The following is a 57,671-nucleotide window of genomic DNA, read 5'->3' as shown; positions in this document are numbered from 1 at the left end:
GGTGTATGAACCAGTTCATAAGCCGTTACTCTGGAAATCCCCATAATCCGCTGAATATCAGCCACATCCAGTACAAGAGGCAGTTCATCATAATTGTTTAATCTCTTATTTTCACTCATGTTGTTCCTCCATTTTTGATCTCATTTTTTTAGCTTCTCATTGCCGTTTTATCTTTCCTGTTTCCTGAGTCATACTGCTGTCAAGGCATACAACACGTCATCCATTCGGATGCGCTCACTTCTTTTATCGAAGATCATGGCGGTTTATCTCAGGTTAGACGGTCATAAAGTTGTCAAAGTACACTGCATAGTACGAAATTACCATGCAATCGTATCTTATCAATCTTATCTTGACTTTTCAATACTTTCGCGATACCATAAATGTAACTAATATTATATTTTTTAAAATTACCATATAAAACAGGAGCAAATAGAAATGGCTTATCAATTTATAAGGCAAGAACCTTGCTACGACCACATCCTCTTCGTTCTGGCATTGGATAGAGACAAAATGAAGGAGCGAATTTTAATCGGAACAGAACAGCAAATCCGTTTTCGACTGGACGGAAATAAAGATAACGATGTCATGCATGATATAACGCGCCCTCTCGGACGTTTTCTGATAAATTTTGAATATGATAAAGAGAAGAACTGGAATATATATGGACTCGCTCCTCTACGTGATGCATTGCACACTAACCGTTGGAAACAGCCTGCACTGGAACAGACCTCTGCTGATTTTCTGGCAAAAAAATATCTCACCGACGATCCGGTGAGAATATATGCTGCATTCCGTATTTGGAATGAATATCTTGTTACAAGGGAATATCGTGACCGTAATACTGCCTGTGATCATTTTATAGAAAAAATGCAAATTTTGACTCAGGCATTCCAAACAGAAAATGTCATGAATTTTAATTCTGATACTGGAAAACCTGAACGTTTTCATACTGGCAGTCTTTATTTCCGCAATATTCCTGCTGAAATTACCCGACTTGAGCTTTGGTTTCCGGATAATAGGCGCAGAACAGAATGTGTAGCTGCCTACAGCTCTTTTTATCCGCTTATCACTTATTACTTGAATCGACTGAATGACTGGGGCCTTTGTTTCCGTCAGTGCAAAGTCTGTGGAAAATATTTTCTGGCAAAAAGCCAGCGTTATGAACTGTGCAGTGATAAGTGCCGTAAAGCACAGGCACTTCAAAACAAAAGGGAGTTTGATGAACGAGCCAGAGAAAACAACTATGATCTGCTTTATAAAAATGAATGCCAGAATTGGCGTAATAAAATCAATAAATCCCAAAAAACTGCTAATTTTCCGATTGAACGTCTGGAAGAAATGAAAACTGCGTTTGACCTTTTTAAGAAAGAAGCTCTGCGGCGTAAGAAAGCTGTAAAGGCAGGAACAACCAAGCCAACGGAATTCACGGACTGGCTGTATCAGCAGAGCAATATTATCTTGAAACTCAGCGAAATCTGAATCCATCCCTGTAAAGGAAAGGCAGCGAATTTACTCGCTGCCTGCCCTCTCATTAAACTTGTATCCTACACCCCAGACGGTTTGAATATATACCGGGTTGCCCGGATCATCTTCTATCTTCTCACGAATATGGCTGATATGACTCATGACAATATTGTAATCGCCAGAATAGGCTTCTTTCCAGACTACATCATAAATCTGCTCCTTACTAAATACCCTTCCTGGATTTTGTGCTAATAACTGCAGGATTTCAAACTCAGTGTAAGTTAATTCTATTTTTCTATTATCACGAACAACTTCCCTCCGTTTCAAATCAATCGCTATACCCTTATGCCTTATTTTCGATTGAAGTTGTATTTCCTGAAAAAGGAATTTTTCTCTGCCGGAATCTAACACGGAAATAACAGAATTTACCAACTCTTCCTCATCTCCCTCGAATGATACCAGCAATATTTTTCCCACTTAATCATCCTCGTTTCATTTAGCACTAACTTAATGCTTCGCCTCTGAATTATATTCCGCAAATGTTTCCGTTTCCGGATTAAATTCAGTAAATAATTCCTGCATTCTATTTTTGCTTACTTTTTGAAAGCTGCTAATCTTTCCACTTTTGTCTCTCGTTACTTCAATGTACATAGTGCCGTTGCTGTTAGAAAAGATTCCCCTTCCCTCATCATATAAATCTGCTATAATCTTACCATTATAAACCCAGTTTCCTTGAGCATCACAGGATACTCCATAATCAGCATACTCCTGTGGAACAGCAATATTAAGACCTTTTCCCTCTTCACTGCTATATTCGCCCATGTCATCAGCCGCTATGTTCTCACTTCCTCCTTCTTCAAAAACAGATCCTTTCATTTCATCTGCAGTTACAGCTTCTCCGCCGGAACTTTCAACCAATGCCGCCGGTTCTGACCAAAAATCATCTGATAACGGTTCTGCCTTTACGTCTGTGATGGTGCCATAGTTTTCCCTTTGCACTTCAACTCGAAGCGTACCTCCACGTTTGGAACTTATTGTATAAGTACCCGGCTTAAACTCATCCCGGAAATATCCAATGGTCTTTCCATCATACATCAGAAATCCTGTTTCTTTCTGGTAAGTTATTCCCGCTTTTGCATATTCAGAAAGCTGTTCTTCGCTGAATACATTTTCATTACTGTCTTTATTTTCGGTGACCGTTTCTGCTTCCTGCTTCGCATATTCTATATTTTCCGGAGAATATGCCATTGTAATTCCCACTGCATCATCAGATGATTTCGACAACTTCATCCCATCTTTTATTTTTTGAAGATTATCCTCATAAAGTGCAATCGTCTCATCTACCTTTTCCTGTGTCCATACAAACCATCCGTCGCCGCCTGTATAAGCTTTTTCACCAATCATAGACTGCAGAACTTCTTTTTCCTCGTCCAGCCATTTCGCATACTCTTCTGCTGTCCACCATTCCACATCCGAACTTGAAAGTGGTTCATCTTCCCGGATATTCACTTCGTTTAAAGCAACTGTTGTTTCACCGTTTTCCTGCGCTGTCTCTGTATTTTTCTCCAAGGATGATGCGGAAGTTGCAAATCCACCTGTCACGCCAATTACCAATACTGCACTTATCATTACTGCAAACTTAGATGTCTTCTTTATCTTCATAATTGCTCTTATCCTTTCTTCAATCGCATTTTTACTGAAACTGTTACATAATGGTGTCAGTCCGCTCTTTTTTTCTTCCATAGATATTAAAGCAGTTGCATATACCGACTTTATATCCATTCCAAATCTGCGGACTACGGTTTCGTCACAGGATAATTCCAAATCTCTGTTAAAAAGAATATACATTACCCACACAAGCGGATTAAACCAATGAATGCATACTGCAGCAATCATTATCAGCTTTGTAAGCATATCAAGCCGTCTGATATGCACATATTCATGTTCCAACACATAACGAAGCTGATAAATATTTTTCCATTCTGTATTTTTTGGCATTAAAATAACTGGGCGAATCACACCATAAGAAAGTGGTGCAGCTATGGTTTCTGTCTGCCGGATGGATAGACTCCTTTTTAGTGGATGTTTTTCCTTCCATGCTTCCAAAATATCATTTTCAACAGGCAGCGAAAATCGAAATTCCCGATAGCATTTTATATAGGAAACCGCAAAAAATCCAAAACAAAGTAACAGACCTGCCAGCCATATTACACTCAAAATCGAAATGGATTCTGTTCTCTGTACCATAGCCTCTGATAATCCATTTGCTATCTCAGGCATATTCCCATGAATGGGTAAAAATGTTGTCGTTTGCGCCGTTCTCACTGGGTTTATATCAGAATAAATACTCTGCAACAGAGAATAAATACTTGTGACTGATTTTATGGAAAATGGAACTAATAACCGTATTAATGCAATCCACCATAAAATCAAAAATGTTTTCTTCGGTAATCTGTTGATAAGCACAGCCCTTAATACCACAATAAGTAAAATAATAACCGTTCCCAGAAAACTCATTTGCAGCAGGCTCATATACATCACCTCATTCCAATTCACTGACGATCTGCTTCAGGTTCTTAATCTGCTCCATAGAAAGTTTTTTTCTGCCAAGAAGTGCCGCAAACAACTTGTCAACAGATCCATCATATATCTTATCAATAAGTTCATCTGTTTCCAGATCCTGTACCTGTTCTTTTGCTATAAGCGCATGGCACATAAATCCCGGTTCCGTTCGTTCAATCGCGCCTTTATTGATACACCGCTTAATCAATGTATACGTTGTGTTTTTATTCCAGCCGACTTCTCTGTTTAAAGTATCTGCAACATATTTCGCTGGCACGTCACCATCCTTCCACAGAACATCCATTACCTTTAATTCCGAATCAAAAAGTTTGATATTTTCCTCTGTCACTTGTTTCGCCTCCTATAAGACTACAGTAGTCTGTTCTTGTTTTCAGACTACCACAGTCTTATAGCATTGTCAATCATTTTCTGTCGCTAGGAAAAGAAAAACAGCCAGCCTTTCGGCTGACTGCTCCATACTAAATATAAACCATTTCGTTCAGTACAATTTCTTCTGCTCTGTTTCTAATATTATTACACCGTTGTACCCAAAGCATAGCATCTTTCCGCTTCAATTCCTCCGTCACTCCCTCAGCCGCTTTCATCTGATCAACAATACACGTAAACCGTTCCTCCGCTTGTTCGTCCAAATCCTCCAGATAGCTCCAAAGTTTTCCGGTCAGCAGTAAACTGGAATATCTACCGTAGCACTGCTTTTTCAGATACTCCCTGTGCATTCGTCCCCACTTACCGATAGATCGCTTTTCCTCCGGCAGCTTCAAGTCTGGGATATAATAATCCCCGACAAGTACATAATCAATGCCATTCTCCGTAATTCTTGTTTTCAAATCCTTCATGGTTCGTTCCTCCTTGGTTTTTCTTATTCTATTACCCAAACGAACCGTTCTATATTGTTACTTCCATATGTACTGTGCTTTTACTGATTCCAAACTTTTTCGCGGTCTGTCTTACAGTTGCCTTCTTTTCTACAATGTAATTTCCCAGTTCCACTGCACGCTCTTCAATATAATCTTTCACAAAAATCCCCCGCGTACATCATTTTTACAATGTATGCTGGGGATTTTATACGTATGTATGCGTTTCTCTAACTGCCAGGATATATTCATTCTCCGTATATAGTTTCTCACACATTCTCCTTTATATTTTTCTGTTTTTCCTTTATAATCGAATCTGGCTCATACGTGGGTTCACATCAAACTTATCAAAGGAGACAAAATCACCATGAAAACTATAAAGCAAAACCTTCCCGGCATATTGATCTGCCTGCTGATTGCTGTTCCTTCCTGGCTGATTGGCAAAAAATTCCCGGTAATAGGCGGTCCGGTGATCGCCATTATCATTGGAATGCTTCTGGCACTGGTATGGACACCTTCCGGGAATCTAAAAACCGGCATTACCTTTACTTCCAAAAAAGTGTTGCAGCTGGCAGTAATCCTTCTGGGCTTTGGCCTTGACCTGAATGTGGTACTTCGCACCGGAAGCCAGTCCCTGCCTATTATCATCTGCACCATTTCTACTTCCCTGCTGATTGCTTTTCTTTTACATAAAGCCATGCATATTGATTCCAACATCAGTACCCTGATCGGAGTAGGGTCTTCTATCTGCGGTGGATCTGCCATTGCAGCCACAGCGCCTGTTATTGATGCAGATGATGAAGAAGTGGCGCAGGCAATTTCTGTAATCTTCTTTTTCAATGTACTAGCAGCTCTGTTTTTCCCAATACTTAGCCATGCCATTGGCTTCAACACTGCCTCCGGTGAATCCTTTGGAATTTTTGCAGGTACTGCTATTAATGATACCTCTTCGGTCACAGCAGCAGCTTCTACCTGGGACAGTATGTGGAATCTTGGTTCTCAGACGCTGGATAAAGCAGTAACCGTAAAGCTGACCCGGACTCTTGCCATCATTCCTATCACTTTGGTGCTTGCCCTTATCCGTGCCAGAAGCAGTAAATCCGCCGGTAACAGTTCCAATGGTTTCAGCCTGAAAAAGTCTTTTCCAATGTTCATATTATGGTTCATCCTTGCCTCAGTGATCACTACCATAGCTCTTCGCTTAGGTGCTCCTGCATCCTTTTTTGCGCCATTAAAGGAACTGAGCAAATTCTTTATCATCATGGCAATGGCCGCCATAGGTCTTGGAAGCAACATTGTAAAACTGATCAAAAAGGGAGGCAAACCGATTTTTCTGGGTGCATGCTGTTGGTGCGGCATTACACTGGTCAGTCTCCTTATGCAGCATGTTATGAATCTGTGGTAATGCAAACCAGGATTTAAGAATCCTGGAGAAGTTCATAACTTAATTTGAGTAAAAAATGCCTCAAAGCATCCGTTGCTTTGGGGCATTTTTCATCAGCTCTCATTACTTAGGAACATCTTGCAGAAGCAAAAATTCCAGGCAATGATAATAAATTCTCTTATAGGTTTTTGTTGTATAATGAAGTCCATCATCCACGCTGTTATCTACACCGCTTCCACTGGCATTTGTGCCATAGCCGTTCTTTAACAGCCAGGAATAGGTATCAATAAATGTATAATCCGACGCCAGCTGACTGCGGATCGTGCTATTAAACTGGCGTACCGCTGCCTCACTTCTTACCACATGTCCGGTGTTCTCCATCATCTTACTGTTGCCTGGATTAACAGACATATAGAAAAGCTTGCAGTTCTTCTTTTTCAATGTAGAGGCCAGGCTCTTCATGTAAGTCACATAAGAAGGCAGATTAGACAGATCATTCACTCCCAGATTAAAGATCACTGCTGTAGGATTCTGGGTGTTGTTATTCTTATTTACAATATTCATGATCTGGTTGTAGCCGTCACCTTTCAGCCAGTCAAGTCCCATTCCGGATTGTGCTACAAACTCAGAATTCCATACTACCGTACTGCTTGCACCAAACTCTCTGTTCAAAGTTGCCTGCATCCGGACTGTCCTGGAATCGCCTACAAAAATCACCTGCTTATATTTACGTTTCCATAAATCTACCTGTGCCATGTCTGCTGCTGTAAGATTAGGCTCTATACTTCTGTTAAAGACCACTGCATATAAAGTCACATCTCCATTTACACGGATACGCCCTGCAGCCTCAAATTCCGGATCTGTACTCTTTCCCTGCGTCCTTGACCATCCAAGGAATGTGTAACCAGAGCCATTTGCCACTGCCGGGAGAGTAAGATAATTGCCCTTTCCAACAGAAACCTTACGGTAAACTGATCCATCATTCTTGCACAGAGTCACTGTCACTCCGGCTTCCTGAACAGCATACAGCTTAACATCTTTCGTCACTTTGTATTTGCTGCCAGTTTTCAGTACAGATGTGCTGCTGTTCTTTACCGTAGACCAGCCCAAACCTACATATCCGGTTCTTGAAGGAACTGCCGGAAGTGTAATATAAGATCCGCTCTCAGCCTCCACCTGGAGTTCCCTGTAATCTGCATTGCTTCTGCCATTGTACATGTAGAAAGAAACTGTATAAGTATCTACTTTCTCTCTCACTGCATAGAATTTAGTATTGGCGGTAATGGTTACTGTATCACCCACTTTGTATAATGGAGTAGCTGCCCCCCGGGTCGTCGTCCATCCAACTCCCTGATAGCCGGTCACTTTCGGAATCTCCGGCAGGGTAAATGTACTGCCCTTAGCCACACGCTTGTTCAGCTTCTTATAAGCTGCATTTGTCTTGCCATTACTGTTATAAAACAGAACTGCGGAGGTAGCGATCCTTTTACGGACTGCATAGAACTTAAGGTTCCTCTTTACAGTGATCACCTGTCCACCCTGAAATTTTGCAGTATCTGCATTCTTCTTCACAGACCATCCAAGATTGTTATAGCCATACGCTCCCGGCACCTGGGGAAGCTTGATCTTCCTGCCAGCTACCACGATCTTCTTCAAAGCCTTCATCTTCCTGGTGCTTGTCCCATTGGTATTATAAAACTGCACATAATAGAACTTATCTGCCCGAAGAGTCAGCACACCATCTTTGATATAACGGCTCCATGCTGCATCAGCGGAAAGAGTAAGCTTGGAGGCACCATTAAACCGAAACTTCCCGGACAGCTTCCACCGATACCCCTTTCTTGCCGGAAGTGTAACCGTCTCGCCTATGCTAGTATCAATTTGAAGATCCTCATAATATTTCCTGCCTGTAGGATCCTTAAACCGAATCGTAACAGCATCTCCGTCCTGCAAAGTATCTGCCTTTACTTCTGCTGCTCCAAGGTTGCCTGCGCTCCCGGTAAATGGTATATCAATAAATACCATCAAAAGAGCAAGCAGCAGACATAGGAAACGGCCTTTGCTTTTTTGCTTATTATTCTTCATATACTCTCCTCTGTTCATAAACCCTTATGCCGCCTGCCGGCAACATCACAATTCCTTGCTTCTGTATCAGTATAACTGAAACATTTTTAACTTTCAACCACAGGTCAGAAAAAAGTTTAACAAATTTTACATTTATATTACATAAGTATTTCCATCAAATCTTACAGTGTATGAACAAAACGCATGAATGCATCCCTGCCCTTTGGAGTACATTTGTAAACACCGGCATCCTCCAGAACATGTACAAATACCTGTCCTACTTCCTCACGCAGAACTTGCTGGATGTTCTCTTTATCCAAATGAGGATATTTAGGAAGGAACTCAGCTACCCACTGTGCATGTTTCTCTATCTTCTCATTGGAAGCAATATCCTTGCCTTCCAGAATATATTCTTCAAGAAGCTCCAATTCTTCTTTCAGCCTTGCCGGAAGCACTGCCAGCCCCATCACCTCGATCAGACCGATATTCTCTTTCTTGATATGATGATACTGTGCATGAGGATGGTACACGCCCAGCGGATTCTCTTCTGTGGTAATATTATTCCGAAGAGTCAGATCAAGTTCAAACAGATCTCCTTTCTTTCTTGCAATAGGAGTAATGGTATTATGAGGTTCTCCATCTGTCTGTGCAAAAACAAAAGCCTCTTCATCTGTATAACCTCTCCACTTATCCAGAATATGAGTAGCCAGATCCACCAGCCTGTCAGAATCCTTATGACGGATCCTCAGTACAGAAAGCGGCCACTTCAGAATCCCGGCTTCCACATCCTCATAACCTGGGATCGTCACTGTCTTCTCAATCTCTGCCTTCGCCATTGCAAAGGTATAATGTCCGCCCTGGAAATGATCATGGCTTAAAATAGAACCGCCTACGATAGGCAGATCTGCATTGGAGCCAAGGAAATAATGAGGGAACAGCTTAACAAAGTCAAACAGCTTAATAAAGGTATTCCTCTCGATCTTCATAGGTGTATGGCTGAAATTGAATACAATACAATGCTCATTGTAATATACATAAGGAGAATACTGAAAGCCCCAGGGAGTATCATTAATGGTAACAGGAATGATCCTGTGGTTCTCCCTTGCCGGATGGTTGGCTCTGCCTGCATATCCTTCATTTTCCGGGCAAAGCAGACACTTTGGATAACTGCTGGACTTGATCAGCTTGGCCGCTGCAATAGCCTTTGGATCCTTCTCCGGCTTTGACAGGTTAATGGTAATATCAATCTGTCCATATGGGCTGTCCACTGTCCATTTCTGATCCTTCTTTACACGGTAGCGGCGGATATAATCGCTGTCCTGGCTCAGCTTATAAAAGTAATCGGTCGCTTTCTCCGGATCCTCTTTATATTTTTCCCAGAAAGTATTTCTTACCTGGGCCGGTCTGGGCATCAGACAATTCATAAGCCTGGTATCAAACAAATCCCTGTATACCACACTGTCCTGGATCAGTCCTCGTGCAACTGCCTCATCCAGTAACTCTTTTAAAACCTGCTCAAGATCAATATTACTATATTCTTCTTCCGGCTCTGTATACTCGTCTTCCTTAAATACATCCAGCAGAAGATTGGTAGTATAGATCCGCTCACATTCCGGTGTCAAACCTGTTTCAATCCCATACTGTACCAGTTTCTTAATATTCTCACTTAACATTTCCCGTCACCCCTTAGCATTCAACCTGTACATTCATATCTTTTATATCCATCTTTCCGGCACCATCGCCCATGTCCACTACATAAAATTCTGCCTCATGGCCTACCTTTTCTGCGTATGCCTTTCCGATGTTCTCTGTAAAAGCCTGTACCTGGTCATTTTCCACAATGCTTACAGTACAACCGCCAAATCCGCCTCCTGTGATACGTGATCCGATCACTCCCGGTGTTTTCCACGCAAGATCTACCAGAATATCGATCTCTTCACAGGACACTTCAAAATCATCTCTTAAGGATACATGAGATGCGTTCATCAGCTTTCCGAATTCTTTGATGTTATTTTCCTTCAGTGCCTGTACAGCCTTGATGGTACGCTGGTTCTCATAAACTGCATGCTTTGCCCTCTTTACGCATACCGGATCCTGGATTGCATCCTTATGTGCTTCAAACTCAGCCTCTGTTAAATCTCCCAGTGTCTTAATATCCATCACCTTCTGCAGATCTTCTAATGCTGTCTCACATTCATTTCTCCTGTCATTATAGGCGGAACTTACAAGGCTGTGTTTCACTTTGCTGTTTGTGATCACGATCTTTGCATCTGGAAGTTTTACCGGTGCATACTCATACTGCAGGGTATTCGTATCCAGGAAAATAGCACAGCCTTTTTTACCCATTGCACTTGCAAACTGATCCATGATCCCACAATTCATCCCATTGAAATTATTCTCAGAATACTGTCCCATAATAGCAATATCCTGCATGGATATCTCATCAAATCCAAACAGATCTTTTAACATAGTTCCTGTAAGCACTTCCAGGGAAGCGGAGGATGAAAGTCCGGAACCGTTAGGAATATTACCAAAGATCATAAAATCCAGTCCACAAGTCAGCTTATAGCCTCTCTTTTCAAAGGTCCACATAACTCCCTTTGGATAATTGGTCCAGCCAGCCTCTTCAGATGGAACAAGCTCCTCCAGAGAAGACTGGATCATGCCGGCCTTTGGAAAATTAGCAGAATAAAAACGAAGTATATTATCCTCACGTTTTCTTGCAAGACCATAGGTACCAAGCGTAAGAGCACACGGAAAAACATGACCGCCATTATAGTCTGTATGTTCTCCGATCAGATTTACACGGCCAGGTGCAAAATATCCACGAATGTCTCCACCTTCTCCATACATCTGTGTAAACAGTTCCATTAATTGTTTCTGCATAATAAAATCCCTCCTGCTATTTTTGCTTACTTTTTATTCCAACAACTTTATGTTATTATGTTGGATCTTTTATGTTTTCAATATAGCTGACAAAAATATTACCAGCCTTTTCAAACAGTGCTGTACTGTCATTCATACCATAAGGTTGTGTCTCACCGGTCGCCGGATCATATAGCCAGGTATTATACTCATCATATCCAATGATCACCACGCTGGTATTATTTCCCGTCTTGGCGATCACAGGCCTCTGAGCACTTACCTCATACAGTACACTGTCCAAAGTACATCCGGACAGATCGATCACTGTGCCCTGATCTCCCATGCCTTGCTGCAGTGCCGCCAGATCCATGGATCCAGTACGCATCACTTCCGGCACATCTTCAATATTCAACGTGATCTTTGTCTTTTTATTGCCTCGTTCCCAGACATACTGCTGTGCACGGTTCAATACCACGCCTGCCAGGTCATCTGCATGCTTCACGGCTTGACCCGGATCTGTAAATGTACTGTCCAGACCGCCTTTTGCATAAACATAGTAAATCTCATCCTGCGGCACCTGAGTATCCAGAACGATCTTATTTTCATCCCCGCTCTTCATTTTGGCATAGACCACCAGTGCCTCCTCAACCTCAGGTGCACTGCTAAAGGACAATCTGACCTGGGTGCCTGTTCTGGAATTGGATACCAGTTCAACCTCAGCCTGAGTTTCCCCCGCCTTTTTATTGTTCATAATATTATCATTCTTCTGAACAACATAGGTATTCCCCTGTTTGGCAGAAAGTTCAAACTCCATCAGTGTACTTCCGATCGTCACATTGGTTATGTACAGGCCTTCCTGGTGATATTCCTTTTTGATCTCACCATCAAAGCCTTCAATCCGAAGGGTATGGATCCCTTCTGTCACATGGCCGTCATCATCCGTCAGAGCATCCCCGTCCATAACCACACCATATACCAGATCTTCATTCATAAAGCCTACCGGCTTTACGCTCTGTCCAGCTGCTCCTGTAAGGATCCTGGTATCCAGAGTGTCAAACTGTATTTCTTTGATACATCCTGCATTTTCCCCTTCCTGTATAGTCCAGGCAGCATGTGCATTTGTGTCTGAAACAACAAACTGTGAAGGATTGATCTGCTCTTCCATAACCTGAAAGTCGCCTTTATCGATATCTACACGATACAGCTTTCCGGAAAACAGCAAAAAGAGTTGATTATTCTTACTTACATAAGACAGTGTACCAAGGTCTTCCTTTAAAAACTCATAAGACTCTGTAGTGGGGATAAATACTTTTTCCTCTACCACATTCTGATCACTGCTATAGTGATATACACAAAGACCGCTATAGCCTTCTCTCAATCCCCGATTCATATATCCATACAATACAAAATCCACATCACCGTTATCTTCCACACGAATGATCTTAATGTTGTGCTGATTCCTTGCATCACGGAAATCGCCTTCATCTCTGCGGAAGCTGAAAATACGGATAGTCTTCCCATCTTCAGGGTCAAAAGACCACAGGTCTCCCTCTTGTACAAAAGCAGCCACACCTGCTGTTTCATTAGTCATGTATTCCACGTCCCTGCTGCGTACACCAAGAAGAAGTCCATCCTGGGAAATCTTTATATTGTTTTCATCAAACACCTGGCTGGCAGAACGTTCAAAATCCAGAAGCATGATCCTGGAAGAAGTGTACCTCATCCTGTAAAACTCTGTTACATCATAAATCTCCGGAGCGCTGTCCCCATCCCTTGCCATGATCTGATATTCCAGGGAAATACTTGCTGTTGTCTCATTAATATCCTTGATCACTGGAATTCCTTTTTTGTAGATCTGCGGACTTAAAGACCCCCAGCTGATCTGATTGAAGGTGGAATTAATATTCACATCATTATAATTAGCAGAAGCGCCAGTATCCACAGGCTCCAGGTAACTGGTCAAATCCTCGGCAGAAGCCTTGTCCATGGACTTTTCATAAAAGCTTTTAACAAATTTCACATACTGATCCACATTCAGTCCTGACCTGGATACTACACGTGTATAATAATAGGCAGCCCCTTTGGATGTTTCCAATGTGATCTGCATAGAATATTCCTGATTCACCCTAAGACTGCTGTTCACCGTCACAGACGCAGTAAGATACCCGTCCTCTTCTCCCAGATTCTTGATCTTCCGGTTCTCCAACACCTTCATACCATCTGAAGTACGGATCTCATAAGCCAGGCTGGATACCTTTGTATCATATCCGTTGATCACAAATTTTAATTCCTTGGATGTGTCTAAAGGCGTCACGCTATCACGCGTAAAATCGGCCTGCATTTCCTGTGCATATCCGTACATCCGGTTAGCATATATGCCGCCTACATCGATCATCACCTCAGGCAGCACCGGATTATTCATATCCGACCGGTCATCAGTTGTCTCACTATTCAGAAGAAAGGCGGTTCCTGCCACTCCCGCTGCAAACACCAGCAGTAAAAGCAATAGCCTGCATAAAAATTTCTTCATGTTTTTCTCCTACCAAACCGATTAAAGCAGTTTTTCCAGTGAAGGCTGCACATGCAAAGCCTTCATCATATGTTTTAACGCTTCCCCGTCACGCTTTTTCCCCGTGTGCACTGCACGGATCAGCAAATTCTTGGGGGTATGCTCCATATCAATAAATTCCAGGATCTGTGTATCATAGCCAGCCTCTTCCAGCAGATTTGCTCTAATCCCATCTGTAAGAAGGGCACTTATCCGCTCTCTTAAGATCCCGTACTTCAGTACAGGCTGCAGCAGCTGATTTTCTATCTGCCGGTTCAGCTCATGCTGGCAACAGGGCACAGACAGGATCACCTGCGCCCCCCACTCAACGGCTTTTGCCAGTGCATAATCCGTGGCTGTATCACAAGCATGGAGGGTCACTACCATATCTACAGATGTTACTCCTTCATAATCTGCGATATTCCCTTTATAAAAATGCAGCTTCTCATATCCATACTCTTCTGCCAGCCGGCTGCAATGCCGGATCACATCTTCCTTCAGATCAAGGCCAATGATCTGAACATCATAGCCTTTTAATTCCCGAAGATAATAATACATAGCAAAAGTAAGGTAAGATTTCCCACATCCAAAATCCAGAATCGTGATTTCTCTGTCCTTTGGAAGCCTAGGCAGAATGTCTTCAATAAATTCCAGGAAACGGTTGATCTGACGGAATTTGTCATATCTGGAGGAAACAATGCTGCCTGACGGATGCATCACTCCCAAATCCACCAAAAACGGAACTGGCGTTCCTTCCTCAAGTATATATTTCTTAACACGGTTATGTGCCTGGATCTGGATCTTTTCTGCACCAGAATGCCTTTTTACCTTTACCGTGATCTTTCCTTTTTTACTTACAAGAACTGTACCATCCAATTCCTGTCCCTGCGCCTGCAGCTGTCCGAAGCCGTTGCCAAGAGCCTCTTTAATATAGGCGATCACCTGCTCCCTGTCATAGTTTTTATGGAGCACCTTTGTACCCTCCATGGCAGAAGCCTGATAAAAGATCTGCTCCCGTATCTTTACCGGACGGATCTTTACTGTGCCCACACCTTCTTTACGATTTCCACTGAGCACCGCCTGTTTCAAATATTCATTGATCTGTTTCTCTAAATATTCTTCTAATGTCATCATTTTTATTATATCTTTTTTCCCTGATATTGTATATATTGTGTTTTTTGGATTCATCTACAAAAAAATTAACTGCTGTGTTTCTTCCCCGGCACCGGTTACGCCTGCAACGCCTCCTGGAAATCTCCTGAAAAAGCAAAACCTGGATCAGATCATCCAGAAAATCTCCGGACAATGGCTCCATTTCCCTCATCCCAGATACCTTTTCACGGATCTTCCGGCACATATGGTAAAGCATCAGTTTATCCGGGTACTGATCATAAATCCTGCTGCCTTCGTAATCCATCAGATCACATTCCTGTTCCACCTGAGCCTGCACCCTTCTGGCAGCAGAAGGGTAATAGGATTTCATCAGTTCAAACTCCTGATCCTGTACCTTTTGTCCATCGAAAAGCCCAGCTTCTGCATATGCTGTATAAAAAGGATAAAACTCTTTATGATACATATGGTTTTCCCCTTATTTTCCTGTCTGTTCCAGTATATGCAGACAGGGCAAAATAGGTTATAGCCTCCTAAAGGACTGCACACCTGTTTTGCCCTTTTTGTTCTTACAGAGTTTCCATGATCTTCTCAGTAAGACGCACACTGTGCTCAGCTGCCAGCCTTTCAAAGGTATTATACTCCATACCAGTGCTGTCATCTGCATTATCTGAAATGGCACGAATGATCAGAAAAGGTACCTGATTCAGCCATGCCGCCTGTCCGATCGCTGCACCTTCCATCTCCACTGCATAAGCGCCAAAAGTATCACGGATATCATTTTTTACTGCCCGATCACAGATAAACTGATCTCCGGAAGCAATCCTGCCCTGGAAAACCTGGATCTCCGGATTCACATCCCTGCAGGCATCTGCTGCCAGCTGACGGAGCTTTGCGTCTGCCGGGAAAGAAAGCTGTCCCATCTGGGGAATCTCTCCTTTCTTATATCCGAACGCTCCTGCATCCACATCATGCTGCACCACATCTGTAGAAAGTACAATATCGCCAATATTGATATCATTATTCAAGCTTCCTGCAATACCGGTATTGATCAGGGCATCTACCTGAAAAACATCTGCCAGGATCTGCGCACAGATTCCTGCATTCACCTTGCCAATCCCGGAACGGACTACCACTGCCTTTTTTCCTTTTAAAATTCCCTGATAAAATTCCATGGAAGCTTTTGTGACCACTGTCACATCTTCCATCATCTCTTTAAGTCTGGCTACCTCAGTTTCCATAGCTCCGATAATTCCAATACAATTCATCTTCTGAACCTCTTTTCATAAAAATAGAAGCGCCAGTGCCGGGAAAATCTTCCCTTTTTTGCACACTGACCCTTCTATTGTATCAATTCATCAGCCTGTACGCCAGACCAAATTTAAAGAATTTGTAATTACTATCTATTGTTCCGCAACTGATTTACAAAGCATCACTTCCGTGCTCTCCTGTACGGATGCGGATAGCATCTTCCACATCATAGACAAAAATCTTTCCATCACCAAAATTTCCGGTCTGGATCTGATCCACTACTGCATTGATCACATCTTCTGAAAGCTCATCTGGAATAACCGTTTCCACCTTGATCTTAGGGATCAGGTTAATGGAAGAGTTGTCATACTTTCTGGTAGATCTTATATTTCCTTTCTGATTTCCACACCCCATAATGTTAGACAGATTCATACCATGAACCCCTCGTTGATTCAGAATTTCTTTCAGCTGTTCCAGTTTTTCTGCTTTTATAATGATTTCCAATTTTTTCATATCCTTCATCTAACCTTTCTTTCATTTGTAATAAACATGTCCCGCCATTCACATCATCATACATGAAGAGGACTTCTTTTCACAAATCTGCCGTCCCCTGCCTGTCCTATATATATCCCATGATCTGCTATCAGTTTTCCTCTTAAATAGGTCTGTACCGGATAGCCATGGTATTCATACCCATCCCATATGGAATGATCACAGGCCGTATGCATAATATCCGGACCTCCTGTCACAGTCATCTGGGGATCATAGATTACCAGATCTGCATCTTTTCCCACCTGTATACTGCCCTTCTCACTACACCCAAAGATCTTTGCCGGATTTTCCGCACATACCTGCACCACCCTTTCATAAGTAAGCCGTCCGTCATGGGCAGCGGACAAAAGATAGGGATAGCGGTTTTCAATACCTCCACAACCATTAGGGATCTTTGTAAAGTCATCCTTTCCCCAGTTTTTCTCCTCTGTGGTAAACGGACAATGATCTGTAGCCACTGTATCGATCACACCTGTTTGCAAGGCTTTCCACAAGGCTTCCCGGCTTTCCTCATTTTTGATTGCAGGAGAGATTACAAATTTTACAGCATCCGCTCTCTTATAAACTTCACTTGTAAATTCCAGATACTGTGGGCAGGTTTCCACAAAGACAGGATATCCTTCCATCTTAGCCTTTGCTGCTGCTTCCACACCTTCTTTGTTATCCATATGTACAATATAAAGAGGAGCATGAAGATGCATTGCCATGTGGATCGCGCTGATATCTGCCTGTGCTGCAGCCCACTCCGGCCGGCTCATATAATGATACCAGGGAGAAAGCTTTCCTTCTTTTACATATTTTTCTGTAAGATAATCCACCACGCCTGCATCCTCTGCATGCAGGGTAGCCATACCGCCCACCTTTCCCGCCTGTTCCAGAATAGCGGCAAACTGTTGATTATCTACCATAATGCCTTCTTTTTTATAGACGCTGTAACACTTAAAGGTATTAACTCCATCTTTTACAAGGTCTGCGAATTCTTCCAGCACCTGGTCATCTTCCATCAGATCTGTAACAATGCAGTGGAGTGCATAATCCACACAGGCTCGGTTTTCATATGCCTTTTTCTTAATGTCTACCGCCTCTGGCAGATGCATTCCTTTTTTCTGCTTTGCAAAATCAAACACTGTAGTCACACCGCCACAGGCTGCTGCTCTTGTACCAGTAAATTCGCTGTCACTGGAAACTGTTCCTCCAAAAGGATCCGACATATGAGTATGCAGATCGATTGCTCCTGGAAGAATATACTTTCCGGACACATCCACTGCCTGATCATCCTTTATGCAAAGATCCTGTCCCACTTCTGTGATCTTTTCCCCCTGAATTCTTACATCTGCCTGATACATGGTGGTTGAAGTAACAACTGTACCATTTTTAAACAATATTCCCATGCTAAAACCTCCTTACTGCTGCTCCAGAATCTGAATGCAGCTCTTTGGACATACTGTTTTACATACACCGCAGCCAGGGCATTTATCAGGATCCACCACTGGTCTTCCCTCTTCCAGTGTCATGGCTCCGAAACCACAGTCCTGACAGGCTGTGATACAGCTTTTACAGCCAATGCATTTCTCTTTGTCAATGGTACTGATCCCGTGCCAGTCCCTTGAAAGCTCTTGCTGGGAAACAATGTATTTAAGACTGCTTCCTACAATTTCTGATAATGATTCAATTCCGTGTCTGTCCATAAAATCGGACAATCCATTACAAAGATTTTTGATCATCCTGTATCCATATTTGCTGATAGCAGAACAGATTTCCACCATACCACACCCCAGCATCATGAACTCCAGGGCATCTTCATAATTACTGATCCCCCCTACTCCTCCAAGTGGCAGTCCGGTATACTGTGCGATCTGCGCCATACAACCTAGCGCAATCGGCTTTATAGCCGGTCCGGAAAGACCACCATAAGTGGATTTTCCATTTACATGCAGCTTGGGAAGCCCTGTCTCAATGTCAATGCCAATAAAGCTTTTCACAGTATCAATACCGCAGAGAGAATCAGCCCCGCCTTTTTCAGCAGCCTTTGCCACTGCCACAATATCTGTTACGTTAGGTGTCATTTTCACGATCAGGGGTGTTCCCTTTCTTACATACTGCTTAATATCCTGGACACAGCCTTCCAGAAGCTGCGGATCTGAGGCCGGGATCTTCCCGGATCCATCACCCTGTGGGCAGGAAATGCTGCACTCGATCATGTCGCAGCCTGCATCTTCCACAGCTTCCACCAGTTCCTTCCACTGCGGTCTGTTACTAGCCATAATACTGGCGATCACAACCCGATCCGGAAACTTTTTCTTCAGATAACGGATCTCACTGCAAAGCTCTTCCAGTGTCTGCTGAGTGCACAGATCATAATTGAAAAAAGCCATCTGCTTTTTCCCGGCAAAATCCAATGCTCCCATATTTGGCTCAGCCAATTCTCTTTGGCATCCTCTGGCCTCAATGGTTTTCAGCACTGCTCCGCCCCATCCTTCTAAAAAAGCACGCTCCACCTTTTCCAGACTATCTGAGGAAGGTGATGCAGCGATCACAAAAGGATTTACAAATTTAATTCCGCAAAAGGTGGTACTGATATCTGCCATATAGACCTCCTATTTTTTTCCGATCTTCACCAGGATCTTAGCCATTGTATCTGTAATATAATCCAGGAGCAGTTTTCCCTTTTCCTCTGTTGCCAGCAGTGGTCTGCCTAAAGTGCCTGTTTCGCTAAAGTCTCTGGTCAGCCATCCACTGAAGTAAGGTTCAAACTCTACATCCACGTTCACTGCTTTCTCCATATGCACAAGTTCTTTTTCTTTATACAGCATCATGGAAGTTTCCATATCTCCTGCGTGAATATCCACTGGCACATAAATATCCTTCAGGGATTCCACACAGTTACAGTTGTTATAAATAGCTGGTATTTCCAGATTATAAACAACCACATGGTGCTTCAGATTCATTTCCTGGGAAAAGCCTGCAAGCAAAGATGTATTTCCTCCGTGTCCGTTTACTGTTACCAGCTTTTTAAAACCATGCTTTGCCAATGCTGTTACAATATCATTGATAATGGCAAAATACGTAGTAGCTGAAAAGGAAATAGTTCCCGGAAATGTCATATGCTCATCACTGGTTCCTATCCCAAGGATGGGAAGGCAAAGAAAAGTAATATCTGATGGATTTTCTTTTTCTTCCAGCTGCTCCATACACATTCTCAGGATATAATCATCTGTTCCTACCGGAAGGTGCTTTCCATGCTGTTCAATAGATGAAAGAGGAAGAAGTACACAGCACTTCTCCTTATCCAGTTTTTCCACTTCTTCCCATGTAAGTTCATCATAATATTTATAAAACATAAGCCTCTCCTTTCTGAGCGCCAGGCAAATTCATCTGTTCTGAATCTTTTGCATATCTGTTCACTCAAACAAAAACTCTCCCTTGCGGATCACCTCTGTACCATCCGCCAGGAAATAATCTATATCTTCAGGTCCAACCCTGTGGACAATGGAAGAAATCACATTATGGCTGTGTTTTAAATTCCAGGATCCGGAACGGATAGCCAAAAAGCTGGCCAACTTTCCTTCCTCTATACTTCCCAGTTCGCTATCCTGTTTAAGGGACTTTGCTCCTGACCAGGTTGCAGCCTTTAAGCATTCCCTGAAATCCATACAATCAGGTTTTTCACCTAGCCCCCGGATTACCCGGCTGGCTGTATCCATCTCCCGGAACAGATCCGGAGATGTAAACATCATATTATCGCTTCCAAGTCCCCATGTAATCCCAAACCTTGTAAATATATCCAGTTCCGGGAAACCGTCTCCCAGGATCAGGTTTGTCCTTGGACAGCAGACAATAGGAATCTTTTTCTTTACAAGAAGTTCTTTATCATGATCATCGGTATGGGTTAAATGCACCATGAAATCTGTTTCCAGTTCAGCTGCTCGCTCCACTTCCGACTGATTATATTCTCTCTTTGATTTTTCGCAGTCGCTTCTGCCTTCTGCAATATGAATAGAAAAAATCTTATCACCACAAAGGCTGCGGATCTTCTTCATTCTTTCTTTGCTTACCGCATAAATCTGTCCCATCCCAAAACCGTCTGAAACTTCCAGAATCGAACGGATCTCTTTTTCAAATTCTTCCTCTGTGGAATCTGCATTTGTAAGGGCTGGTCTGCCCAGTTCCATCACATGGATCGGCAAGCCTTTTTGCGCCTGCCGCACTGCCTGGATCCCGGCCAGACCCCCTTCCCTGTAATCCGCTGCCAGGATGATGCCGTTTTTCAACATTTCTTTCAGACCATCCCGGACAGCTTCTGTCAATTCTTCACTGGTAATTTTTGCCAGATATTTGTGCTTCAGACCATTAGGATAAACAACTGCCTCTTCCAATGTAAGTCCTACTCCCAGTTCTTTAGCACCAGTGTCTCCCAGATGACAGTGTGCATTTACAAATGCAGGTATTACATAATCTCCATGAAGGTCTATGCTGTTTTCAAACTGCTCATCTGTAATTCCCTGAATCCTTCCCTGATCCACCAGGATGGTTTTCCCTTTCACCAGTTCCAGATTTTTTCCATAGAAAACATTTGCATTTTTATAGCTTTTCAATCCTGTCATCTCCTGAGTTTGTTTCTTAACGATCTTTTTCTTTGTTCTTAGTTATTTGTTTCTTAGTTATCCGTTATTTGTTTCTTAGTTATCCGTTTCTTAGTTGTCTGTTTCTTTGTTCTCTACAACGATCTCGCCGCTTTTGATCTTTTCGCAGGTATCCTCTACAGCACTCTTTACTTCATCAGGTACGTTGTCACCAAAAGTACCTACGAAAACTACATCATCAGCCATGCCAGGCATCCAGGAGGTTCCAAACTCATCAGTACCTACTTTGGTGATTACTTCTTCGATTGCTTTTCCTGTATCAGCGATGCAGGATGTAATGCAAAGATCAGAACCAAGATCTACCTGATCCGCACCATAGCCAATCCATTTTACATTATTTTCTGTACAAGCCTCAATCAGTCCAAGACCAGTTGTATCACAGGAATGCATCAGTACATCTGCCTTCTGCTCGATCATGGAAAGAGCAGCCTCTTTACCAAGTGCAGAGTCTGTAAAGGTACCGGACATAACTGTGATCACCTTGATATCCGGATCTACAGAAGCAACACCATCAATAAATGCATTTTTATCAGCAATCTGGCTAGACTGCTCCATGCCTCCCAGATAACCTACAACTTTTGACTCTGTGGACATTGCAGCAGCAACTCCGCATGCATAAGCAGCTTCATACTCTTTTGTATAGCAGAATCCCAGGTTTGCCGGCGGTTCTACACCATCCGGACATTTATTGGTACAGAAGAAATAGGTATCTGGATAATCACCTGCTACCGTTACAGCTGCTTCTGTAAACTCACTTCCATGTCCGATGATCAGGTCATATCCCTCGTCTGCATATGTTCTGAATACTGTTTCTGCATCAGCAGCAGTAACGCTTTCTGTATATGCAGTGTCGTAACCTTCCTCCTTCAGGTCTTCCAGTGCTTCATAAGCCAGCTGACTCCAGGACTGGTCTGTAATAACCCCTGGAAGGATCAGTGCAATCGTCTCAACTGAAGCGGCTGCCTCTGTTGTTTCCTCTGCTGCATCATCTGTTGTCTCCTCTGCAGCTGCTTCCTCTGCCATGACCGGTGCTGACATGCTAAATGCCATCAATCCTGCCATAACCATTCCTGCCATTCTTGTAATGAAATGTTTTCTCATAATAGATTCCTCCTCTGGTTATATAATAAATTTTATAACTACCTTTTATCTTCCCTCTTTTTCGTACACAGTCCCAAGTGCTTTCGGTGCTCTTACACCTCTGCCAAACAGAACCATACTGACAATGGTCAGTACATAGGGAAGCATCAGTAAAAACTGATACGGAATATTAATACCATAAGCCTGCATTCTCATCTGCAAACCCTGGGCAATACCAAACACAAAAGATGCGATCAAAGCAAGGATAGGATTCCAGTGACATAACGTGGACACAGCCATTGCAATAAAGCCACGGCCTGCACTCATTTCTTCCACAAAACTTCCCATAGTAGCCACTACCAGGTATGCACCGCCGATCCCGGAAAGGAATCCTGCCAGCATCACTGCGATATGCCTGTATAAAATAACATTGATTCCACAGGCCTGTGCAGCTCTTGGATTCTCTCCAATAGCTCTGAGCTGAAGTCCTGCTTTCAGCTTCATCAGCACGAACCAGCAGACAACTGCTACAACGATCAGCGCGTAATACAAAATCGTCTGATTAAAGAAAATATTTCCAATAAAAGGAATATCTCCAAGCACCGGTATTTTTATGGTGCTCATAACATCAATGCTAAGTCCTGAACCACTTGTTCCGAAAATAACCCGGTAAATAAAGCTGGTAAATCCGGCAGCAAATATGTTTACAACAATTCCTACAACAGATTGATCCTGTTTCCTTGTGATTGAAAGAAAAGAAATGATCATTGCTGTAAGAAGACCACCTGCGCCGCCTGCAAGTATCCCAAGAAAATAACTGTGGGTAAAGTAAACAACTACAAAGGTGACAAAGCTTCCTGTCAGCATCTCCCCTTCACATCCGATATTCAGAACACCGCTTTTTTCAGCGATCACCACACCAATTCCGGCAAAAGCAATGGGAATTCCCATTCGGATACCGGCTGCAAGCATGGAACTGATAAATGCCATCACATCCATTTATACCGCCTCTCTTTCTTTCATCTTCACAGTAGTTTCTACGGTACTTTTCACACTTTCTTTCAGATCTTCGCAAGCCTGTTTCTTTGATGGTCTGAACTTTTTTTTCAGCTTTGCGCTCAGTCCCAGAAGAATGAACAAAACCATCAGGCCTTTCAACATCGATACAAAGGTAGTAGGCACTGCACAGGTAATCTGCATTACATTTCCCCCAACATTCAATACAGAGAAGAAAAACGCTGCCAGCAGGATTCCCACCGGATGATAGAATCCAAGAAGCGCTATCAGCACACCGTTAAAGCCGTAGCTGTTGCAGATACCATCCTGTACACAGTATGCAAAGCTGCACACCTCCACAACACCTGCAAACCCTGCAAATGCACCGCTGATGGCCATTACCTTTGTGTAATACTTTTCAGGATCTACGCCACCATACTGCGCTGCTTTTACGCTGCCTCCCAATACACGGATCTTATATCCGAAAGTTGTTTTCTGCATTACGATCCAATAGAGCAGGATGCAAACCAATACAATAAGAATGGAGTAACTGAACATGGTGCCTTCAAAAATCCTTGGGATCCGCTCGTACTCTGCAATAGATTCTGTCTGGGGAGTAGAGCTTCCTGCCTTCAGCATCGGACCATGATCCAGATATGCGATAAAATATTCTACAATGTAATTCAGCATTAATACGGTAATGATCTCACTTACCTTAAATTTTGCTTTCAGCCATCCTGCAAAGCCGCCACACACAGCTCCAAAAACAGTTCCAAGAAGCATCCCTACGATAATGGACATCCATCCCAGATGCTTACCTATAGTGGTACTTACCAGAATCATTGCCAGCGCTCCCATCAGGAACTGTCCGTCACCGCCCAGGTTGCTTAATCCACATTTTCCTGCAAATGCAACACCGATAGCCACAAGACTTAATGGGATCATATTACGGATAATGGTTCCGAAGTTTCCCATATTTGTAAACGGTGAAAGGATCAGCTGCTTATAGGTTTCCAATGGGCTTTTGCCAAGAATTACTACGAAAATTGCACCGATCAGCATGGCTGCCACAAAGCTTATCAATATGATCGCCAGTGTTTTCAGCAAATCTGATATTTTCTGTTTTGTCACTTCATTCATGTGCTTTCACCCCCATCATCAGACTTCCAACCTCCTGTACAGTTGTATGTCTTGGATCTACTTCACCAATGACCTTTCCTTTAAACATAACCACCAGCCGGTCTGCCAGGTAAAACAGTTCTTCCAGGTCACCGGATAATAGCATAACTCCCATTCCTTCATCTCTGGCTTTCAGTATATTATCCCGGATAAACCAGGATGCCATTACATCCACTCCTCTGGTAGGATAAGAACAGATCATTGTTCTTGGTTTTTTACTAAGCTCTCTTGCAAGAATAAACTTCTGCAGGTTTCCTCCAGACAGGTTTCCTGAAATATCCCCAATGCCTCGGGCTCTTACATCGAACATTTCCATATAATCCTTTGTATCCTGCTTGATCGCCCGATAATTCAGCAGTCCTGCCTTTTTCTGTATTTTCTTTCTTCTTAATAGCCAGTTATCAAAAAGCCGGAAGCTTTTAACAGTGGCCACTGTATTTCTGTCTGCAGGCACATAAGCCACATCATGGTCGATAAAAGTCTGTGCCTTTGATTTCCGTATCTCTTCGCCGTCCAGGAAAAGGGAGCCTCCGCAAATTTCCCGAAGCCCTGCTGCCACCTCTGCGATCTCAGCCTGGCCGTTGCCTTCCACACCGGCGATCCCTACGATCTCTCCTCTGTGGATGGTCAGATCCACACCGGAAACAGTTTTCACACCTCTGTCGTCCAGTGCTTCCACACCCTTCAGTTCCAGCAAAGGTTTTTCCCCTTCCTCCGGTTCTATGGTAGCTCTTGCTACTGCTGTAGGTGCTTTTACTTCTTCTCCTACCATCATATTGATGATTTTCTGCTTATCTGCATCCCTGGTCATCATATGGCCTGCAACTGTTCCATGACTGAGCACGGTGATCCGATCGCTGATTTTCAGCACCTCGTCCAGCTTATGACTGATAAACACCACGCTTTTTCCGTTTTTTACCAGTGCATGTATGGTTTCAAAGAGCATGTCACATTCCTGAGGTGCAAGCACTGCAGTCGGCTCATCAAGGATCAGAAGCTCTGCTCCTGTATAAAGAAGCTTCAGGATCTCAAGTCTCTGCTGCATTCCTATAGTCAGTTTAGCTACGGTTGCATGAGTGTCTACCTGAAGGCCAAACTGTTTTCCAATATCCTCCAGCCTTTTCTCAATATCCTTTTCTTTTACTCTTGAAAAAAGAGAATCATTTCCAACCAGGTAAGCATTTTCAGATGAGGAAAAAACATCTACCAGCATGTAATGCTGATGTACCATACCGATTCCCAGCCTAAGGGCATCCTTTGGTGATTTAATATGTACTTCTTTCCCTTTCAAAAGGATCTGTCCTTCATCTGGGTGATAAAGTCCGTAAATAATATTCATTAATGTACTTTTTCCTGCTCCGTTTTCTCCCAGCAGTGCATGTACCTCACCAGGACGAATGGTAAGATCAATATGATCATTTGCCACAAACTGGCCAAATGTTTTTGTGATTCCTCTTAATTCAAGTAATGGTTTTGTTTCACTCATATTTTATACCCCGCAGACACAAAAAAAGTGCTTCTCCTTTTCAGGAAAAGCACCTTTGCTTCATCATGTTCTTTAATGTTCACTTATTATCTACTGTTTATTTACTTCTTTGCTGTTTGCTTATATCTAAGATGTTTCACATTTTATCCATTTGGGCAGGATCTTGCAAGAGGAATTATCATAAAGATAAAGGATTCTCAAAATGATATTATGTCATTTTATCCAGTTTTCGATACAAAGTAGCAATACCGATACCCAATGCTTCAGCAGCTTGCTCCTTACCTTTTTTGCTGTCTCCGAACTTTCGGATAGCTCTGCGAATCTCTCGCTGCTCAAGCTGTTCCAGTGTCATGATCTGACTTTCATCATCTGTCATTCCAAACAACTCCTGGGGTACGGTTTTCATATCCATCACCCCATCTTCCGGAAGGGCATTTACCATATATTCAATAGTTTTCTCCAGTTCCGTAATGTTCCCCTTCCAGTTGCAGCCGCAGAGAAACTGCAGTGTTTCTTCATCTATCTGCCGATAATAGATCCTATATCTCTGAGTAAACTGATCAATATAAAAATTCACCAGTTCCGGAATGTCCTCCTTTCTTTTCCGAAGAGGATATGCAGTGATCCGGTTGATGCAGATACTGTAATACAATGGTTTACGGAACTTATTCTTTTCTGTCAGCCGAAGAAGGTTCTTTTTGGTTGCACAGATCAGCCGCACATTTACAGGGATCTTCTGAAAGGAGCCTTTTCTTTGGATGTATTTTTCATCAAGGAACTGCTCCAGTTTCGCCTGATAAAACATAGACATTTCATCGATCTCGTCCAGATACAGGATCCCGTCATTTGCCATCTCCATCACACCCATGGTTCCCTGATAATCGGATCCCATACCGGCCTTATCCTGCCCGGTGGCACCAAATAACCGTTCTTCCAAAAGACCTTCCTCTACGCTTGCACAGTTAAAATATACAAAAGGCTTTTCCGCTCTTTGGCTGGCCTTCCAGATAGCCGTTCCTATGGTCTTTTTCCCTGTACCTTCTTCACCTTCGATCAGCACAGGTCCATTATGGGCTGCCGCCTGATTGATCTCTTTTTTGATACGGACTGTATATTCCGAATGGCCGATAATATAACGGATGTCGTGAGGCACTACATGGTAAGCCATGTTATACACCTGATCCCTGTAATACCGGATACTGTCAAAAACCAGAACAAGGCCATATGCATCATCTGAATCCTCAAAATGCTCTTCCCAGCCTACTACAGTGGTAACAGTGCTTCCGATCACCACCTTATATTCCCTTTTTTCCATCATCACATCCCCAGTCAGGATGATATTCACAGGCTGACCGACGATTCCAGGATCCAGCTTCAGTTCTTTTGCAGCAATCCCGTTGTATTCCAGCAGCTTGCCCTCCTGATCCAGGATCAGCACGCCCTTGTCTACCATACCCATCATGGCATGCAGCATCCTGCTTGCTGAAAGATGCTTCTGCAGATTGGTGCGTTCCTTGATCTTTCCTGCCACCAGCATGCACATTTGTTCCAGAAAAAACATAGATTCCTGCAAATGCTCCGCCATAAACTGTTCCCTGTCTTCTTTGTAGCAGGTCATCCCGATGGCTCCTTCGATCCGGTCATCTACAATAATCGGTGCAGACACTTCAAGAAGCGCATCACAAGTATCTATTTCCTTACAGCCCACGCAGTAAGGATTCTGTCCCGGATTATCAATAAACATTTTCTTTCCTGTCTCAAGTGTGTCCCGGTAAGCATGGCCATCTCCCACATTGGATTGATTCACACGGCAGGCAAAATGCCCGGTTGCCGCCACCCTCATATGTGCAGAATCAATGATCTCCACATCTACCTGCAGCATGGTTGCCAATGTATTGGCAATCTGGATCGCCACATCCTGTATCTCATATAATTTACTTTTTTTCATTGATCACCTTTCAGGAATGCCCCTTCATTTTCGCGGGACACATTTGTTATGTTCAGTCAAGACTTTTCCAGAGCTGGTCTGCCTGTACCTTGCATTCTGCCAAAATCTTTTCTTCATCAATCTGGGTACAGTGCCTGTCTCTCACAACCGTTTTTCCATTTACGATCACATCTGTCACTTTTCCGCTGAATGCAGAGGTCATATGCGACAGGAAATTACTGCCTGTTATGGGTGTTGGTTCCTGATAATCCACCAGAACAATATCTGCTGCCGCACCAGGCTCCAGCATGCCAAGCTGTACACCAAACAGCCTTTTCCCAAGGTTTCCAGGGTTTTCAAAGGCAAACCTGCGGATCTGTTCCCCTGAAAAAACACGAGGATCCTTTTCCCTGATCCGCTGCATGATCACTCCAAATCCAAGTTCCTGATAAAGATCGTATGTATAACCATCTCCGCCAAGCGCCACATTAACCCCATGATCCAACATGGATACTGCCGGGCAGATCCCTACTGCATTATTGGTATTGGACTGTACATTATAAGCAGCGGTTGTGCCTGTTTTTTGCAGAAGCTCCCACTGTTCCGATCCCAAATGGACACAATGTGCGGCAATGGTCTGTTCTCCCAGTATCCCAGCCTTATACATCCGCTCCATTACATGCATATCATAAAGACGATAGCTTTCTGCCACATCTGCTTCAGACTCTGCAATATGTACATGAAATCCACAGTCCAGTTCCTTGCCAGTCTGTGCACACTGCTCCAGAGTTTCCCTGGAAAGAGAATATCCTGCATGCATGCCAAACAATGCTGAAATCTGCGGATCCTCTGCATTTTGGGTCTTTTTAATAAATCGTTCATTTTCCCGGATCCCACTGTCTCTGTGCTCTGTTCCGTCCCGATCCGAAACCTCATAGGAAAGGCATGCTCTTGCACCTGCCTGTCTTACCGCTTTTTCCAGAATATCCAGCACCCCATCTGTGGCATTCGGACTTGCCTGATGATCAAAAAATGTGGTAGTGCCGCTTTTCAGGCCATCTATCAGTCCAAGCATAGCACTGTAATAGCACTGGTCGAAGGTAAGCTTCTTATCGAACTTCCACCACATATGGGTCAGCATCTGCTGCCAGTTGCATATCGACTGGGATAACTGCATCCCTCTGGCAAAAGTCCCATAAAAATGTGCATGGGTAGTGATCATGCCTGGCACTGCGATCTTATTTTTGCAGTCCACGCATTCTCCTGCCTCAAGCTCCTGACAGGTCAGATCATCGCAATTCCCGATTGCCAGGATCTTTCCCTTTGAAACCTTAATGTACCCATTATCATATACTTTTCCCTCTTTGTCCATGGTAAAAATTCTAAGATTTTTGTATATCTTCATGTCTCTCCCTCGCTTCCTGTTGCCTGGATATTTCCTTTGATCCGGTAAGCGGCAATACCGGATCCTTTATTTCAGCAAAGCTTTCATAATACCGTAATAACATCCGGCCACCTTTTCCAGTGCCTCTAACGTACAGTATTCATCCACTGTATGAGCCAGGCTCTCCACAGATGGTCCCATACCAATTGTTTTAATGTTGGCTTCCCCTGCGTAGTGACTGCCATTTGTGCAGAAGTTATATTTTGTGATCTTGGGGGTAAAACCCATGGATTCCAATTCTTTTTTCACTGCCTGTACATAATCAGCGTCTTCCTCAAACAGCCATCCCGGGAAAAATCTTTCCCCCTGGATCGTCTCGCCTGTATAACATTTTTCCTTACCGTAGGCATAGGAAACCTTTGCTTTCAGTTCCGGATCTTCTTTCATTTTTTCATCCAGCAGCTTCTGAATAGGCTCCAGCACAGATTCCTTGGTTTCTCCTACCAGAAGTCTTCTGTCATAGGTGGCCCTACAGTATTCAGGTACAACCGATGCTCCAGGATATGGGCTGGATTTCACATCTGTAAGCTCCAGGATTCCTTTTCCCAGTACCGGATGCTCTGTAGGCGTAAGCTTTCTGATTTCCCCGATCAGTTCTGCCATCTTATATACTGCATTGATCCCTTTTTCAGGATTTGCACTGTGTGCAGGTTTTCCAAAGGTTTCCAGTACGATCTCTGCACGTCCTCTCTGGCCGATTTTCAGATTCAGGTCTGAAGCTTCCCCAATCACCACATAATCCGGTTTCACATATTCGCTGATGCTTCTGGCAGCTACCCCTTCAAAACATTCCTCGTGGACAACTCCATCCACATAAATCTCTCCTGCAAAATCTCTGTCAAAATCCTTTGCAAAATGACAGGCAGCCACTGTATAAGCTGCCACAGCCCCTTTCATATCTGTGGTTCCCCGTCCGTACAGCTTTCCATCACATGTCTCGGGAGCAAAAGGGGCATGGGTCCATTCACTTTCATTTCCTACCGGAACCGTATCAATATGTCCGTCAAATAACAGCTTCTTTCCAGGACGTTTTCCTTTTATCTTTCCAATGATATTTCCGTATTTATCAATATAAACCTGATCAAATCCATTTGCTTCCATGTAAGCTTTTAATTCCTCTGCCACACCATTTTCTTCTCCGGAATAGCTCCTCCTGGAAACAATTTTCTTACAAAGCTCTACAACTTCCTCTTTCCATCCATCTGCTATCATCATTTAATCGCTCCCTTCTTTTTCAGGTTCTTTACCTGAAAGCTCTTTTGCTGCCCGTAATACCGCCCGGATGATAGCCGTATATCCGGTACACCTGCAAAGATTGCCTGACAGGCCGTCCCTCACTTCATCCTGGGTGGGCTTTGGATTTTCTTTTAGCAAAACATATGTACTTAAAACCATGCCAGGTGTACAGAATCCACACTGTACAGCTCCTTCTTCCACATAGGCCTTCTTGATCACATCTGCCATCCTGTCTCCTGACAGGCCTTCTATAGTAGTCACCTTCCTTCCTTCTGCCTGTGCATTCAGAGTCACACAGCTGTTCACTGTCCTGCCATCCATGATCACTGTACAGGCTCCACATTCCCCGATCCCACAGCCTTCTTTGGTTCCCTTGTATCCAAGAATGTGGCGAATGGTATCCAGAAGTCTTCCTGCAGGATCAGTTTCTATACACACTGCCTGCTCATTCAATATAAATTGTATCACTTTTTTCATTCTGCATCAGTCCTTATCCCATTTTATTCCACAAAAGCTGTTCTAAAAGCAAGTTCACTTAAAGTTCTTGTCCCCAGCCGTTCACAGACAGCTGCTTTGTATTCTATATTGTCATCCACTTTCCGCACCTGACTGCGGATTTTCTCCCCAAGCTGCGCCATACAAGCATGGAATAATTCACTATCCGGTTTATGGCCCTTGAGAGATTCTGTCACTTCCTTCTGCAGTCTGATATCAGCCAGCGCAGCCCCTATGGAAAGCCGAACATCTTCAATCTTTTGATCCTTTGAAAGCTTCATCGCCACTGCCAAAGTGAATCTGGACATACATCCGCTTTTCTTTCGGCCTACCTTCTGAAATGAATACCGGTAATCTGTTGACATAACAGGAATTACTACCTGGGTGATGATTTCATCCGGCTCCAGCGTATTCTTTTTCCCTGCAGGTATCCCATAAAAACATCCGCCTACACTCATTTCCTCATGTCTCACACATGGAGGGCAGAATTTCAGCAATTCCTCTACCGGAATTTCTCTGGTGCCTGACGATCCCACGATGCAGATCGTTGCTTCCAGCACACAAAGCGCAGGGATCGTGTCTGCAGCCAGACAGCTATTCGCCAGATTGCCTCCTATGGTAGCCTGATTCCGTATCTGCGGTCCCGCAATATTTCCACAGGCCTGATACAGGAGCCCTGCTCCTTTTCGGATCAGTTCAGAATGAAGCAATTCATAGATGGTAGTCATTGCTCCCACCATAATTTTTCCATGTTCTTTTCGGATTCCCTGTAATTCCTGAATGCGGCTGATGTCCACCAAATATTTGCTTTCATACCAGTCCTTTGACCTTGCCTTTACTGCCAGGTCAGTTGCCCCGGCAACGATCACAGCATCTTTCCCATATTTCTCCAGCTGCTCCAATGCTTCTTTCAAAGAAGAAACGGTAATGTAATCCTGATACTTCATCTTCCATCCCCCTTTGCTCCTCCACATGAGAACAAAACCTTTTCCAGACTGGCAGGGGAGCTTTTTACTTTTCCCAGTTCTCCCAGTGCATGGTTTACTGCATTTGTAAAAGCTCCAAGCCCTGGATCCAGAGTCGGTTCTCCCAGGGATCTGGCTCCAAAAGGTCCGCGGTCATTGGGATTTTCTACTGTTACCGGCAAAACCCTGCCCACATCTTTGATTCCGGGTATCATATACTGGTCAAAATTCTCATTCTTTGCATATCCTTTTACTGAATTGATATCTTCCATCAACGCATAACCCTGAGCCATGACTGCACCGCCTACGATCTGTCCTGCTGCCAGCTTAGGATTCATGATCCGGCCAGCATCATGGGCAGACACCACATTCAGCACTGTTGTTTCTCCTGTACAGGTATCAATCTCCACTTCTGCTCCGATGCAGGAATAAGTATATTCATAAAAGGTGTCACCAAATCCTGTCTTTTCATCGAACACAGGATCCGGGGTTTTATAATTTCCTGTAAAGGCAGGTGTCCGGCCTGTTGAAAAAGTGATCCCGGCAGCCTCTTTAAAAGATAATTTTTTTCCATCCACATCCACCATGTCCAACAGGAAACGGATTTTCCTACGGTCACACTGAAAGGTTTCTGATAATGCGTCCCTCATACATTCATGTATCTTTTTCGCTGCATCCAAAATGGCATTACCGCCAACAAAGGTTCCTCTGGAAGCATTACAGATTCCGGTAGCCGGAGCATCTGTGGTACTTTCGCTTACCGTTACCTGGTCATCACTGACCATCAGTGCTTCTGCTGCAATCTGCCCCATCACTGTATGAAGCCCCTGGCCGATTTCCGTTAAACCGATATTCAGTCTTACACTTCCGTCCATCTGCACTTCCAGATAACACCGTCCAACATCAGGGACACCAGTTCCGTAGCTGTTTCCGCGGTAGGAAAGGGAAAGTCCTACTCCCCTTCTTTTTGTTTTTCCCGGATTTTCCTTTTTATACTGCCAGTATTTTTTCTCGTAATCCAGCTCCTGTGCTACCTGATCCAGCACCTCTTCTGCACCGATATCCTCAAAATCAATGATCTGCCCGGATCCAGTGGCATCTCCTCTATGCATTACATTTCTTTTTCTCAGCAAATAAGGGGACATTCCCAGCTTTTCTGCCAGTTCATCTAAAGCACATTCCCTTGCAAAAATCCCCTGGGGATTTCCAAAGCCGCGCATAGAGCCTGATGGGATATTATTTGTATAAATTGCCTTTGCCCCACAATAAACATTGGGAACTACATAAGGACCTGCCCCTAAGGATACAGCTTTAAAAGCCACTCCCGGAGACATGTTTGCATAGGCTCCGGAATCGGTCATTGCAAGTGCTTCAAACCCTTGCAGCTTTCCTTCCTGATCTGCAGATACATGAACATCGAATTTAAAGGGATGGCGTTTATGGCTCTGCTGCATAGATTCTTCCCGGGTCAGCAGATATTTCACCGGCTTATGGCATTTCAGAGCACAGGCAGCTGCACGGACAGCCATCACCTCCGGACTTTCCAGCTTGCCGCCAAAAGAACCGCCAACAGAGGTAGCCACGATCCGGATATCAGCCAACGGGATCTGAAGGCTTTTATGTATAGACATCCTTGGATTGTAAATAGACTGCATGGAACCAATCACCGTAACCTCCCGGTCCCTTCTTCCCGGATATGCCACTACGCATTCCGGTTCTATATATGCATGTTCCTGCCAGGTTGTCTCATAATGAGTCTGCACAGATACATTTTCCGGTTCAAAGGCATTATCAATGTTTCCTTTTTTGATAAAACACTGGGAACACAGGTTATCATTTCTATATGGATTTACCACCATATCCGAACGATAGGCCTCTTCCAGGTCCGTCAGTTCATGAAGCTTTTCATATTCTATTTTTACCAGTTGTCCTGCCTGTTTTGCATGTTCCATGGTATCAGCCACCACGACGGCCAGAATATCTCCTACCGTGATCACCCGGTCTACAGCCAGTACATACTGATCCTGCTTGTCTTCACCCATAAGAATGTCTCCTGGTATGTCCTGGTATGTAACAACACAGGATACGCCTGGTGCCTGTTCCGCCTGAGAAGTGTCAATATTTTTAACCCATGCAAATGCATATTTGGAACTTACGCCGTATGCGTACTGCATGTCTTTCATCTCCAGGTCATTTGCAAAAATGGTTTCACCATTTACTTTTTTGTATGCTTCTACTCTTTGCTTGCTTTTTGTTACGGAATGAAATACCATTGTGGATCACTCTTTCATTTTGATAATCGTGTAATTGGTAATCTTATCGATAATCTTGTAATGCGAAAAAGGCGCAGCCTGTGGTTTTCACCACGACTGCACCTTTGCTGTTCCTTATATTAGTCTTTTTTTCTGAAACTGGCAATTTTTAATATCATATTAAGAACGAATTATCAAATTGATACTTTTGTAATTTTACCATATCCCAATCTATTTCCTTATTCTTCCCAAATCCCCTATAGATTTTTACAGCGATTCTGCTATAATATGATTACAGTGTCAAAAGCACGGAACAATCCGTGCAATCATGATTTTGGTGTTTTCACACCAAAATCATAATACATAATACCAAAATGAAAAGTTCATAATGCTTTTGAACTGCAAAAAGGAGGATAAAGCCATGATGTATAAAGCAAAAGGTGTCTGTGCACAGGCCATCGAATTTGAAATTGATGACAATAAAAAGGTTCACAATGTAAATTTTATCGGAGGATGCTCTGGAAATACCCAGGGTGTTTCAAAATTGGTGGAGGGCATGGACGCTGAAGAAGTGATCAGCCGTCTTGAAAATATTAAGTGCGGTTCAAAACCAACTTCATGTCCACAGCAGCTTGCTTTCGCATTAAAAGAGGCACTTGCCTAAAAGCAGCTTAAAACCCGTCTGTGATCTGATGAAATACTAAGACCACAGGCGGGTTTTCTTTTATCTCACTGATCCGGTCTGTCCCATTTATCACATAATGACTGGATATCTCTCGCAAATCTGTCCAGATCCTTATTGGGAGTTCCTTCATTTTTGCGGATCACAGACATCAATCTGTGTCCAAGAGAAACCAGCTTCGCATAAGCCTGAGCAGCTTTAGAAGCCTTGGGAGACTTGGATGCTTTCTCAATGCGGATGCCCTTTGCCTCATATACAAGGGCATTTTCTTTCAGATCATATATGGTTCCACTGAAAGGCGCCATGGTATCGTACCCCAGTTCTTCCTTCAGTCTTCCTGCAAAAAGCTCTGTTACGCTGTCCTCTCCATGAGTAATGAATACTTGTTTCGGTTTCTGTTTAAAAGCTTTCGCCCAGTCAATCAGTCCATTTACATCTGCATGACCGCTGATGCCCGGCATCTGGCGGATATGGGCAGCCACATGAACCGGCTCACCGAAAAGCTTCAGCTCCTGCGCCCCTTCCAGCAGTGCCCTTCCGGCTGTCCCCACAGCCTGATATCCAACAAACAGGATCGTACACTCTTCACGCCACAGATTATGTTTCAGATGGTGCTTAATACGCCCTGCATCACACATGCCGCTGGCAGAAATGATCACCTTGCAGTCTTCATCAAAATTGATAGCTCTGGAATCATCGCTTGTTACAGAAATCCTAAGACCTGGGAAGCTTAAAGGATTGATCCCTTTTTGCACCAATTTCAAAGCTTCCTCATCAAAGCAGTCATGATAATGTTTTCCGAAAATGGTAGTAGCTTCATTTGCCAGCGGGCTATCCACATAGACCTTAAAATTATCATGTCCAGTAACAAGGCCTTCCTCCTTGATCTGCCGAATAAAATACAGCATTTCCTGAGTCCTGCCTACTGCGAAAGAAGGAATCACCAGATTACCGCCTCTGTCAAAGGTTTCCTGGATCACCTCTGCCAGAAGCTTTACATATTCCGGACGCTCTCCATGACTTCTGTCTCCATATGTGGATTCCATCACCACATAATCTGCTTCCTTAAGATATGTCGGATCCTTGATCAGCGGTTGGTTTTTATTGCCAATATCTCCGGAAAATACTATTTTTTCTTCTTTTCCATCTTCTTCCATCCAGATTTCAATACTGGAAGACCCCAGCAAATGTCCTGCATCTGTAAAACGAACCCGTATCCCGGGAGCCGGCTGGAAAATTTCTCCATATTGTCTTCCCACAAAATTCTTAAGCACTGCCAGTGCATCTTCCATGGTATATACAGGCACAAAATCTGCTTTTCCCTGGCGGCGTCCCTTACGATTGCGCCATTCTGCCTCAAACATCTGGATATGTGCACTATCACGAAGCATAATATCACACAAATGACAGGTGGCTTCTGTTGCATAGATCGGTCCCTGAAAGCCTTTTGCATATAATGCAGGCAACATTCCTGCATGATCCATATGTGCATGTGTCAGCAGTACAAAATCCAGTTCTCCCGGGGCTACCGGGATTTCCTGATTCTCATAGTAATTTGGTCCTTGTTCCATCCCATAATCTACCAGAAACCGTTTTCCGGCTGCCTCCAGATAATAACAACTGCCCGTCACCTCATGGGTCGCACCGATAAATGTGATCTTCATATACAAGCCCCCTTTATGTCCTGCCTGATTTTATATTGACACCAACTTTAACCTTTCCTATCTGGTATCACTATGTAATATTATACACGTTTTTTTCGGTAATTAACAGATTATTTGTATATTATTTATATATTTTTAGAAATCATTCCACCCCATAAATAATTAATGAAACATACCATCCCTTTTGTAAATATATTCCATATAGTATATTCTTTCAATTCTCATTCCTTTACACGATTATAGTATCAGAACTGAAGCAGTAAAATCATTTTTTCTGTCTGTGTCATGGTATTTAGATTTTTTTCTAAATAGTTCTTGACTTTTCCATAAAGTTATCATATATTCTATTTAGAAATATTTCTAAATGCTTTTAAAAGGAGGAACAAAATTGTCTTTTGCCAACACTTTCAAGGCACTATCCGATCCTGTCCGACGGGAAATCCTACAGCTTCTGAAAAGCGGTCGGATGTCAGCAGGAGAAATCGGAAGTCATTTTGACATGACTGGTGCAACCATCTCCTACCATCTGAACATTTTGAAAAAAGCAGATCTGGTATGGGAAGCCAAAGAAAAAAATTATGTATATTATGAATTGAATACTTCAGTTGTAGATGAAATCCTGCTATGGCTGAAGAATCTGAAAGGAGAATCTGACAATGATCCGAAATAACAGAAAAACTCTTTTACTTACAAGCCTTCTTACTATCAGTCCTATACTTGCAGGCCTGATTTTATGGAATCAGCTGCCTGAGAAATTCGCCATACACTTTTCAAACAATAATGGAGCCGATGGATGGGGCAGCAAATTTTTTGGAGTATTTGGGCTTCCTTTGATTCTGCTTGCCCTGCAGCTTTTTGTTTCCCTGGCAACCTTGGCAGATCCCAAACGAAAAAATATCAATACCCGCATTGGCAAAATGGTCTTCTGGATCATCCCTGTGCTTTCCATATGCGTTAATATTTTCCTTTATTCTTATAATCTGGGATATGACCTGGATATCGGACTTTGGGTCAGCCTTATGATTGGCTTTCTCTTTATTGTCATAGGTAATTATCTGCATAAGGTGAAACAGAATTTTACAATCGGCATCAGGCTGCCCTGGACTCTGACAAGTGAAGAGAACTGGAACCGTACCCACCGCATGGCCTCCTGGATTTTTATCCTTGGCGGTATCATTATGATCATTAACGGTTTTGTCCAGTCCTATTGGCTTCTTTTTTCCATACTGATGGTGCTTTTTGTGATTCCCTGTATTTATTCTTTTATACTCTACAAAAAAGGGATCTGAGCCGCCCTGAACATTCTGCCCTTAGGAGGTTTTTATGTATACAATGAAATGGGCCTGCAAAAAAGTGGGCCGTCCACTTCTTTCTCTGCTGGCTGTGGCAGCCGCATCCCTGCTTATTTACTGGTGGCACATTCTTTCCCCATACATGCACCTGCCTGCAGTTACAGATGATCAGCTAGATGCATTGGATCTGTCCGGTTATACGAAGATCCTGTTTTCTGCACATCCGGATGATGAGCTGATCTGGGGTGGCGGCCACCTGCTGGATGATAAGTATCTGGTAGTGTGTATGACCGGTGGCAACAACCCGGTTCGCAGCAAAGAATTTCAATCTGTGGTTACAGAAGCCGGTGGCAAATATCTGATGCTTTCCTACCCGGATAAACTTGGCAACAAACGCAGTTCCTGGAAATACTGGCGAGCAGCCATGGAAAAAGATGTGGCAACGATTCTTAACTACAAAGACTGGCAGCTGGTTGCCACCCACAATGAAAATGGCGAATATGGCCATCTGCATCATCAGATGACACATCAGATCATTGAAAAAGAATATAAAGAAACCGGATGCAAGGCTGAATTATACTGGTTTGGTACCTACTACGTAAATGACCGGATTCCATACAGCTTGCGGGAAATGGACAAAGAACTGTACATCCGCAAACGGAAACTGGCAATGATCTACGAAAGTCAGCGCAATACCATCCGTAAAATGTATCATATGTTCCCTTATGAATACTGGAAAAATGCAGCAACCGGAGAATTATTTCTTCCAAAATAGCAAAAAAAGAATGGGATATGGTTTTCACTGACTGGTGATAACCGTATCCCATTTTTATACTAATTCAATTTTTATACTTATTCAGTTTCTATAACTATCCCGTTCATGTCCTGCACTGCCCGGATAAGACATGAAATATTATTTTGTGCCTACAGTAACTTTGTCCAGATGCCAGATATCATCCACATACTCCTGGATGGTTCTGTCTGAAGAGAATTTACCACTGTGAGCTGTATTCAGAAGTGCCATCTTCGCCCACTTCTTCTCATCACGATAAGTCGCTTCCACCTTCTTCTGTGCCTCTGCATAGGAGCGGAAATCACCAAGAATGAAATACTGGTCCGGTCTGGAACTGTTCTTTGTATTTAAAAGAGAATCATAAATATCACGGAACAGCTCTGTATCACTGGAGAAAGTACCATTGATCAGCTGCATCAGTACCTGACGGATCTCCGGATCTGTATTATAGATCATATCCGGATCATAACCTCCATTGTTCTCATAATTGATGATCTGATCAGAACTCATACCAAAGATAAATGCATTCTCAGCGCCTACCTCTGCTACGATCTCCACATTGGCACCATCCATAGTTCCCAGTGTAGGAGCACCGTTCAGCATGAATTTCATATTACCTGTACCGGAAGCTTCCTTGCTGGCTGTAGAAATCTGCTCGGAAACATCTGCTGCGGCAAAGATCATCTCTGCATTAGACACACGATAATTCTCAATGAATACAACCTTGATCTTGCCGTTAATGGATGCATCATTATTGACCACATCAGCAACAGAGTTGATCAGCTTAATGATCTTCTTTGCACGGGCATAAGCTGCAGAAGCTTTTGCGCCAAAGATAAAGGTTCTCGGATACATATCCATCTCCGGATGTGTCTTGATCTGATTGTACAGATAGATCACATGCAGAATGTTCAAAAGCTGTCTCTTGTACTCATGAAGTCTCTTAACCTGTACATCAAAGATGGAATGAGGATCTACCTCAATGCCATTATGCTCCAGGATGTATTTTGCAAGACGCTGCTTATTCTGGAATTTAATATTCATAAACTCCTGAAGTGCTTTCTCATCATCAGCATAAACAGCCAGTTTTTTCATCTGGGACAGATCTGTGATCCAGTCTGGTCCGATATGGTCTGTTACCCAGTTGGCAAGCAGCTGGTTGCCATGGAAGAGGAAACGTCTCTGTGTGATACCATTGGTTTTATTATTAAATTTTTCAGGCATCATCTCATAGAAATCACGCAGTTCCTGCTTCTCCAGGATCTCTGTATGAAGCTTGGCAACACCGTTGACAGAAAAGCCGGCTGCAATGGCAAGATGAGCCATCTTAACCTGGCCATCGTAAATGATTGCCATTTTCTTGATCTTCTCATAGTTGCCCGGATATCTGTTCTGAATCTCAATGATAAAACGACGGTTGATCTCCTCGATCATCTGATATACACGTGGAAGCAGTCTTGAGAACAGCTCGATAGGCCATTTCTCCAAAGCCTCAGACATAATGGTATGGTTGGTATAAGCAACACATTTGGTGGTTACTGCCCATGCTTCATCCCAGCCAAGGCCTTCCTGGTCAATGAGGATACGCATCAGCTCGGCAACTGCCATGGTAGGATGTGTATCATTCATCTGGAATACAACCTTTTCATGCAGCTTCCGAATGTCATTATGTTTCTTTTTATATTTTGAGATTGCTTCCTGAATACTTGCAGAAACAAAGAAGTACTGCTGTTTCAGACGAAGCTCTTTTCCTGACATTTTGTTATCATTGGGATAAAGTACATTTACAATATCCTTTGCCAGGTTCTCCTGCTCTACTGCTTTCTTATAATCACCCTTGTCAAAAGAATCAAACCCAAATTCCTCAATCGCAGCTGCATCCCAGATACGAAGGGTATTCACCAGATCATTCTTGTATCCCACGATAGGCATATCATAAGGAATCGCCTTGACTGCCTGATAGCCTTCATGGATAAATTTATTCTGTCCTGTTGCAGGATCATATTCTACACGTACATAACCGCCAAAATGCACTTCCTTTGCATACTCCGGACGGCGAAGCTCGAATGGATAACCATTTACAAGCCAGTTATCCGGTACCTCTACCTGATAACCGTCCCTGATCTCCTGCTTGAACATACCATAACGATAACGGATACCGCATCCATAAGCACAATAACCAAGAGTTGCCAGAGAATCCAGGAAACATGCTGCAAGTCTTCCCAGACCGCCATTGCCCAGTGCCGGATCAGGCTCCTGGTCCTCAAGAACATTCAGATCAAGTCCTAACTCCTCCAGGGCTTCCTTTACTTCCCCGTAAGCGCCAAGGTTAATCAGGTTGTTCCCCAGGGCACGGCCCATCAAAAACTCCATGGACATGTAATAAACGATCTTCGGATCCTGCTCCTCAAATGCGTTCTGTGACTCCAGCCAATTATCAATGATAACATCTTTCACAGTGTAGCATACAGCCTGGAAAAGCTGCTCCTGGGTAGCTTCCTCCAGCCTTTTGCGATAGAGAAATTTTACATTATCTCGTACACTCTTCTTGAAGGCCTCTTTCTCAAACTGCTTGTTAATCATGTTAATCCTCCTGTACTTTAACTACTGCCAGCGTTACCTGCTCTTTATTGATATTCCACTCTTTTGTATAACCCTGAACTTCGCCCAGAATGATCTGATCTGCCAGAACCTCGCCTTTGATTTCATCCTGATGCGCTTTCATCACATCCATAACCTTATCATTATCTTTTGCATAAACCAGGATCTTATCCATAACCTCAAATCCTGCTTCTTTACGCATGGTCTGGATCTTGCTGATGATCTCACGTACAAAACCTTCCTCCAGCAGTTCCGGAGTCAGATTGGTATCCAGTACAACTGCTGTATCGCCGTCTGTCTCTGTCATATAGCCCTCTGTCTGGGCAGTCTCGATCAGCAGATCTTCCTCTGTCAGTTCAACCTTATTTCCGTCGATGTCCAGAACAAGAACACCATTGGTCTTCAGTTCATTCATTGCCTTGCTTCCGTTGATCTCAGCAAGTGCCTTACGGATACCGCCCAGAAGCTTGCCGTATTTCGGTCCAACCGTACGAAGCTGTGGCTTAAAGCTGTAGGAAATAAAGGATTCCACATCATCTGTGAATTTTACTTCTTTTACATTCAGTTCATCTGCAATAATATCAGTAAAGAATGTATCCATCTTCTCTGGAGCCTTCACATACATGGTACCGATAGGCTGACGGTTCTTGATGTTTGCAGTATTTCTGCAGGCACGGCCAAGAACAACCACCTTCAGCACTTCTTCCATGTTATCTTCCAGTTCCTTATTGATCCACTCTTCCTTCACTGTAGGGAAGTCGCAGAGATGGATACTCTCAGGTGCAGTCTTATCAATACTTCTTACCAGATTCTGATAAATATCTTCTGTCATAAACGGGATCAGAGGAGCTGCTGTCTTGGAAATGGTCACAAGAGCTGTATATAAAGTCATGTAAGCATTGATCTTATCCTGCTCCATTCCTTTTGCCCAGAAACGCTCACGGCTTCTTCTTACATACCAGTTACTCATTTCATCTACAAAGTTCTGAAGTGCTCTTGCACTTTCCGGAATCTTATAGTCTGCCAGATCCTGATCTACAGTCTTAACAACCGTATTCAGCTTACTCAGCAGCCATTTATCCATAACAGAGAGCTTATCATAGTCCAGAGTATACTTCGTTGCGTCAAATTCGTCAATGTTTGCATACAATACAAAGAATGCATAGGTATTCCAAAGAGTGCTCATGAACTTACGCTGACCTTCCTGCACTGCTTTGCCGTGGAAGCGGTTTGGCAGCCATGGTGCACTGTTGATATAGAAATACCAGCGGATCGCATCTGCGCCGTATGTTTCCAGTGCATCAAAAGGATCTACTGCATTTCCTTTGGATTTACTCATCTTCTGTCCATTTTCATCCTGCACATGGCCAAGAACGATTACATTCCTGTAGGGTGCTTTGTTGAACAGAAGGGTAGACTCTGCAAGTAAGGAATAGAACCATCCTCTTGTCTGGTCAACAGCCTCGGAAATAAAGTCTGCCGGGAACTGCTGTTCAAAAAGCTCTTTATTTTCAAATGGATAATGATGCTGTGCAAACGGCATTGCTCCGGAATCAAACCAGCAGTCAATTACCTCCGGTACACGATGCATGGTACCGCCACATTTCGGACATTTCATGGTCAGATCATCCAGGTATGGGCGATGGAGCTCGATGGTCTTAGCTCTTTCATCCCCTGTCTTTTCAAATAACTCCTGACGGCTGCCAATAGACTCCATATGTCCGCACTGGCATTCCCAGATATTCAAAGGTGTTCCCCAGTATCTGTTACGGCTGATGCCCCAATCCTGTACATTCTCCAACCAGTCACCGAAACGACCTTTTCCAATGCTTTCCGGAATCCAGTTGATGGTATTATTGTTGCGGATCAGGTCATCCTTTACTGCAGTCATCTTGATGAACCAGGATTCTCTTGCGTAATAGATCAGCGGTGTATCGCAACGCCAGCAATGAGGATAATCATGCTCAAACTTAGGTGCTGAAAACAGCTTGCCCTCTTTATCCAGATCTTTCAGAACCATAGGATCTGCATCTTTAACAAATACTCCTGCATAGGGAGTTTCTGCAGTCATATCGCCTTTACCGTCTACAAACTGTACAAACGGAAGCCCGTAGTTCCGTCCAATACGGCTGTCATCTTCACCGAAAGCAGGCGCAATATGAACGATACCAGTACCATCACTCATGGATACATAATCATCACATACAACGTAATGAGCTTTTTTGCCCTGTTTTTTCACGTATTCACCGGTGCAGTCAAACAGCGGCTCATACTCTTTATATTCCAGATCTTTTCCTGTAAATTTCTCAAGGATCTCATAAGCAGGTGCTTCTTCTGTGGCAAGCTTGCCAAGAACAGTATCCAGCAGTGCTTCTGCCATATAATAAGTATAACCGTCTGCTGCCTTTACTTTGCAGTAAGTATCCTGAGGATTTGTACAAAGAGCCACGTTGGATGGCAGAGTCCACGGAGTTGTGGTCCATGCCAGGAAGTATGCATCCTCACCTTTTACCTTAAACCTTGCAATAGCAGAACGCTCTTTTACCAGCTTATAGCCCTGGGAAACCTCCTGAGCGGAAAGCGGTGTCCCACATCTTGGACAGTAAGGCACGATCTTAAATCCTTTGTATAACAGGCCTTTGTCCCAGATCTGCTTTAATGCCCACCACTCAGACTCAATATAATTATCTTCATAGGTAACATAAGGGTGCTCCATATCAGCCCAGAATCCTACAGTAGAGGAAAAATCCTCCCACATTCCCTTATATTTCCATACACTTTCTTTACACTGTTTGATAAAAGGCTCAATTCCGTATTCCTCGATCTGATCCTTTCCATCAAGCCCCAGCTTCTTCTCAACTTCCAGTTCTACCGGAAGTCCATGAGTATCCCAGCCTGCCTTTCTTGGAACCATGTAGCCCTTCATTGCCCGATATCTTGGAATCATATCCTTGATAACTCTGGTAAGTACATGTCCGATATGAGGCTTTCCGTTGGCTGTTGGCGGTCCGTCGTAAAAAGTATATGTTGGTCCCTCTTTACGGTTTTCCATGCTTTTTTCAAAAATGTCATTGTCTTTCCAAAACTTTTCAACCTTTTTTTCCCGGTCTACAAAGTTCAGGTTCGTATCTACTTTCTGATACATCGCATTTCCTCCTTTTGCTCATCCTTGAGAAATGTGTAACAGGGAACTTCAAAAAAGCCTCTTATTACAACTTAAAAAGCCTCCGCCCGTAAAAGGACGAAGGCGAAGTGCTCTCGTAATACCACCTGTTACAATGTACAGGGCCATATGCCCGATACCCGTTCCCGTTAACGTGGGAAATCCGTCATCCCCTACCTGTATCTGCTGCCAGACACCCTCAGGGACGCAACTCCGGAGTGATCTTCTGCTATATCTGACTCACACCAGGCTTCCACCCTCCCCGGCTCGCTGAAGCTTTCAATACCGCTTACTGTCTCCATCATGGTTTTTCCATATGCTTTTCTATTATAAGTGCATGAAATTCCCTGTGTCAAGACTTTTTAGGCAAGTTTTCCACCTGTTCTTTACTGAAAAAAAGTGTTATAATGAAGCAAAATTTCGGAAATGCTAACCTGTAAGCTAAGATGAAAGGAATTTTTATGGTTAAATCAGGAAAAAAAATATTAAAACGTCTTTTATGTATCACTTTATCTGCCGGAATGCTTGTCACACAGCCTGCATTTGCCTTTGGCGAAGAAGGAGAATCTGCTGCTGAATCCCCCACGCCTACACCGGATCCTCACACAGAGGCCTATTATGCTGCCCCGGAAAGCAATTCCATCCCCGGCTGGCCACAGGGTCCCCAGGTGGAAGCCCGTTCTGCAGTGATGATGGACGTGTACACCGGTGCCATCCTTTATTCCAAAAATCCGGACGAGAAAATGTACCCAGCCAGCATTACCAAGATCCTGACAGCACTTCTTGGCTGTGAGAACTTAAGTGTACAGAACAAGCTGGTGATGTCAGAAGCTGCTGCACATGGCATCTCCCCCGGCGATTCCAGTATTTACGCAGATACTGACGAGATCTTTACTGTCCATCAGGCATTGATGGCTCTGATGTTGGAATCAGCCAATGAAATTGCCCTGGCTATCGGAGAATCTGTTTCCGGTTCTGTGAAAAAGTTTGTAGAGCTTATGAATACCCGTTCAGCGGAAATTGGCTGTACTAATACTCACTTTAACAATCCTAACGGTCTTCCGGATGAGAATCATGTTACCACTGCTAATGATATGGCTAAGATCTCACGGGCAGCCTGGTACAATCCACTGTTCCGCAAATACGTTACACGGAAGATCTTCGAGATTCCTCCTACCAACAAGTTCGAGGAAACCCGTTATCTCCTGAACCATCACAAAATGATGGAAGGCCGTGACTATGCTTATGAAGGTGTTCTTGGCGGCAAGACCGGATACACGGAAGCAGCAGGAAATACGCTTGTTACTTATGCCAAACGGGGGAATATGACCCTTCTGGTGGTGGTTATGGGTACCATTAACGGTGGCTGGTCTGATACAGCATCCCTGCTGGATTATGGGTTTGGCAATTTTGAGAAGATCAATCTGAAACAGGATAAGACCCCTGTAGTTACTGCGGATCTTGCCTGCGACAAATATATTCTTCAAAATAATGGCAATACCTGCCCGTTTCCCTATACCAGAACTGTATATGTTACCGTTCCCAAGGGAACAGATGTATCTGCCCTGGAAAAGCAGCAGGGCTTAGGCTCCAACGCTGCCGGTCCTCTTCTTTTAAACAGCAGCTATTATTATAACGGTCAGCTGGTAGGATGGGGTGTACAATATGAAAAAGAGGTCCTATCGGACCTCCTGCTTTCTTTTTAACTGTCGCTTCAGGCGGAGAGAATCCCGTTTTTCACGGATTTTCTCCGCCTCTTCTGTACCTACCCGGTATAGAGTTTTCACAGCAAAATATTTATCTTCTTCTGTTCTCCGTATACGGATCTTTCCCTCTATGGTTCCATGTTCCTGGCAAACTGCCAGGCAATAATAAACCTTCGAATTATTATTCATGAACCATCGTACCTTCCGTCTGGCAGGACAATGGCACACAGGACAGCAGGTGCTTAAAACCTCCCTGTCCTTCATCACTCGCTCTCTGGAAAAGAACTCTCTGGAAACATACTTATTCCACATGGAATATTCCATATGAACTTCTTCTTTTCTTGACTTTGGATTCTGGTAAACGTCCAGGGATGGATTCTGACGGATACAATTATCATCAATATACTGAAGCACATATGCTGTATAATATGCATCTGCAACAGCCCTGTGAAATTCCATCTGGCTTTTGATCTTCAGCTGCTGCACTGCGGTCTCCAGTGCTCGTCTCTCGCCGTCTTCCTCATAACAGATCCCGTATAGCTTCTGTACATCATAATAAGTAACAGGACCTTTGATCAGTGACAGCATATTATAATATTTCATATTACGTTGCAGCTCCATAACATCCTGATTGCCCCAGGTAAAAAAGGCATAATCCTTTCCGCACCATTGAAGAAATTCCCGCACTGCCAGCGGAAAAGGCAGGCCATCTGTCAAATCTTTATAATCTACATGGATCACCTCATGGATACTGTCATGGATCCAGTTGTACACCTGCGGTTTGATCAACCGTTGAAAACTGTCTATGATATTTTTATCTTTATCAAGCTTTACAGCCCCTATCTCAATAATCTCAAATGGTAGTCTTGCATTCTCAAATTTTTTCCCATCCGGACTTTGATTCCATTCAAGATCAAACACAATATAATTCATGGTATGATTCCATCTTTCCTTTTGCCGTTTCTATCATCTCTTCTGCGCATAAATCAATAAGGAAAGAATAAAGCAAAAAAGCTATTCCGTCAACCCTGTGCCTAAAGCTTGCCCTCCAGCCAGTACAACATCGTTACTGTTCACACAACATCTATTATAAGCGATCTTCTCCACTGAAGGCACCCTTGCGGAGCGTTTTTATAAAAAAAGGGCATGCACCCAATGGTGCACACCCCATATTAAAAATATCAGCCTTCAATGGCGATATGTTTCTTTTCTTCTACTTCCGGTTTTGCTTCCTTCTTCGGAACGAACAATTTCAGGATGCCATGTTTAAATTCAGCTTTTACATCCTCCTGGTCTACATCCTCACCCACATAGAAGCTTCTGCTGCAGGCTCCGGCATAGCGTTCCTTACGGATGTAACGTCCGGTTTCCTTCTCCTGTTCATCCTTATCAAGACCTTTCTCAGCACTGATGGTCAGATATCCATTCTCCAGAGAAGCCTTGATCTCATCCTTTGTAAATCCGGGCAGATCTACCATCAATTCATAGCCATTAGACAATTCCCTGATATCTGTCTTCATTACGTGATTAGCTTTCCTGCCATACAGCTTCTTCTCTGTATCTTTCAGTGCTTTATCATCATAATAGAATGGAAATTCATTAAAGAAATCATCAAATAAGTTTTCTCCAAAAACGCTAGGCATTAACATAAGTCATCTCTCCTTTTTTATTATACATTTATGTTTTTTACCTGTTTCTTTGGAACTCGGGTATCTGTTTGGATCTCATAGAACCTATTTCTTTGTTCTCTTTTTATCCTCTTCCTTTGTTCTATGTGTAATATAACACATGCTATTAGCACTGTCAAGAGGTGAGTGCTAATTATTTTGTGAAGATTGTGTGAACTCTACGAGCCATGCATGGCGTAACATTCTCTTTCGCACGGAGGTTTCTTGGTTTGACCACATTTTTACAACAAAATCTTGGAAAATTCAAGAACGCCTCGGCATTCTTGCTGCGAGGTGCGCGTCATGCAATTGCATGACATACTTCTCCTGCGCACCTCTGCAATCCTGCCGGAGGCTATATCAGCTGGGGGATTGACTCCCACCACTAATACCAGCTTGTTGCTCACCACCTATAGAGGTGGGAGTCATCTCCCAGCTGATATATTCGTCTGATTTTCTTACCACATTTTACAACAATGACTTCTGGTTTATACCACAGCAGGTACGGTTTCTGGCAAGTTCATTTTAGACATCTCATTCTCCACATGAGACATTTCTGTAATGTGATTATAAACATTCATTGTGATCTGTGCATCTGAATGGCCTTCGCTCCGCTACGGTCGGCGCTAAACGTATATCCACTGGACATCCAGCGCCCCATCACATACTGCATAACTTTGGGATTGACGTTGTTTTCACCCAATCTGGTGTGTTTTATCATCTACTCCTACAATCAGCCTGCCAACCTGTGTATTGGCAAAAGCTACGATTGTTTTCATGTACTTTTCACTTTTATCTGGCAAGGTAACTTTGTACTCTATATTTTTCGATTCACCGGAAAATAATGTATCCTCTATCCTTCTTTCCTAGCAAACAAGAAAACAAAACAGGTCATTTTTCTCTTTGTGCTTTTTAATTGATTCATCCATCGCAAAATAATCATTGCTCCATATCTCCCTGGTCAGAGCCATTATTGTCATTACTTCTCCGTATGTATATGTCTATTACTTACAAAACTCAAATGCCACATAATACACATAATCATTTTTTGAAAGATAATCTGTTTGGTTATTTATAAAATCGTCTAAAGTTGGAACACTCATTTCATCGTTATCATAAACAAAAGCAATTAGTGGCTGCTGCTCATTGTATCTAATGTCTACGACATTTTTTATTTCAGTTGCTGATCTACCATAGTACTCTCGATCCTCTACATTTTCTAAAATAGGAATTTCAGTTGACAGCTTACTACCATCTCCTGAAATAATTAGTTTAATTGCATAATTGTCAAAATCAGGCACCATTACGATTGCACCACTTTTTGGCGAACGAATATCTTCAAATCCCATTTCTACTTTGTCCTGATCACTCAATTTCCCTGATTCGTATCGATAAATATGTAATCTAAGTTTTTTATATTTATCCGCTGTGATAAACTTATATACGAATGCTCCATCCGGTCCAGCAAGTAATTCTGCCGTCTGCATTTCTATACTATCCTCTGCAAGTGGCGAAATAAAATTCTGTGGTTTTTTAAAATGGTATATTGTAAATCCGATTATTGATGCAACACAAATAGATATAACTAGTAATATACATTTCATAATTTTCAGACATTTCTGTTTATTTATATTGTCTCTGATTACTTCAATAATATTTGTTTCTGACTTCTGAATCATGTTCTCTTGGGCTATATCTTCTCCAGCCAGAAATTCATTGAGGCTAATACCAAGAATTGAACAAAGTTCTTTATAAACAGATACATCCGGAAGGCAAACTCCTCGCTCCCATTTAGAAACAGACTTATCACTCATACCTAATTTTTCTGCCAGTTGCTTTTGTGTCATCCCCAAAGACTTTCGTTTGCCTGCAATATATTTTCCGATTTTGATAAGATCCATCCTTCTGCCTCCCTATATAGTCAAGTCTTTTTTCCTTGAAAATCAAGGAATTTCTAATGTTTCATCAATAAATATCTCAGAAGAAAGAGCCATAGGAATGGACATTTCTCTGTATCTGGTACGAAAATAGTGGATTTTGGGTACACAAAGTAAAACGTCTTCTTATTTCGTTCTACATGGCCTTGTATGTATCCCTCCATCTACGGCAGCGAACCTCCCATGTCTACCAGGATCATCAGTCTGTGCTGAGTCCTAACTTCTCTCGTCCCGCCTGTCCATAACCAGGGTGTCAGCTTAGCTCCTCTACAGGGTCTTGCCCTCTGGTGTGTATTCCTGCCGACTACTGGCTCATTCTTTGTTTGTTGTATTACTGACTTTTTTCCTGCAACAGCACCTTTCGGTGGACGTTTTCCTGTTGCATTCTAGTTGTTTACTGCTCCCAGCTATCATGGCTGGTCTCAGCCCTTCATCTTTTCCTTTTAAAGGCTCAGACCGGCCATGATACACTGTTTCTTTCTCTTTATGCTGCTAACTGCATTTCAGGTCTTACAATGTCAGCTAACATCCTCTGACCGTCATAATCCACGCCTTTCGTTAGTATCGTATAAAATATCCTGATCAGTTTACATGCCACAGCTATCACTGACTGCATCTTTTTCAGTGGATTTTTCTCCCTTGTCCGGTAATAACTATGGATTTCCTTAAATTCTTTATTTTTCCCGATCACAGATATCGCAGCTTCATACAATGCATATCTCAAACGCTTTCTTCCCCTGTGGCTGATCCTGCTCGCCCCGTTATGTTTCCCGGAGCTGTCTGCAACAATGGCATAACCGGCAAGCTTCTGCACCTGTTTCGGATTATCAAAACGTCCAATGTCTCCTACTTCTGCGATAACGCAACTTACCGTCTTTATCCCTATCCCATTGATCTCCATCAGCTTATCTATATAAGGAATCTCAGAAAGTGTTTCCTTTATCTCTTCCATAAGTTCATCCATCCGGTTTTTGTATATTTCGTAGTCATTCAGTAGGTTTCGGATCTCTTTCCTGGCACTTCTCGGTGCTTCCGTATTTCCGATGCTGTGCTCCGCTGCTGTTACCAGGGTCGTTGCCCTCTTTATCCCAGCGCCTTTCAGCCTTGCATCTCTCCATATCTTATTCACTCCGTCCACGCCAAGCTCTTTGATATCACATGGCAGTGGTGCCTGTTTGATTACCATCAGTCCGCTTACCGCATCCGGATTCCTGTAAACGTCTTTTATTTCCGGAAAATAAATGCTGAACCAGCGGGCGATTCTGTTTTTGATCCTTGTAATCTCTTCCTGTGTCTGAATACGAAGGTTGGACAGATTTCTGATCTCTGCATAGATCCCGGTTGGAATATATGGATAAGAGAATCTTCCTTCATTTACCAGACCCGCAATTGTCTTTGGATCTTTACGGTCATTTTTGCTCGGATTATTGTCATCTAGTTCTTTGGATTTCTTGACATGATGTGGATTCACATGTACTGGTTTCATTCCCTGTTCCTGCAGGTACGCTCCAAGATTCAGCCAGTAGTGGCCTGTTGGTTCCATTCCTGGAATCACAACCTTCATCCCATGTTTCTCTGCTATATCATCCATCCAATCCTTAAATGAGGAAAATCCTGCTTCATCATTGCTGAAGGCGAACGGCTTCTTTGAGTACTCATAATTGCGCCAGTTAAAAGCCCTTGCATAATGGGTTTCACTTCCCACATCAATACCAACGATTAAAGTCTTTTCCGTAATAGATGCAATTTTTGCGTTCTGTGTGTTATAATTCATTTCAAGTACCTCACTGTTTAATAAGATTTTTTACTAACCGTCCAAAGTCAGTAATCTTATTTTACTCTGAGGTATTTTTTTCTCAACCTTCTTTCTCGGAATTCCTTATATTTGAATTATACAAGAAGCTCCTTTATCGTTCTTTTTAGAATGATTATAGTGTAGCTCTTCTGCTTTGTCAATTCTTTTTGGCATAAAAAAAAGCTAAAAAAAGCAGCTGGCCTATTTTTCATAGACAAACTGCTTATTACTTTTCGCAACCGCCCCAGGGAACTTACTTGATTCGGTTAAATTCATTCTTTTGTACACAGAAGCTGCTGTACTATAATCCGTACTTTTTCAAATCTACTTTTCCATTGATAACTTCAATCCCATCTGCTTCCAACAGTTTTTTCTGTACGTTTTCGCCGCCAAAAGCAAATGCTCCAGCTAGCTCTCCTTTGGAATTTACTACACGATAGCATGGAATATGCTCCGGGTCCGGATTTTTATGAAGTGCATTTCCCACAGCTCTTGACATTCTTGGATTTCCTGCCATCTCTGCCACTTTTCCATAGGTTGCCACACAGCCTTTGGGAATTTTTTTAACAGCCTCATAAATCCGTTTTGTTGGGCTGTACGTGACCAAGTCATAGCTTTCAGATATCATCCTTTTAATATCTTTATCTGGTATTGTTCCATCCAGAACAATGGTATTCCAGTGTTCCTTATTCTGGTGGTATCCTGCAGTTACTGCTTCATATGTACTTCGCCAAAAATCACGCCATTCCGGATCTGTTTTTACATTCAGATTAACATATCCATTACGCTCAAAAATCCACAGAAACGCTTTTTTACTTTCCTTTACTCTTACCAGCTGCCAGGTCTGGTCATGGAAAGGCCTTTCCTCATATGTATCCTGAAATGATAAGCCAAACTCCAGTGCTTCTTTCCGTTTGATCATAAAGATTCCCCTGTATATTTCCATAATTAGAAATTTCTTACAACTCCCATTTTTATGAAAATATTTCTGCTGTTTTTCTGTACATTCATTATAAGCTCATTATCCATAAATACGCAACGAGATTTTTTCGACAAATCAAACGGGCATTAATAACTGATTTCCACTCATTACCGTATTTTCTGCACTTCCACCAGACATTTTTCCTAATCCACGCAAAATCTTATTAGTACAAGTATATAAGTTTTGGGTTATTCAAGAATGCCTCGGCATTCTTCTTACAAGATTCTGTCTATGATATCAGATCCACAACTTCTGGTGAAAGGCTGTACTGTGTCACTATTCGCTCCGTTCAAAGCCGCTCTTTATCACAAGTCTACAGTTCTTTCAGGATCTCTCCAATATCTTCATTCATGCAAACAGATTTTTTCCTTATTTCTTCCGGTGCATATGCTTCACCCTGGTTCAGACACACATAAAATGCATATTGAAATGTGTTTGTCATCTGCCAAAACGGATATTTTATAATACCAGGAGTATTATATCCTACACCAAGTTCAAGGAACACGATTTTCTGCTTTTTATGTTCCTGTATAAATCTCTCATATCTTTCTGCTGCCTGATGCCATCCTTCATCTTCAACAAATGTCTGATCCGATCTGAGATTCATACTCATCGGCTTACCACAGCGCGGGCAATATGGAATCAGACCCGTCGGAACCGTAAGCTTTATTTCTCCATCTTCCGGTTCTTGCAGTTCCCCGTCTTTTATCTGAAATCCCTGACTCAGTACCATTTTTTTAATGGTTTCTTCATTGTCATAAGTTTCCTTATGGCAAGGCTCACTGCATTGAAACAGACCATAATCTCCCTGTGTATAAAAGATTCTGTTTTTAGCGAATCCTGCCTTCTGAAAGCAATGATCTACATTTGTCGTCAGTACAAAATAATCTTTCTCTTTCACCAGATCATACAAGTTCTGATATACCGGTTTTGGCGCATCCATATATCGATTAATATAGATATATCTGCACCAGTATCCCCAGTGCTTTTCCAATGTTTTATATGGATAGAAGCCTCCCGAATACATATCAGAAAATCCATATTTCTTTCTGAAATCCGAAAAATATTTTTCAAATCTTTCACCGTTATACACAAAACCAGCTGATGTGGAAAATCCTGCACCTGCCCCAATTATAATGGCATCTGCTTCCCCAATTTTTTCTTTTATCTGTAGTATCTTATCCGAGTAACTGCCTGTAGAGTTGTTCATCTTCCTCTTTAAAAACATTAAATATCACCTTTATCTTTGATTTTGTCTTTTCTTTATATTGTTTTACCGTCTGTACTGCAAGCTCGGCAGCTCTTTTATTTGGAAACATAAATACACCGGTTGAGATACAACAGAAAGCAATACTCTTTACTTCATTCTCATCAGCTATACTCATACACGATTCATAGCAGGATATCAGTAACTGCTCATGTTCCTTTGTCAGTTTTCCTCGTACAATCGGGCCAACTGTATGAATCACATAATCACAGGGCAGATTAAACGCCGGAGTAATCTTTGCCTGCCCTGTTGGTTCTTCCTGTCCCTGTTTTATCATCATATCATTGCAATAATTCCGAAGCTGAATTCCTGCATAAGTATGTATACAATTATCAATACAGTTATGACAGGGCTGATAACAGCCTGTCATGCCGCTGTTGGCTGCATTTACGATTGCTCCCACTCCAAGCCTTGTAATATCGCCCTTCCAGATATAAAGATCAGGCTGCACCTCCCTGATATCTTCCAATGTGACAATCCCTTTCTTCTCATTTTCTTCCGAAAGATACGCATCCTGAATCTGCAAAAATGCAGGATCAATTTCCTCCGGCATTCTTATATTCATAAGCGATCTGAGTAACATTTTCTGCTCGCCTGCATCTGATGGGATCTGCATGTTCTCATACTCTGGTCGCTCTTTCAACAAGCCTTTGATTAAATATTTTCTTCTGTCATTCTGATTCATTTCCTGATCACCGCTTTCACCGGACAGTTTTCATAACAGTTTCCACAGTGCAGACAGTGCTCCTGCCGGATGACAAAAGATGTTCCCTTCTCAATACATTTCTGTGGACAATGTTTCATACATGTCCCGCAACCGATACAGGATTCCGTTATGTAATATCCCTTTTCTTTTATACTAACATTTCCCAGAATATATGTCTCCCGGAAAATTGGATTTACGCCAAGATTAAAATACTCCACTTCCGCCTTATCAATACGGAAAATAATTCCGATTTCTCTTGTATCCCCTGGATATACATTAGCAAGATATGGCTGCTCTTCAAAAATGATATCCATCCATTTTTTCTGTTCATTCTCCGCTACTGCGTAAGCCTTTCCTGACAAACGAATCATTTCTTTGTATTTGGTATAAGCAAGAATCTGAACCCTGCCATCTTCCATTAATTCTTGACAAAAATTTTTACCTCTGGCAGTGAAAAAATAAAGTGCATCCGGTTCGTAATGAATCGCACTGATATTCCGTATCTGTGGTGCTCCTTCACTGTCTACTGTTGCGAATGCAAGCACTCCCACCAATTTCATTTTTTTCAAACATGTTACTAAATCCATTTTATCGCTCCTCCAATATCTCTCCGGTAATCTCATTTCTTGTCTTCCAGCACTGCGGATCAGCCCCATAAAAGTTACCGCTTGTTCCATTGGCAACTGCCGGACATCCACGGCACCATGCCTTAAGTTCACACTTACTGCATTTTTCGAATTTATCGTAATCTCTGTATTTTTCCATCTGGCAGATCCAGACGTCTGCCAGTCGATCTTCAAAAATATTGGCCACTTTACTGTCTGTCACCCTTCTGCATGCCATAATATCTCCATTGGAAGATATGGTAATATGACAGTTTCCACAGTTGCAACCACCGTTTCGCTCATCGGCAGTAAATGGAAATTGCTGATTATCCGAAATCTGCTGGAACGCCCTTGGCGATTCAATGAATTAAAGAAAAATCTTGAAGGGATCAGTCAGAAAGTTCTCACCGATAGTTTGCGCTCCATGGAAAATGATGGTCTCATTATTCGCACAGTTTACCCGGAGGTTCCCCCAAGAGTTGAGTACAGTCTCAGCGAACTTGGACTTACTCTGAAACCTATTCTCGACTCAATGGTCGAATGGGGTAATGCCTATAAAAAAATATAGAAAAAAACACTTCTCAGATTAACTTTGCTATTTTCTTTGTTTTTTCTACATCTTTACGTGCGTATCTCATACACCGCACCTCCCTTTTTGCATAAAAAAAGCAGCTAACCTATTATTCATAGACTAACTGCTCGTGCTTTTGTTCCATATTCAGTTTTAATTTACTGAAACGTCTTCTGTTTGACTTAACTGTTTATGAACATCTCGTCCACCATACATAATTCGCACTACATATACTATTTCAGTTTCATCATCTGTTTTGTAAAATACCAGATAATTACACCGGAAAGAATCGAAGTCCTCTGCTGTGCCACGGTTCTTCCTCATAGAGCCGATTTCTGTTCGGCATAGTATCCAGCTTCCGAATTGCAGTCATAATCCGCTCTGTCTGTCCTGCCGCATTCTCCGGTGCTAACAGTTCCTCTGAATATCTGAAAATATTTCGCAGATCTTTCTTTGCTCCTGCTGTATACATCACTTTATATTTCATATACCAAATTCCCGTTTCATTTCTGCTTCAACTTCATCTGCTGAATACGTTCTGCCAGCCTTAATATCTCCCATGCCTTTTTCTATTTCTGCATTGAACTGTTCCTTTGTCAGAGAACCATATGCAACAGGCTCCTCGTAAGCTGGAAGTTTCATCTCAAAAGGAATTCCTCTCTGGAGTACAATCTGTCTCAGAAACATTCCTACTGCATTAGACATTGGAATTCCAAGTCTATCAAGCACCTGCTCTGCCTGTTCTTTTACTTCAGGTTCGACACGTGCAAATATATTTGCTGTTCTTGCCATAGATATCACCGCCTCTTTTTTCTTCATTATATCTTGTTTGATTGCAAGTTGCAATCTGTTCGCAATCTATTTTCAAATTTTTATGCACTGGCAGACGGCAGGTAGGTAAATAGGACAGACGGCAAGACAATTAAACATGGGCAATCCATATTTCAGGACTGCCCATTCATTCTGCTAATTATGCGATTTTTTCTTGCTTGCACCGATTTCTGCATCAATCAAATGAAGTACATCCCGTCTATTTTGTAAAACGGTACATCTTTACATCATCTTAATAGAGCTTTGCACCTGCCGGGATTCTGTCATTTACCATCAGAAGGTTCAGTCCTTCGTGACCGTCTTCCTCGTGTACTGCTGAGATCAGCATACCTTCGGAATCAATGCCCATCATCTTTCTCGGCGGAAGATTTACTATGGCAATACAAGTCTTACCAACCAGTTCTTCCGGCTCGTAATACTCGTGAATACCGCTTAAGATCACACGGTCTTTGCGTTCTCCGTCATCTAATGTAAACTTCAGAAGCTTCTTTGACTTCGGTACTGCTTCGCAAGCTAAAATCTTAACTGCACGGAAATCAGACTTACTGAATGTGTCGAAATCTACCATTTCTTCAAAGATTGGCTCAATCTTTACGTTGGAGAAATCAACTTTCTCAGCAACTTTTGCTTCTGCCGGAGCAACTGCAGCTGTCTGAGCTACATTATTTGCTTCATTTTTTGCAGAACCCTGTGATTTCATCGTCGGGAATACTACGGGACTTACGGTATTATGCCCGTTTATTCAGTGTTTACAAGCGTTTGCTTTCCCTACTTTGAAGTATTATCAAGTGCGATTGAGTACCATAAAATATGAAAATGCTGTACCTTTGCTGTACTTCCATACTTCTGCTGTACTCTGCGATAAAAGCTATAAAATCTCTTTTCTAAGCTCTGTTAAAATACATCTAAATTCGCTGATAAATTGTCTAATGCTTCCTTCTTTGTCATCTCGGTAACTTCCGCATAAATATCCATTGTTGTCTCAATGCTGACGTGTCCCATTACTGACTGAATAACCTTTACATTTGTTT

General features: G+C 42.7%; 49 protein-coding genes and 4 pseudogenes (1 of these 53 running past the window's edge). 8 read left to right on the top strand and 45 right to left on the bottom strand.

The window, feature by feature from the left end; all coding sequences use genetic code 11:
* Nucleotides 1–119, bottom strand: partial view of a helix-turn-helix domain-containing protein gene (locus OCV61_RS09920; RefSeq protein ID WP_138344423.1) — the 5' portion only. 106 nt of this gene lie to the left of the window's left edge; the window shows 119 of its 225 coding nt (coding positions 1–119); the start codon lies at nucleotides 117–119; its stop codon lies off the left edge, out of view.
* A 316-nt stretch (nucleotides 120–435) separates the two neighbouring features.
* Between OCV61_RS09920 and OCV61_RS09915 the strand changes: the two genes are divergently transcribed.
* Nucleotides 436–1,479 carry a DUF6076 domain-containing protein gene (locus tag OCV61_RS09915; protein ID WP_158421672.1) on the top strand — a complete coding sequence of 348 codons (1,044 nt, stop codon included), beginning with the start codon at nucleotides 436–438 and terminating at the stop codon, nucleotides 1,477–1,479.
* A 30-nt stretch (nucleotides 1,480–1,509) separates the two neighbouring features.
* On the opposite strand, the gene OCV61_RS09910 is transcribed toward OCV61_RS09915, so the two are convergent.
* From OCV61_RS09910 to OCV61_RS09890, 5 genes and pseudogenes are all read right to left on the bottom strand, one after another.
* Nucleotides 1,510–1,941 carry a winged helix-turn-helix domain-containing protein gene (locus OCV61_RS09910; protein WP_022388636.1) on the bottom strand — a complete coding sequence of 144 codons (432 nt, stop codon included), beginning with the start codon at nucleotides 1,939–1,941 and terminating at the stop codon, nucleotides 1,510–1,512.
* A gap of 30 nt (nucleotides 1,942–1,971) precedes the next feature.
* The gene (locus tag OCV61_RS09905; RefSeq protein WP_118137637.1) at nucleotides 1,972–3,981 is read right to left on the bottom strand and encodes a M56 family metallopeptidase; all 2,010 of its coding nucleotides are present in this window, start codon (nucleotides 3,979–3,981) and stop codon (nucleotides 1,972–1,974) included.
* 25 nt (nucleotides 3,982–4,006) lie between these two features.
* Nucleotides 4,007–4,375, bottom strand: a complete 369-nt coding sequence (locus OCV61_RS09900) for a BlaI/MecI/CopY family transcriptional regulator (RefSeq protein WP_008707144.1) — start codon at nucleotides 4,373–4,375, stop codon at nucleotides 4,007–4,009.
* A 130-nt stretch (nucleotides 4,376–4,505) separates the two neighbouring features.
* On the bottom strand, nucleotides 4,506–4,883 hold the full coding sequence (locus OCV61_RS09895) for a TnpV protein (RefSeq protein ID WP_008707145.1): 378 nt from the start codon (nucleotides 4,881–4,883) through the stop codon (nucleotides 4,506–4,508).
* Nucleotides 4,884–4,938: 55 nt separating this feature from the next.
* Nucleotides 4,939–5,064, bottom strand: a pseudogene (locus tag OCV61_RS09890) (sporulation transcriptional regulator SpoIIID); the annotation flags it as partial.
* A gap of 204 nt (nucleotides 5,065–5,268) precedes the next feature.
* On the opposite strand from OCV61_RS09890, the gene OCV61_RS09885 reads away from it, so the two are divergent.
* Nucleotides 5,269–6,306: a YeiH family protein gene (locus OCV61_RS09885; RefSeq protein WP_158421670.1), complete on the top strand. Its 1,038-nt coding sequence runs from the start codon at nucleotides 5,269–5,271 to the stop codon at nucleotides 6,304–6,306.
* A 102-nt stretch (nucleotides 6,307–6,408) separates the two neighbouring features.
* Here the strand turns inward: OCV61_RS09885 and OCV61_RS09880 are convergent, their stop codons facing one another.
* The 22 genes from OCV61_RS09880 to OCV61_RS09775 all read right to left on the bottom strand — a co-directional run bounded on the left by OCV61_RS09880 (nucleotide 6,409) and on the right by OCV61_RS09775 (nucleotide 34,399).
* Nucleotides 6,409–8,370 carry an InlB B-repeat-containing protein gene (locus tag OCV61_RS09880; RefSeq protein ID WP_262582778.1) on the bottom strand — a complete coding sequence of 654 codons (1,962 nt, stop codon included), beginning with the start codon at nucleotides 8,368–8,370 and terminating at the stop codon, nucleotides 6,409–6,411.
* Between the two features lie 161 nt (nucleotides 8,371–8,531).
* Nucleotides 8,532–10,022, bottom strand: coding sequence for a UDP-glucose--hexose-1-phosphate uridylyltransferase (galT, locus tag OCV61_RS09875; RefSeq protein WP_158421668.1), 1,491 nt, complete (start codon nucleotides 10,020–10,022; stop codon nucleotides 8,532–8,534).
* A 13-nt stretch (nucleotides 10,023–10,035) separates the two neighbouring features.
* On the bottom strand, nucleotides 10,036–11,235 hold the full coding sequence (locus tag OCV61_RS09870; protein ID WP_158421667.1) for a galactokinase: 1,200 nt from the start codon (nucleotides 11,233–11,235) through the stop codon (nucleotides 10,036–10,038).
* 55 nt (nucleotides 11,236–11,290) lie between these two features.
* On the bottom strand, nucleotides 11,291–13,744 hold the full coding sequence (locus OCV61_RS09865; protein WP_158421666.1) for a hypothetical protein: 2,454 nt from the start codon (nucleotides 13,742–13,744) through the stop codon (nucleotides 11,291–11,293).
* A gap of 21 nt (nucleotides 13,745–13,765) precedes the next feature.
* Nucleotides 13,766–14,896 (bottom strand): class I SAM-dependent methyltransferase, encoded by a 1,131-nt coding sequence (locus tag OCV61_RS09860; protein ID WP_158421665.1) that lies wholly within the window; start codon nucleotides 14,894–14,896, stop codon nucleotides 13,766–13,768.
* Nucleotides 14,856–15,338 carry a hypothetical protein gene (locus OCV61_RS09855; protein ID WP_244092944.1) on the bottom strand — a complete coding sequence of 161 codons (483 nt, stop codon included), beginning with the start codon at nucleotides 15,336–15,338 and terminating at the stop codon, nucleotides 14,856–14,858. Before OCV61_RS09855 ends, OCV61_RS09860 begins: the two co-directional genes overlap by 41 nt.
* Before the next feature lie 103 nt (nucleotides 15,339–15,441).
* Nucleotides 15,442–16,140: a 5'-methylthioadenosine/adenosylhomocysteine nucleosidase gene (locus tag OCV61_RS09850; RefSeq protein WP_158421664.1), complete on the bottom strand. Its 699-nt coding sequence runs from the start codon at nucleotides 16,138–16,140 to the stop codon at nucleotides 15,442–15,444.
* Nucleotides 16,141–16,294: 154 nt separating this feature from the next.
* Nucleotides 16,295–16,636, bottom strand: coding sequence for a P-II family nitrogen regulator (locus OCV61_RS09845; protein ID WP_158421663.1), 342 nt, complete (start codon nucleotides 16,634–16,636; stop codon nucleotides 16,295–16,297).
* A 56-nt stretch (nucleotides 16,637–16,692) separates the two neighbouring features.
* The gene (gene hydA / locus OCV61_RS09840) at nucleotides 16,693–18,066 is read right to left on the bottom strand and encodes a dihydropyrimidinase (protein WP_158421662.1); all 1,374 of its coding nucleotides are present in this window, start codon (nucleotides 18,064–18,066) and stop codon (nucleotides 16,693–16,695) included.
* Between the two features lie 12 nt (nucleotides 18,067–18,078).
* Complete coding sequence (preA, locus tag OCV61_RS09835; protein WP_158421661.1) at nucleotides 18,079–19,263, bottom strand: NAD-dependent dihydropyrimidine dehydrogenase subunit PreA; 1,185 nt, start codon at nucleotides 19,261–19,263, stop codon at nucleotides 18,079–18,081.
* A gap of 9 nt (nucleotides 19,264–19,272) precedes the next feature.
* The gene (locus tag OCV61_RS09830; RefSeq protein ID WP_158421660.1) at nucleotides 19,273–20,016 is read right to left on the bottom strand and encodes a creatininase family protein; all 744 of its coding nucleotides are present in this window, start codon (nucleotides 20,014–20,016) and stop codon (nucleotides 19,273–19,275) included.
* Between the two features lie 60 nt (nucleotides 20,017–20,076).
* Entirely contained in the window at nucleotides 20,077–21,270 is a 1,194-nt protein-coding gene (locus tag OCV61_RS09825) for an amidohydrolase family protein (protein WP_262582777.1), read from the bottom strand.
* Nucleotides 21,271–21,369: 99 nt separating this feature from the next.
* Nucleotides 21,370–22,419 (bottom strand): BMP family protein, encoded by a 1,050-nt coding sequence (locus tag OCV61_RS09820; RefSeq protein ID WP_158421658.1) that lies wholly within the window; start codon nucleotides 22,417–22,419, stop codon nucleotides 21,370–21,372.
* 45 nt (nucleotides 22,420–22,464) lie between these two features.
* Nucleotides 22,465–23,397: an ABC transporter permease gene (locus OCV61_RS09815; RefSeq protein WP_158421657.1), complete on the bottom strand. Its 933-nt coding sequence runs from the start codon at nucleotides 23,395–23,397 to the stop codon at nucleotides 22,465–22,467.
* Nucleotides 23,398–24,534, bottom strand: coding sequence for an ABC transporter permease (locus OCV61_RS09810; RefSeq protein WP_158421656.1), 1,137 nt, complete (start codon nucleotides 24,532–24,534; stop codon nucleotides 23,398–23,400).
* Nucleotides 24,527–26,059, bottom strand: coding sequence for an ABC transporter ATP-binding protein (locus OCV61_RS09805; protein WP_158421655.1), 1,533 nt, complete (start codon nucleotides 26,057–26,059; stop codon nucleotides 24,527–24,529). The genes OCV61_RS09810 and OCV61_RS09805 overlap by 8 nt, the downstream gene beginning before the upstream one ends.
* A gap of 208 nt (nucleotides 26,060–26,267) precedes the next feature.
* Entirely contained in the window at nucleotides 26,268–28,007 is a 1,740-nt protein-coding gene (locus OCV61_RS09800; protein WP_158421654.1) for a sigma 54-interacting transcriptional regulator, read from the bottom strand.
* 52 nt (nucleotides 28,008–28,059) lie between these two features.
* A complete protein-coding gene (gene ssnA, locus OCV61_RS09795; RefSeq protein ID WP_158421653.1) occupies nucleotides 28,060–29,391 on the bottom strand; it encodes a putative aminohydrolase SsnA in 1,332 nt (443 codons plus the stop codon).
* A gap of 66 nt (nucleotides 29,392–29,457) precedes the next feature.
* Nucleotides 29,458–30,642 carry a YgeY family selenium metabolism-linked hydrolase gene (locus OCV61_RS09790; protein WP_158421685.1) on the bottom strand — a complete coding sequence of 395 codons (1,185 nt, stop codon included), beginning with the start codon at nucleotides 30,640–30,642 and terminating at the stop codon, nucleotides 29,458–29,460.
* Nucleotides 30,643–30,645: 3 nt separating this feature from the next.
* A complete protein-coding gene (locus OCV61_RS09785) occupies nucleotides 30,646–31,143 on the bottom strand; it encodes a (2Fe-2S)-binding protein (RefSeq protein ID WP_158421652.1) in 498 nt (165 codons plus the stop codon).
* 23 nt (nucleotides 31,144–31,166) lie between these two features.
* Complete coding sequence (locus OCV61_RS09780; protein WP_262582776.1) at nucleotides 31,167–32,108, bottom strand: FAD binding domain-containing protein; 942 nt, start codon at nucleotides 32,106–32,108, stop codon at nucleotides 31,167–31,169.
* Entirely contained in the window at nucleotides 32,105–34,399 is a 2,295-nt protein-coding gene (locus tag OCV61_RS09775; RefSeq protein ID WP_158421650.1) for a xanthine dehydrogenase family protein molybdopterin-binding subunit, read from the bottom strand. The genes OCV61_RS09780 and OCV61_RS09775 overlap by 4 nt, the downstream gene beginning before the upstream one ends.
* Before the next feature lie 400 nt (nucleotides 34,400–34,799).
* On the opposite strand from OCV61_RS09775, the gene OCV61_RS09770 reads away from it, so the two are divergent.
* Complete coding sequence (locus OCV61_RS09770; RefSeq protein ID WP_158421649.1) at nucleotides 34,800–35,042, top strand: TIGR03905 family TSCPD domain-containing protein; 243 nt, start codon at nucleotides 34,800–34,802, stop codon at nucleotides 35,040–35,042.
* 65 nt (nucleotides 35,043–35,107) lie between these two features.
* On the opposite strand, the gene OCV61_RS09765 is transcribed toward OCV61_RS09770, so the two are convergent.
* The gene (locus OCV61_RS09765; RefSeq protein WP_158421648.1) at nucleotides 35,108–36,724 is read right to left on the bottom strand and encodes an MBL fold metallo-hydrolase RNA specificity domain-containing protein; all 1,617 of its coding nucleotides are present in this window, start codon (nucleotides 36,722–36,724) and stop codon (nucleotides 35,108–35,110) included.
* 388 nt (nucleotides 36,725–37,112) lie between these two features.
* Here OCV61_RS09765 and OCV61_RS09760 point away from each other — a divergent pair, with 388 nt between their 5' ends.
* The 3 genes from OCV61_RS09760 to OCV61_RS09750 are packed head-to-tail and all read left to right on the top strand — an operon-like array spanning nucleotide 37,113 to nucleotide 38,791.
* On the top strand, nucleotides 37,113–37,394 hold the full coding sequence (locus tag OCV61_RS09760) for an autorepressor SdpR family transcription factor (RefSeq protein WP_158421647.1): 282 nt from the start codon (nucleotides 37,113–37,115) through the stop codon (nucleotides 37,392–37,394).
* Nucleotides 37,381–38,013, top strand: a complete 633-nt coding sequence (locus OCV61_RS09755) for an SdpI family protein (protein WP_158421646.1) — start codon at nucleotides 37,381–37,383, stop codon at nucleotides 38,011–38,013. The genes OCV61_RS09760 and OCV61_RS09755 overlap by 14 nt, the downstream gene beginning before the upstream one ends.
* A gap of 34 nt (nucleotides 38,014–38,047) precedes the next feature.
* Nucleotides 38,048–38,791 (top strand): PIG-L family deacetylase, encoded by a 744-nt coding sequence (locus OCV61_RS09750; RefSeq protein WP_158421645.1) that lies wholly within the window; start codon nucleotides 38,048–38,050, stop codon nucleotides 38,789–38,791.
* A 138-nt stretch (nucleotides 38,792–38,929) separates the two neighbouring features.
* Here the strand turns inward: OCV61_RS09750 and OCV61_RS09745 are convergent, their stop codons facing one another.
* Together OCV61_RS09745 and ileS are read right to left on the bottom strand one after the other, a co-directional pair.
* Entirely contained in the window at nucleotides 38,930–41,392 is a 2,463-nt protein-coding gene (locus OCV61_RS09745) for a glycogen/starch/alpha-glucan phosphorylase (RefSeq protein ID WP_158421644.1), read from the bottom strand.
* A 1-nt stretch (nucleotide 41,393) separates the two neighbouring features.
* Nucleotides 41,394–44,555 carry an isoleucine--tRNA ligase gene (gene ileS, locus OCV61_RS09740; protein WP_158421643.1) on the bottom strand — a complete coding sequence of 1,054 codons (3,162 nt, stop codon included), beginning with the start codon at nucleotides 44,553–44,555 and terminating at the stop codon, nucleotides 41,394–41,396.
* A gap of 479 nt (nucleotides 44,556–45,034) precedes the next feature.
* Between ileS and OCV61_RS09735 the strand changes: the two genes are divergently transcribed.
* Nucleotides 45,035–46,279, top strand: a complete 1,245-nt coding sequence (locus OCV61_RS09735) for a D-alanyl-D-alanine carboxypeptidase family protein (protein WP_158421684.1) — start codon at nucleotides 45,035–45,037, stop codon at nucleotides 46,277–46,279.
* On the opposite strand, the gene OCV61_RS09730 is transcribed toward OCV61_RS09735, so the two are convergent.
* The 10 genes from OCV61_RS09730 to OCV61_RS09685 all read right to left on the bottom strand — a co-directional run bounded on the left by OCV61_RS09730 (nucleotide 46,253) and on the right by OCV61_RS09685 (nucleotide 55,476).
* Entirely contained in the window at nucleotides 46,253–47,212 is a 960-nt protein-coding gene (locus OCV61_RS09730) for a 3'-5' exonuclease (RefSeq protein WP_158421641.1), read from the bottom strand. The two genes, OCV61_RS09735 and OCV61_RS09730, sit on opposite strands and share 27 nt — an antisense overlap.
* A 248-nt stretch (nucleotides 47,213–47,460) precedes the next feature.
* A complete protein-coding gene (locus OCV61_RS09725; protein ID WP_158421640.1) occupies nucleotides 47,461–47,928 on the bottom strand; it encodes an Hsp20/alpha crystallin family protein in 468 nt (155 codons plus the stop codon).
* Between the two features lie 713 nt (nucleotides 47,929–48,641).
* Nucleotides 48,642–48,725 carry an RNA-binding domain-containing protein gene (locus OCV61_RS18805; RefSeq protein WP_262582780.1) on the bottom strand — a complete coding sequence of 28 codons (84 nt, stop codon included), beginning with the start codon at nucleotides 48,723–48,725 and terminating at the stop codon, nucleotides 48,642–48,644.
* 225 nt (nucleotides 48,726–48,950) lie between these two features.
* Complete coding sequence (locus OCV61_RS09715; RefSeq protein ID WP_158421638.1) at nucleotides 48,951–49,847, bottom strand: helix-turn-helix domain-containing protein; 897 nt, start codon at nucleotides 49,845–49,847, stop codon at nucleotides 48,951–48,953.
* Nucleotides 49,848–50,367: 520 nt separating this feature from the next.
* Nucleotides 50,368–51,657: an IS110 family RNA-guided transposase gene (locus OCV61_RS09710; RefSeq protein WP_158421637.1), complete on the bottom strand. Its 1,290-nt coding sequence runs from the start codon at nucleotides 51,655–51,657 to the stop codon at nucleotides 50,368–50,370.
* Nucleotides 51,658–51,979: 322 nt separating this feature from the next.
* Nucleotides 51,980–52,600, bottom strand: coding sequence for a methylated-DNA--[protein]-cysteine S-methyltransferase (locus tag OCV61_RS09705; protein WP_158421636.1), 621 nt, complete (start codon nucleotides 52,598–52,600; stop codon nucleotides 51,980–51,982).
* 373 nt (nucleotides 52,601–52,973) lie between these two features.
* Nucleotides 52,974–53,888, bottom strand: coding sequence for an SIR2 family NAD-dependent protein deacylase (locus OCV61_RS09700; protein WP_158421635.1), 915 nt, complete (start codon nucleotides 53,886–53,888; stop codon nucleotides 52,974–52,976).
* Nucleotides 53,839–54,612, bottom strand: coding sequence for a protein-ADP-ribose hydrolase (locus OCV61_RS09695; RefSeq protein WP_158421634.1), 774 nt, complete (start codon nucleotides 54,610–54,612; stop codon nucleotides 53,839–53,841). Before OCV61_RS09695 ends, OCV61_RS09700 begins: the two co-directional genes overlap by 50 nt.
* Complete coding sequence (locus OCV61_RS09690) at nucleotides 54,609–55,220, bottom strand: 4Fe-4S binding protein (protein WP_158421633.1); 612 nt, start codon at nucleotides 55,218–55,220, stop codon at nucleotides 54,609–54,611. Before OCV61_RS09690 ends, OCV61_RS09695 begins: the two co-directional genes overlap by 4 nt.
* 1 nt (nucleotide 55,221) lies before the next feature.
* A complete protein-coding gene (locus tag OCV61_RS09685; RefSeq protein ID WP_262582775.1) occupies nucleotides 55,222–55,476 on the bottom strand; it encodes a hypothetical protein in 255 nt (84 codons plus the stop codon).
* A 27-nt stretch (nucleotides 55,477–55,503) separates the two neighbouring features.
* On the opposite strand from OCV61_RS09685, the gene OCV61_RS09680 reads away from it, so the two are divergent.
* Nucleotides 55,504–55,806 (top strand): winged helix-turn-helix transcriptional regulator, encoded by a 303-nt coding sequence (locus OCV61_RS09680; protein ID WP_158421632.1) that lies wholly within the window; start codon nucleotides 55,504–55,506, stop codon nucleotides 55,804–55,806.
* A 156-nt stretch (nucleotides 55,807–55,962) separates the two neighbouring features.
* Here the strand turns inward: OCV61_RS09680 and OCV61_RS18800 are convergent.
* The 4 genes and pseudogenes from OCV61_RS18800 to OCV61_RS18795 all read right to left on the bottom strand — a co-directional run.
* A pseudogene (locus tag OCV61_RS18800) lies at nucleotides 55,963–56,296 on the bottom strand (type II toxin-antitoxin system RelE/ParE family toxin).
* Nucleotides 56,293–56,601 carry a type II toxin-antitoxin system RelB/DinJ family antitoxin gene (locus tag OCV61_RS09670; RefSeq protein ID WP_158421683.1) on the bottom strand — a complete coding sequence of 103 codons (309 nt, stop codon included), beginning with the start codon at nucleotides 56,599–56,601 and terminating at the stop codon, nucleotides 56,293–56,295. The pseudogene OCV61_RS18800 and the gene OCV61_RS09670 overlap by 4 nt, the downstream one beginning before the upstream one ends.
* A 271-nt stretch (nucleotides 56,602–56,872) precedes the next feature.
* Nucleotides 56,873–57,355 (bottom strand): annotated as a pseudogene (gene metG / locus OCV61_RS09665) (methionine--tRNA ligase subunit beta); the annotation flags it as partial.
* A 179-nt stretch (nucleotides 57,356–57,534) separates the two neighbouring features.
* Nucleotides 57,535–57,671: pseudogene (locus OCV61_RS18795) on the bottom strand (site-specific integrase); the annotation flags it as partial.

The organism is Blautia ammoniilytica (assembly GCF_025566965.1).
In the GTDB taxonomy this organism is placed as follows: Bacteria; Bacillota; Clostridia; order Lachnospirales; family Lachnospiraceae; genus Blautia_A; species Blautia_A ammoniilytica.
Note: the sequence above shows the minus strand (reverse complement) of the source record. Positions and strands in the feature narration are given on the sequence as shown.

What these genes read in the sequence shown, in the direction of transcription:
- OCV61_RS09915 (WP_158421672.1), top strand. Translation starts at nt 436, where the DNA reads ATGGCTTATCAATTTATAAGGCAAGAACCTTGCTACGACCACATCCTC.
- OCV61_RS09830 (WP_158421660.1), bottom strand. Translation starts at nt 20,016, where the DNA reads ATGTTTTATAAATATTATGATGAACTTACATGGGAAGAAGTGGAAAAA.
- OCV61_RS09845 (WP_158421663.1), bottom strand. Translation starts at nt 16,636, where the DNA reads ATGAAAAAATTGGAAATCATTATAAAAGCAGAAAAACTGGAACAGCTG.
- OCV61_RS09905 (WP_118137637.1), bottom strand. Translation starts at nt 3,981, where the DNA reads ATGAGTTTTCTGGGAACGGTTATTATTTTACTTATTGTGGTATTAAGG.
- OCV61_RS09700 (WP_158421635.1), bottom strand. Translation starts at nt 53,888, where the DNA reads ATGTTTTTAAAGAGGAAGATGAACAACTCTACAGGCAGTTACTCGGAT.
- OCV61_RS09735 (WP_158421684.1), top strand. Translation starts at nt 45,035, where the DNA reads ATGGTTAAATCAGGAAAAAAAATATTAAAACGTCTTTTATGTATCACT.
- ileS (WP_158421643.1), bottom strand. Translation starts at nt 44,555, where the DNA reads ATGTATCAGAAAGTAGATACGAACCTGAACTTTGTAGACCGGGAAAAA.
- OCV61_RS09745 (WP_158421644.1), bottom strand. Translation starts at nt 41,392, where the DNA reads ATGATTAACAAGCAGTTTGAGAAAGAGGCCTTCAAGAAGAGTGTACGA.
- preA (WP_158421661.1), bottom strand. Translation starts at nt 19,263, where the DNA reads ATGGCAGATATCAGTACCACCTTTTGCGGAATTAAATTTGTAAATCCT.
- OCV61_RS09885 (WP_158421670.1), top strand. Translation starts at nt 5,269, where the DNA reads ATGAAAACTATAAAGCAAAACCTTCCCGGCATATTGATCTGCCTGCTG.
- OCV61_RS09775 (WP_158421650.1), bottom strand. Translation starts at nt 34,399, where the DNA reads ATGGTATTTCATTCCGTAACAAAAAGCAAGCAAAGAGTAGAAGCATAC.
- OCV61_RS09820 (WP_158421658.1), bottom strand. Translation starts at nt 22,419, where the DNA reads ATGAGAAAACATTTCATTACAAGAATGGCAGGAATGGTTATGGCAGGA.
- OCV61_RS09785 (WP_158421652.1), bottom strand. Translation starts at nt 31,143, where the DNA reads ATGAAAAAAGTGATACAATTTATATTGAATGAGCAGGCAGTGTGTATA.
- OCV61_RS09855 (WP_244092944.1), bottom strand. Translation starts at nt 15,338, where the DNA reads ATGTATCATAAAGAGTTTTATCCTTTTTATACAGCATATGCAGAAGCT.
- galT (WP_158421668.1), bottom strand. Translation starts at nt 10,022, where the DNA reads ATGTTAAGTGAGAATATTAAGAAACTGGTACAGTATGGGATTGAAACA.
- OCV61_RS09865 (WP_158421666.1), bottom strand. Translation starts at nt 13,744, where the DNA reads ATGAAGAAATTTTTATGCAGGCTATTGCTTTTACTGCTGGTGTTTGCA.
- OCV61_RS09730 (WP_158421641.1), bottom strand. Translation starts at nt 47,212, where the DNA reads ATGAATTATATTGTGTTTGATCTTGAATGGAATCAAAGTCCGGATGGG.
- ssnA (WP_158421653.1), bottom strand. Translation starts at nt 29,391, where the DNA reads ATGAAGATATACAAAAATCTTAGAATTTTTACCATGGACAAAGAGGGA.
- OCV61_RS09725 (WP_158421640.1), bottom strand. Translation starts at nt 47,928, where the DNA reads ATGTTAATGCCTAGCGTTTTTGGAGAAAACTTATTTGATGATTTCTTT.
- OCV61_RS18805 (WP_262582780.1), bottom strand. Translation starts at nt 48,725, where the DNA reads ATGAAAACAATCGTAGCTTTTGCCAATACACAGGTTGGCAGGCTGATT.
- OCV61_RS09705 (WP_158421636.1), bottom strand. Translation starts at nt 52,600, where the DNA reads ATGATCAAACGGAAAGAAGCACTGGAGTTTGGCTTATCATTTCAGGAT.
- OCV61_RS09815 (WP_158421657.1), bottom strand. Translation starts at nt 23,397, where the DNA reads ATGGATGTGATGGCATTTATCAGTTCCATGCTTGCAGCCGGTATCCGA.
- OCV61_RS09750 (WP_158421645.1), top strand. Translation starts at nt 38,048, where the DNA reads ATGTATACAATGAAATGGGCCTGCAAAAAAGTGGGCCGTCCACTTCTT.
- OCV61_RS09690 (WP_158421633.1), bottom strand. Translation starts at nt 55,220, where the DNA reads ATGGATTTAGTAACATGTTTGAAAAAAATGAAATTGGTGGGAGTGCTT.
- OCV61_RS09870 (WP_158421667.1), bottom strand. Translation starts at nt 11,235, where the DNA reads ATGCAGAAACAATTAATGGAACTGTTTACACAGATGTATGGAGAAGGT.
- OCV61_RS09685 (WP_262582775.1), bottom strand. Translation starts at nt 55,476, where the DNA reads ATGGCATGCAGAAGGGTGACAGACAGTAAAGTGGCCAATATTTTTGAA.
- OCV61_RS09715 (WP_158421638.1), bottom strand. Translation starts at nt 49,847, where the DNA reads ATGGATCTTATCAAAATCGGAAAATATATTGCAGGCAAACGAAAGTCT.
- OCV61_RS09800 (WP_158421654.1), bottom strand. Translation starts at nt 28,007, where the DNA reads ATGAAAAAAAGTAAATTATATGAGATACAGGATGTGGCGATCCAGATT.
- OCV61_RS09710 (WP_158421637.1), bottom strand. Translation starts at nt 51,657, where the DNA reads ATGAATTATAACACACAGAACGCAAAAATTGCATCTATTACGGAAAAG.
- OCV61_RS09670 (WP_158421683.1), bottom strand. Translation starts at nt 56,601, where the DNA reads ATGGCAAGAACAGCAAATATATTTGCACGTGTCGAACCTGAAGTAAAA.
- OCV61_RS09850 (WP_158421664.1), bottom strand. Translation starts at nt 16,140, where the DNA reads ATGAATTGTATTGGAATTATCGGAGCTATGGAAACTGAGGTAGCCAGA.
- OCV61_RS09755 (WP_158421646.1), top strand. Translation starts at nt 37,381, where the DNA reads ATGATCCGAAATAACAGAAAAACTCTTTTACTTACAAGCCTTCTTACT.
- OCV61_RS09880 (WP_262582778.1), bottom strand. Translation starts at nt 8,370, where the DNA reads ATGAAGAATAATAAGCAAAAAAGCAAAGGCCGTTTCCTATGTCTGCTG.
- OCV61_RS09765 (WP_158421648.1), bottom strand. Translation starts at nt 36,724, where the DNA reads ATGAAGATCACATTTATCGGTGCGACCCATGAGGTGACGGGCAGTTGT.
- OCV61_RS09770 (WP_158421649.1), top strand. Translation starts at nt 34,800, where the DNA reads ATGATGTATAAAGCAAAAGGTGTCTGTGCACAGGCCATCGAATTTGAA.
- OCV61_RS09805 (WP_158421655.1), bottom strand. Translation starts at nt 26,059, where the DNA reads ATGAGTGAAACAAAACCATTACTTGAATTAAGAGGAATCACAAAAACA.
- OCV61_RS09895 (WP_008707145.1), bottom strand. Translation starts at nt 4,883, where the DNA reads ATGAAGGATTTGAAAACAAGAATTACGGAGAATGGCATTGATTATGTA.
- OCV61_RS09810 (WP_158421656.1), bottom strand. Translation starts at nt 24,534, where the DNA reads ATGAATGAAGTGACAAAACAGAAAATATCAGATTTGCTGAAAACACTG.
- OCV61_RS09695 (WP_158421634.1), bottom strand. Translation starts at nt 54,612, where the DNA reads ATGAATCAGAATGACAGAAGAAAATATTTAATCAAAGGCTTGTTGAAA.
- OCV61_RS09860 (WP_158421665.1), bottom strand. Translation starts at nt 14,896, where the DNA reads ATGATGACATTAGAAGAATATTTAGAGAAACAGATCAATGAATATTTG.
- OCV61_RS09680 (WP_158421632.1), top strand. Translation starts at nt 55,504, where the DNA reads ATGACAGTTTCCACAGTTGCAACCACCGTTTCGCTCATCGGCAGTAAA.
- OCV61_RS09790 (WP_158421685.1), bottom strand. Translation starts at nt 30,642, where the DNA reads ATGATAGCAGATGGATGGAAAGAGGAAGTTGTAGAGCTTTGTAAGAAA.
- hydA (WP_158421662.1), bottom strand. Translation starts at nt 18,066, where the DNA reads ATGGGAATATTGTTTAAAAATGGTACAGTTGTTACTTCAACCACCATG.
- OCV61_RS09780 (WP_262582776.1), bottom strand. Translation starts at nt 32,108, where the DNA reads ATGAAGTATCAGGATTACATTACCGTTTCTTCTTTGAAAGAAGCATTG.